Origin of the sequence: Thiorhodovibrio litoralis (assembly GCF_033954455.1) — a bacterium.
In the GTDB taxonomy this organism is placed as follows: domain Bacteria; phylum Pseudomonadota; class Gammaproteobacteria; order Chromatiales; family Chromatiaceae; genus Thiorhodovibrio; species Thiorhodovibrio litoralis.
On sequence record NZ_CP121473.1, the window covers coordinates 3,360,324 to 3,415,030 of the forward strand.

General features: G+C 61.7%; 58 protein-coding genes, 4 tRNA genes and 3 pseudogenes (2 of these 65 cut by a window edge). 38 read left to right on the plus strand and 27 right to left on the minus strand.

All coding sequences use genetic code 11. The features are described 5' to 3' along the window. The 3 genes from sdhA to Thiosp_RS14925 form a co-directional block, all read left to right on the plus strand. A protein-coding gene (gene sdhA / locus Thiosp_RS14915; RefSeq protein WP_201065192.1) for a succinate dehydrogenase flavoprotein subunit crosses the window boundary here: on the plus strand, window positions 1-1,000 show its 3' portion. 764 nt of this gene lie to the left of the window's left edge; the window shows 1,000 of its 1,764 coding nt (coding positions 765-1,764); its start codon lies beyond the left edge, outside the window; it ends in the stop codon at window positions 998-1,000. 77 nt (window positions 1,001-1,077) lie between these two features. Next, entirely contained in the window at window positions 1,078-1,770 is a 693-nt protein-coding gene (locus Thiosp_RS14920) for a succinate dehydrogenase iron-sulfur subunit (protein ID WP_201065190.1), read from the plus strand. 76 nt (window positions 1,771-1,846) lie between these two features. Continuing rightward, window positions 1,847-2,176 carry an FAD assembly factor SdhE gene (locus Thiosp_RS14925; protein WP_242518400.1) on the plus strand — a complete coding sequence of 110 codons (330 nt, stop codon included), beginning with the start codon at window positions 1,847-1,849 and terminating at the stop codon, window positions 2,174-2,176. Here Thiosp_RS14925 and Thiosp_RS14930 read toward each other — a convergent pair. Next, window positions 2,107-3,030, minus strand: a complete 924-nt coding sequence (locus Thiosp_RS14930; RefSeq protein WP_201065188.1) for a CHAD domain-containing protein — start codon at window positions 3,028-3,030, stop codon at window positions 2,107-2,109. The genes Thiosp_RS14925 and Thiosp_RS14930 overlap by 70 nt on opposite strands. Before the next feature lie 141 nt (window positions 3,031-3,171). On the opposite strand from Thiosp_RS14930, the gene Thiosp_RS14935 reads away from it, so the two are divergent. Next, entirely contained in the window at window positions 3,172-3,450 is a 279-nt protein-coding gene (locus Thiosp_RS14935; protein WP_201065186.1) for a BPTI/Kunitz domain-containing protein, read from the plus strand. Window positions 3,451-3,598: 148 nt separating this feature from the next. Here the strand turns inward: Thiosp_RS14935 and Thiosp_RS14940 are convergent, their stop codons facing one another. The 4 genes from Thiosp_RS14940 to Thiosp_RS14955 form a co-directional block, all read right to left on the minus strand. Continuing rightward, on the minus strand, window positions 3,599-4,132 hold the full coding sequence (locus Thiosp_RS14940) for an ankyrin repeat domain-containing protein (protein ID WP_323696506.1): 534 nt from the start codon (window positions 4,130-4,132) through the stop codon (window positions 3,599-3,601). A 136-nt stretch (window positions 4,133-4,268) separates the two neighbouring features. Beyond that, a complete protein-coding gene (locus Thiosp_RS14945; protein ID WP_323696507.1) occupies window positions 4,269-5,111 on the minus strand; it encodes a hypothetical protein in 843 nt (280 codons plus the stop codon). Window positions 5,112-5,126: 15 nt separating this feature from the next. Further along, window positions 5,127-6,272, minus strand: a complete 1,146-nt coding sequence (locus Thiosp_RS14950) for a hypothetical protein (RefSeq protein WP_201063249.1) — start codon at window positions 6,270-6,272, stop codon at window positions 5,127-5,129. A 149-nt stretch (window positions 6,273-6,421) separates the two neighbouring features. Next, a complete protein-coding gene (locus tag Thiosp_RS14955; protein ID WP_201063248.1) occupies window positions 6,422-7,096 on the minus strand; it encodes a cysteine hydrolase family protein in 675 nt (224 codons plus the stop codon). A gap of 164 nt (window positions 7,097-7,260) precedes the next feature. On the opposite strand from Thiosp_RS14955, the gene Thiosp_RS14960 reads away from it, so the two are divergent. The 8 genes and pseudogenes from Thiosp_RS14960 to Thiosp_RS14995 form a co-directional block, all read left to right on the plus strand. Then, window positions 7,261-8,268: an SLAC1 anion channel family protein gene (locus Thiosp_RS14960; protein WP_201063247.1), complete on the plus strand. Its 1,008-nt coding sequence runs from the start codon at window positions 7,261-7,263 to the stop codon at window positions 8,266-8,268. Between the two features lie 113 nt (window positions 8,269-8,381). Further along, window positions 8,382-8,795, plus strand: a complete 414-nt coding sequence (locus Thiosp_RS14965) for a DUF6858 family protein (RefSeq protein ID WP_201063246.1) — start codon at window positions 8,382-8,384, stop codon at window positions 8,793-8,795. 184 nt (window positions 8,796-8,979) lie between these two features. After that, window positions 8,980-9,056 (plus strand) — tRNA-Pro (locus Thiosp_RS14970). A 39-nt stretch (window positions 9,057-9,095) separates the two neighbouring features. Then, a tRNA-Arg gene (locus Thiosp_RS14975) sits at window positions 9,096-9,172 on the plus strand. A 51-nt stretch (window positions 9,173-9,223) separates the two neighbouring features. After that, window positions 9,224-9,299, plus strand: a tRNA-His gene (locus tag Thiosp_RS14980). A gap of 21 nt (window positions 9,300-9,320) precedes the next feature. Next, window positions 9,321-9,396 (plus strand) — tRNA-Lys (locus Thiosp_RS14985). A 677-nt stretch (window positions 9,397-10,073) separates the two neighbouring features. Then, window positions 10,074-10,508 (plus strand): annotated as a pseudogene (locus Thiosp_RS14990) (tyrosine-type recombinase/integrase); the annotation flags it as partial. Window positions 10,509-10,539: 31 nt separating this feature from the next. Beyond that, window positions 10,540-11,505: pseudogene (locus Thiosp_RS14995) on the plus strand (IS91 family transposase); the annotation flags it as partial. Window positions 11,506-11,998: 493 nt separating this feature from the next. On the opposite strand, the gene Thiosp_RS15000 reads toward Thiosp_RS14995, so the two are convergent. The 3 genes from Thiosp_RS15000 to Thiosp_RS15010 form a co-directional block, all read right to left on the minus strand. Next, window positions 11,999-12,253: a tyrosine-type recombinase/integrase gene (locus tag Thiosp_RS15000; protein ID WP_323696509.1), complete on the minus strand. Its 255-nt coding sequence runs from the start codon at window positions 12,251-12,253 to the stop codon at window positions 11,999-12,001. Window positions 12,254-12,279: 26 nt separating this feature from the next. Next, entirely contained in the window at window positions 12,280-12,870 is a 591-nt protein-coding gene (locus Thiosp_RS15005; protein WP_323697122.1) for an ISAs1 family transposase, read from the minus strand. A gap of 122 nt (window positions 12,871-12,992) precedes the next feature. Further along, entirely contained in the window at window positions 12,993-14,078 is a 1,086-nt protein-coding gene (locus Thiosp_RS15010) for a Druantia anti-phage system protein DruA (protein ID WP_323696510.1), read from the minus strand. A gap of 199 nt (window positions 14,079-14,277) precedes the next feature. On the opposite strand from Thiosp_RS15010, the gene Thiosp_RS15015 reads away from it, so the two are divergent. Beyond that, entirely contained in the window at window positions 14,278-14,736 is a 459-nt protein-coding gene (locus Thiosp_RS15015; protein ID WP_201067222.1) for an NUDIX domain-containing protein, read from the plus strand. A gap of 20 nt (window positions 14,737-14,756) precedes the next feature. Continuing rightward, window positions 14,757-15,134: a hypothetical protein gene (locus Thiosp_RS15020; protein WP_201067221.1), complete on the plus strand. Its 378-nt coding sequence runs from the start codon at window positions 14,757-14,759 to the stop codon at window positions 15,132-15,134. A gap of 106 nt (window positions 15,135-15,240) precedes the next feature. Here Thiosp_RS15020 and Thiosp_RS15025 read toward each other — a convergent pair whose 3' ends face one another. Both Thiosp_RS15025 and Thiosp_RS15030 read right to left on the minus strand, forming a co-directional pair. Beyond that, window positions 15,241-16,209: an endonuclease/exonuclease/phosphatase family protein gene (locus Thiosp_RS15025; protein WP_201067220.1), complete on the minus strand. Its 969-nt coding sequence runs from the start codon at window positions 16,207-16,209 to the stop codon at window positions 15,241-15,243. Continuing rightward, window positions 16,191-16,721, minus strand: a complete 531-nt coding sequence (locus tag Thiosp_RS15030; protein ID WP_201067219.1) for a rod shape-determining protein — start codon at window positions 16,719-16,721, stop codon at window positions 16,191-16,193. Before Thiosp_RS15030 ends, Thiosp_RS15025 begins: the two co-directional genes overlap by 19 nt. Before the next feature lie 166 nt (window positions 16,722-16,887). Here Thiosp_RS15030 and Thiosp_RS15035 point away from each other — a divergent pair, with 166 nt between their 5' ends. From Thiosp_RS15035 to Thiosp_RS15075, 9 genes are all read left to right on the plus strand, one after another. After that, window positions 16,888-17,250, plus strand: a complete 363-nt coding sequence (locus tag Thiosp_RS15035) for a DsrE family protein (protein WP_323696511.1) — start codon at window positions 16,888-16,890, stop codon at window positions 17,248-17,250. A gap of 58 nt (window positions 17,251-17,308) precedes the next feature. After that, complete coding sequence (locus tag Thiosp_RS15040) at window positions 17,309-17,704, plus strand: ankyrin repeat domain-containing protein (protein ID WP_201067215.1); 396 nt, start codon at window positions 17,309-17,311, stop codon at window positions 17,702-17,704. A gap of 309 nt (window positions 17,705-18,013) precedes the next feature. After that, window positions 18,014-18,577: an HD domain-containing protein gene (locus tag Thiosp_RS15045; RefSeq protein WP_201067213.1), complete on the plus strand. Its 564-nt coding sequence runs from the start codon at window positions 18,014-18,016 to the stop codon at window positions 18,575-18,577. Further along, window positions 18,574-19,047, plus strand: coding sequence for a hypothetical protein (locus Thiosp_RS15050; protein ID WP_323696513.1), 474 nt, complete (start codon window positions 18,574-18,576; stop codon window positions 19,045-19,047). The genes Thiosp_RS15045 and Thiosp_RS15050 overlap by 4 nt, the downstream gene beginning before the upstream one ends. Before the next feature lie 76 nt (window positions 19,048-19,123). Continuing rightward, complete coding sequence (locus Thiosp_RS15055) at window positions 19,124-19,735, plus strand: hypothetical protein (RefSeq protein ID WP_242519044.1); 612 nt, start codon at window positions 19,124-19,126, stop codon at window positions 19,733-19,735. Beyond that, window positions 19,732-20,445: a DUF3592 domain-containing protein gene (locus Thiosp_RS15060; RefSeq protein WP_201069262.1), complete on the plus strand. Its 714-nt coding sequence runs from the start codon at window positions 19,732-19,734 to the stop codon at window positions 20,443-20,445. The genes Thiosp_RS15055 and Thiosp_RS15060 overlap by 4 nt, the downstream gene beginning before the upstream one ends. 59 nt (window positions 20,446-20,504) lie before the next feature. Next, window positions 20,505-20,747: a DUF6868 family protein gene (locus Thiosp_RS15065; protein WP_201069261.1), complete on the plus strand. Its 243-nt coding sequence runs from the start codon at window positions 20,505-20,507 to the stop codon at window positions 20,745-20,747. 88 nt (window positions 20,748-20,835) lie between these two features. Next, window positions 20,836-21,450, plus strand: a complete 615-nt coding sequence (locus Thiosp_RS15070; protein WP_201069260.1) for an SAM-dependent methyltransferase — start codon at window positions 20,836-20,838, stop codon at window positions 21,448-21,450. Between the two features lie 105 nt (window positions 21,451-21,555). Beyond that, window positions 21,556-21,936 (plus strand): thiol-disulfide oxidoreductase DCC family protein, encoded by a 381-nt coding sequence (locus Thiosp_RS15075; RefSeq protein WP_407702722.1) that lies wholly within the window; start codon window positions 21,556-21,558, stop codon window positions 21,934-21,936. 488 nt (window positions 21,937-22,424) lie between these two features. Here Thiosp_RS15075 and Thiosp_RS15080 read toward each other — a convergent pair whose 3' ends face one another. The 4 genes and pseudogenes from Thiosp_RS15080 to Thiosp_RS15095 form a co-directional block, all read right to left on the minus strand. Beyond that, window positions 22,425-22,598 (minus strand): hypothetical protein, encoded by a 174-nt coding sequence (locus Thiosp_RS15080; RefSeq protein ID WP_323697123.1) that lies wholly within the window; start codon window positions 22,596-22,598, stop codon window positions 22,425-22,427. 135 nt (window positions 22,599-22,733) lie between these two features. Continuing rightward, window positions 22,734-23,345, minus strand: a complete 612-nt coding sequence (locus Thiosp_RS15085) for a type IV toxin-antitoxin system AbiEi family antitoxin domain-containing protein (protein WP_201063228.1) — start codon at window positions 23,343-23,345, stop codon at window positions 22,734-22,736. A 143-nt stretch (window positions 23,346-23,488) separates the two neighbouring features. Then, window positions 23,489-23,944: pseudogene (locus Thiosp_RS15090) on the minus strand (lysozyme inhibitor LprI family protein). After that, the gene (locus Thiosp_RS15095; protein ID WP_201063229.1) at window positions 23,895-26,030 is read right to left on the minus strand and encodes a methyl-accepting chemotaxis protein; all 2,136 of its coding nucleotides are present in this window, start codon (window positions 26,028-26,030) and stop codon (window positions 23,895-23,897) included. The pseudogene Thiosp_RS15090 and the gene Thiosp_RS15095 overlap by 50 nt, the downstream one beginning before the upstream one ends. A gap of 432 nt (window positions 26,031-26,462) precedes the next feature. Here Thiosp_RS15095 and amt point away from each other — a divergent pair, with 432 nt between their 5' ends. Beyond that, the gene (gene amt, locus Thiosp_RS15100; RefSeq protein WP_201063230.1) at window positions 26,463-28,718 is read left to right on the plus strand and encodes an ammonium transporter; all 2,256 of its coding nucleotides are present in this window, start codon (window positions 26,463-26,465) and stop codon (window positions 28,716-28,718) included. Window positions 28,719-29,028: 310 nt separating this feature from the next. On the opposite strand, the gene Thiosp_RS15105 is transcribed toward amt, so the two are convergent. From Thiosp_RS15105 to Thiosp_RS15115, 3 genes are all read right to left on the minus strand, one after another. Next, window positions 29,029-29,331 carry a hypothetical protein gene (locus Thiosp_RS15105; RefSeq protein ID WP_201063231.1) on the minus strand — a complete coding sequence of 101 codons (303 nt, stop codon included), beginning with the start codon at window positions 29,329-29,331 and terminating at the stop codon, window positions 29,029-29,031. Between the two features lie 146 nt (window positions 29,332-29,477). Then, on the minus strand, window positions 29,478-30,470 hold the full coding sequence (locus Thiosp_RS15110) for an aldo/keto reductase family protein (protein WP_201063232.1): 993 nt from the start codon (window positions 30,468-30,470) through the stop codon (window positions 29,478-29,480). A 281-nt stretch (window positions 30,471-30,751) separates the two neighbouring features. Then, window positions 30,752-31,108 carry a lysozyme inhibitor LprI family protein gene (locus tag Thiosp_RS15115; RefSeq protein WP_201063236.1) on the minus strand — a complete coding sequence of 119 codons (357 nt, stop codon included), beginning with the start codon at window positions 31,106-31,108 and terminating at the stop codon, window positions 30,752-30,754. Window positions 31,109-31,263: 155 nt separating this feature from the next. On the opposite strand from Thiosp_RS15115, the gene Thiosp_RS15120 reads away from it, so the two are divergent. The 8 genes from Thiosp_RS15120 (at window position 31,264) to Thiosp_RS15155 (ending at window position 39,657) form a co-directional block, all read left to right on the plus strand. Further along, window positions 31,264-31,539 (plus strand): hypothetical protein, encoded by a 276-nt coding sequence (locus Thiosp_RS15120; RefSeq protein WP_201063233.1) that lies wholly within the window; start codon window positions 31,264-31,266, stop codon window positions 31,537-31,539. A gap of 213 nt (window positions 31,540-31,752) precedes the next feature. Further along, a complete protein-coding gene (locus Thiosp_RS15125) occupies window positions 31,753-33,603 on the plus strand; it encodes a metallophosphoesterase (protein WP_201063234.1) in 1,851 nt (616 codons plus the stop codon). After that, window positions 33,603-35,843, plus strand: coding sequence for an alpha-amylase family glycosyl hydrolase (locus tag Thiosp_RS15130; RefSeq protein ID WP_201063235.1), 2,241 nt, complete (start codon window positions 33,603-33,605; stop codon window positions 35,841-35,843). The genes Thiosp_RS15125 and Thiosp_RS15130 overlap by 1 nt, the downstream gene beginning before the upstream one ends. 165 nt (window positions 35,844-36,008) lie before the next feature. Then, window positions 36,009-37,313, plus strand: a complete 1,305-nt coding sequence (locus Thiosp_RS15135; protein WP_323696447.1) for a hypothetical protein — start codon at window positions 36,009-36,011, stop codon at window positions 37,311-37,313. 305 nt (window positions 37,314-37,618) lie between these two features. Then, window positions 37,619-38,014 (plus strand): hypothetical protein, encoded by a 396-nt coding sequence (locus tag Thiosp_RS15140; protein WP_201063030.1) that lies wholly within the window; start codon window positions 37,619-37,621, stop codon window positions 38,012-38,014. 157 nt (window positions 38,015-38,171) lie between these two features. Beyond that, window positions 38,172-38,357: a ferredoxin gene (locus Thiosp_RS15145; protein WP_201063031.1), complete on the plus strand. Its 186-nt coding sequence runs from the start codon at window positions 38,172-38,174 to the stop codon at window positions 38,355-38,357. A 12-nt stretch (window positions 38,358-38,369) separates the two neighbouring features. Further along, complete coding sequence (locus tag Thiosp_RS15150; RefSeq protein ID WP_201063032.1) at window positions 38,370-39,233, plus strand: damage-control phosphatase ARMT1 family protein; 864 nt, start codon at window positions 38,370-38,372, stop codon at window positions 39,231-39,233. 106 nt (window positions 39,234-39,339) lie between these two features. Next, window positions 39,340-39,657: an antibiotic biosynthesis monooxygenase family protein gene (locus Thiosp_RS15155; protein WP_201063033.1), complete on the plus strand. Its 318-nt coding sequence runs from the start codon at window positions 39,340-39,342 to the stop codon at window positions 39,655-39,657. 13 nt (window positions 39,658-39,670) lie between these two features. Here the strand turns inward: Thiosp_RS15155 and Thiosp_RS15160 are convergent, their stop codons facing one another. Then, entirely contained in the window at window positions 39,671-40,576 is a 906-nt protein-coding gene (locus tag Thiosp_RS15160; protein WP_201063034.1) for a sulfotransferase domain-containing protein, read from the minus strand. 63 nt (window positions 40,577-40,639) lie between these two features. Between Thiosp_RS15160 and Thiosp_RS15165 the strand changes: the two genes are divergently transcribed. Then, window positions 40,640-40,807, plus strand: a complete 168-nt coding sequence (locus Thiosp_RS15165; protein WP_242518164.1) for a hypothetical protein — start codon at window positions 40,640-40,642, stop codon at window positions 40,805-40,807. A gap of 27 nt (window positions 40,808-40,834) precedes the next feature. On the opposite strand, the gene Thiosp_RS15170 is transcribed toward Thiosp_RS15165, so the two are convergent. Continuing rightward, entirely contained in the window at window positions 40,835-42,121 is a 1,287-nt protein-coding gene (locus tag Thiosp_RS15170) for an ISKra4 family transposase (RefSeq protein WP_201063035.1), read from the minus strand. Window positions 42,122-42,229: 108 nt separating this feature from the next. On the opposite strand from Thiosp_RS15170, the gene Thiosp_RS15175 reads away from it, so the two are divergent. The 4 genes from Thiosp_RS15175 (at window position 42,230) to Thiosp_RS15190 (ending at window position 45,513) form a co-directional block, all read left to right on the plus strand. Continuing rightward, window positions 42,230-42,433, plus strand: a complete 204-nt coding sequence (locus Thiosp_RS15175) for a hypothetical protein (RefSeq protein WP_201063036.1) — start codon at window positions 42,230-42,232, stop codon at window positions 42,431-42,433. 385 nt (window positions 42,434-42,818) lie between these two features. Continuing rightward, window positions 42,819-43,409: a Uma2 family endonuclease gene (locus Thiosp_RS15180; RefSeq protein WP_201063037.1), complete on the plus strand. Its 591-nt coding sequence runs from the start codon at window positions 42,819-42,821 to the stop codon at window positions 43,407-43,409. 164 nt (window positions 43,410-43,573) lie between these two features. Further along, a complete protein-coding gene (gene ampD / locus Thiosp_RS15185) occupies window positions 43,574-44,200 on the plus strand; it encodes a 1,6-anhydro-N-acetylmuramyl-L-alanine amidase AmpD (protein ID WP_201063038.1) in 627 nt (208 codons plus the stop codon). Between the two features lie 89 nt (window positions 44,201-44,289). Then, the gene (locus tag Thiosp_RS15190; protein WP_201063039.1) at window positions 44,290-45,513 is read left to right on the plus strand and encodes an argininosuccinate synthase; all 1,224 of its coding nucleotides are present in this window, start codon (window positions 44,290-44,292) and stop codon (window positions 45,511-45,513) included. Window positions 45,514-45,566: 53 nt separating this feature from the next. Here Thiosp_RS15190 and Thiosp_RS15195 read toward each other — a convergent pair whose 3' ends face one another. From Thiosp_RS15195 to thrC, 7 genes are all read right to left on the minus strand, one after another. After that, on the minus strand, window positions 45,567-45,992 hold the full coding sequence (locus tag Thiosp_RS15195; protein ID WP_201063040.1) for a gamma-butyrobetaine hydroxylase-like domain-containing protein: 426 nt from the start codon (window positions 45,990-45,992) through the stop codon (window positions 45,567-45,569). Between the two features lie 165 nt (window positions 45,993-46,157). Further along, the gene (gene hemH / locus Thiosp_RS15200; RefSeq protein WP_201063041.1) at window positions 46,158-47,237 is read right to left on the minus strand and encodes a ferrochelatase; all 1,080 of its coding nucleotides are present in this window, start codon (window positions 47,235-47,237) and stop codon (window positions 46,158-46,160) included. Further along, on the minus strand, window positions 47,234-47,890 hold the full coding sequence (locus Thiosp_RS15205; protein ID WP_201063042.1) for a hemerythrin domain-containing protein: 657 nt from the start codon (window positions 47,888-47,890) through the stop codon (window positions 47,234-47,236). The genes hemH and Thiosp_RS15205 overlap by 4 nt, the downstream gene beginning before the upstream one ends. Before the next feature lie 25 nt (window positions 47,891-47,915). Continuing rightward, window positions 47,916-49,622 (minus strand): potassium channel family protein, encoded by a 1,707-nt coding sequence (locus tag Thiosp_RS15210; protein ID WP_201063043.1) that lies wholly within the window; start codon window positions 49,620-49,622, stop codon window positions 47,916-47,918. Between the two features lie 73 nt (window positions 49,623-49,695). After that, window positions 49,696-50,079 carry a DUF6394 family protein gene (locus tag Thiosp_RS15215; protein ID WP_201063044.1) on the minus strand — a complete coding sequence of 128 codons (384 nt, stop codon included), beginning with the start codon at window positions 50,077-50,079 and terminating at the stop codon, window positions 49,696-49,698. Window positions 50,080-50,106: 27 nt separating this feature from the next. Next, a complete protein-coding gene (locus Thiosp_RS15220; protein ID WP_201063045.1) occupies window positions 50,107-51,717 on the minus strand; it encodes an alpha-isopropylmalate synthase regulatory domain-containing protein in 1,611 nt (536 codons plus the stop codon). Then, the gene (gene thrC, locus Thiosp_RS15225; RefSeq protein WP_201063046.1) at window positions 51,717-53,105 is read right to left on the minus strand and encodes a threonine synthase; all 1,389 of its coding nucleotides are present in this window, start codon (window positions 53,103-53,105) and stop codon (window positions 51,717-51,719) included. Before thrC ends, Thiosp_RS15220 begins: the two co-directional genes overlap by 1 nt. Window positions 53,106-53,441: 336 nt before the next feature. Here thrC and lpxD point away from each other — a divergent pair, with 336 nt between their 5' ends. After that, window positions 53,442-54,404 carry a UDP-3-O-(3-hydroxymyristoyl)glucosamine N-acyltransferase gene (gene lpxD / locus Thiosp_RS15230; RefSeq protein ID WP_201063047.1) on the plus strand — a complete coding sequence of 321 codons (963 nt, stop codon included), beginning with the start codon at window positions 53,442-53,444 and terminating at the stop codon, window positions 54,402-54,404. Between the two features lie 151 nt (window positions 54,405-54,555). On the opposite strand, the gene Thiosp_RS15235 is transcribed toward lpxD, so the two are convergent. Then, on the minus strand, window positions 54,556-54,707 hold the final stretch of the coding sequence (locus tag Thiosp_RS15235) for a molybdenum cofactor biosynthesis protein MoaE (protein ID WP_201063048.1). 340 nt of this gene lie beyond the right edge of the window; only the last 152 of its 492 coding nucleotides appear in the window; its start codon lies off the right edge, out of view — the gene reads right to left on this strand; its stop codon occupies window positions 54,556-54,558.

The window sequence follows — 54,707 nt, forward strand, 5'->3', positions numbered from 1 at the left end:
GGGCGCGCGTGGCGAAGGCGGTTATCTGATCAACGCCTCCGGCGAGCGCTTCATGGAGCGCTATGCGCCGAAGGCGCTCGATCTGGCCAGCCGCGATGTGGTCGCCCGGTCCATCGTGACCGAGATCCGTGAAGGGCGCGGCTGCGGACCGCATCAGGATCATGTGCTGCTGAAGCTCGACCACCTCGGCGCCGATGTGGTCCATCACCGCTTACCCGGCATTGTCGATATTTGCCGGGTCTTTTTGGGCATCGACCCGGCTGAAAAGCCGATTCCGGTCTTCCCAACCGCGCACTATGCGATGGGCGGCATCCCCACCGACCGCGCTGCGCGGGTGGTCAGCCCGGCACGTCACGGGCCGGAAGAAGTCGTCCCCGGGCTCTATGCCGCCGGTGAATGCGCCTGCGTGTCGGTGCATGGCGCCAATCGGCTTGGCGGCAATTCGCTGCTGGATATCCTGGTGTTCGGCCGCGCCGCCGGACAGGACATTGAGCGCTATCTCAGCGAGAACCCCAATCATCGCCCGCTCAAGCCGGACCATCTCGCGCCCGCGCTGACGCGGCTCGAGCGCTGGGAGCGGCAGGGCGACGGCGAGCCGGTGCATGTGGTCAAGGCCGATCTGCGCCGGCTGATGGAAGACCACTGCGGGGTGTTTCGCGACCGGGCCACCATGGCAGCGGGCCTCGAGAAGCTCCGCGCCCTGCGCCCGCGGATCGAGAACGCGCGCTTGCAAGATCATAGCCGGACCTTCAACACCGCCCGCATCGAGGCACTCGAGCTCGACAATCTGGTCGATGTCGGCATGGCCACCCTTGCCACGGCGCTGGCGCGCGAGGAAAGCCGCGGGGCGCATTCGCGCGTCGACTTCCCCGAACGCGACGATGTGCACTGGATGCAGCACAGCCTGTTTTGGCTTGAGGGCGACCGCGTCGACGCCAAGCCGGTGCGCACCAAGCCGCTGACGGTGGACAGCTTTCCTCCAAAGGCCCGGGTGTATTAGCTGCCCGCGAACGGACACTTACCTGAAACAGCATTTCCATCCGGCGCGATTGCCGGGACGATGAGCACGCAAGCGGCATGAAAATCAAGGTCTATCGATTCAACCCAGAGCGCGATACCAAGCCGCGCATGCAAAGCTTTGAGGTCGCAGCGCGGCCGGGAATGATGCTGCGCGATGCGCTGCTAGAGATCCGCGCGCTCGATGAGAGCTTCGGCTTCCGCCACTCCTGCGGTGAGGGCGTGTGCGGCTCAGACGGCATGAACGTCAACGGCGTCAATTGCCTGGCCTGTATCACGCCACTGGCGGAGCTGAAGGAGCCGGTGGAAGTGCGCCCCCTGCCCGGCCGGCCGGTGATCCGCGACCTGATCGTCGATATGAGCCAGTTCTACGACCAGTATCGCGATGTCAAACCCTATCTGGTGCGCACCGAGCCGCTACCGGAGCAGGAAATCCCGCAAGTGCCGGCCGAGCGTGATCGACTCGACGGGCTCTATGAGTGCATCCTGTGCGGGTGCTGCTCCACGGCCTGCCCGTCCTTCTGGTGGAATCCGGGCAAATTCCATGGCCCAGCCGCCCTGCTCCAGGCCTGGCGCTTCCTCGCCGACAGCCGCGATCAGGCCACCGACGAGCGCCTGGACGCACTCGAGGGACCCTACAAGCTATTCCGCTGCCACAGCATCATGAACTGTGTCGAGGTCTGCCCCAAGGGTCTGAACCCCACCAAGGCCATCGGCAAAATCAAGGAGCTGATGCTCGAGAAAGCGGTTTAGTTGGCGCTAATCCAACACTGCCGGCGCAGTTTGTTTTCGGCACCAAAAACGACCCCGACCAAACTGGACAGCCAGCATGAGCGCCACTCCAGGCAGCGTTATCGATGAAGAGCCGGCGACCCGAATGCACCGCCTGCGCTGGCAGTGCCGGCGCGGCATGCTTGAGCTCGACCTGCTGCTCAGCGGCTTTCTCGAGCAGGGCTATGCGCAGCTGTCGCAGGCGCAGCAAGCGGATTTCGTGCGGCTACTCGAATTCCAGGACCAAGTCCTGCAACATTGGCTGATCGGTCGCGGTCTGCCCGATGACCCCGCCATGCGCACGCTGGTGGAGCGCATTCAATCCCACCAAGGGCGGCGGGCAGAGACCAGCGCCTCCCAGCGGCTGTCAAAGTCCTCCAACAACTGATGAAAGTGATAACTGCGCCAGCCGATCAGGGCACCGGCATAGGTTCGCAGCTCGCGGTTGTCGGGGTCGCGGGCGAGCAAGTCATCGAGCAGGCTCTGGGTCAGTGCTAAATCGTTCATCACGCCCAGCACGTCCTGGATGCCCTTCATGCAGGCGATGAACTGACCCATGTCTGAAAACAGCGGCCGAAAGAACTCGGCCGCGTAGCGCAGCTTCTTGCACTCGATACGGAGTTGATGCATGGCTGGGGCATCATGGCGGTCGGCCGCGCTGCCGGCGTCCAACACCCGGCGCGCCTGTTTATCAAGCAGTTTTCGCGCGCTACCGATGATCGGCCGCGCCAGCTTGCGGGCGCGCCTGTCGGGCTGATCCATACCGGGCTCGCCCCCCTGCTCCAGCCACAGCGGAAACTCCTCGCGAAAACGCCGGTAGCTGTCGCTGTCGAGCAGCGCTTGAACCTCCTCGGCATAGACATCGGCACGCCGGCGCGCAGCCAACTCGCGCAGCGCAGCTTCACCCGGTAAGGGCAGCTTGCCCGCGGTATCAGCCAGCCCCTCGTCGATAAAGACGTCCAGGTCGCGCGCGCGCCCGAGTTGCCCGGCCAGCTCGCGCATCTGCTCTCGCCAGGCGCGCGCCTGCTCGGGGTCGAGCAACTTGCGAAACAGCGACAGCGCCGAGCGCATGCGCCGCAGCGACACGCGCATCTGGTGCACGCCTTCGATGTCCGTTCCAGCCCGCGCGAGTGCTTCATGCGCGAGCATGGCCTCGAAATTGTGCCGCAGAATAACGCGGATGGCCGCGGCGACGGGCATCTCGGCGGTGAGCGGCGGGGATTGTTTGGTCTTTGCTGCCAATGCTTGGACCTTCCGTCATCGCATAGGGGGTGGTAGCCTGTTGCACCCTAGCGCCGAGCCGCGTTCAAATGCAAGCGCGCGCTCAGCGTCGAGAGGTTTTCTCAACGATTGAACTCTTTTCAGGCATCGAGGCAGTTGGCGATGATCCGCACCTTCCACCTCCGTTTTCTGGTTCCGGCCGCCGCTGCGGCGCTCATCCTCGCAGGCTGCATCGACGGCATGCGCAAGGATGATCTGATGCATGTGGATTGCATGACAGCGCCAGACCCCGGCCCCTGCAGAGGCGCCTTTCCCGGATTTTATTACGACTATCCGAGCGATCGCTGTGAGCGATTTACCTACGGCGGTTGCGGCGGGTCGCGCCCATTCGAGTCCATGGACGCCTGTGTGAAGGCCTGCGGCGCCAAAAAAGGTCGCTAGTCTCAGTCAATGGCTCTGAGCACGCCCCCCCGAGTGACCAGCAGCTGATCAAATCCGCAAAGCGACTGGCACCCTGGGGCTGGTGCTAAGCCCATGCCACTGCTTGAGGAGATCGACGTGAGGAGACCGGCAGCGCCCAGCGTGCCGCCTATAGCAGCGCTATCACCTGATCGTGACCCTCGGCCATCGCCCAGTCGGCGGCAGTGCGCCCCTGATGGTCAGGCAGGGTTTTATCGGCACCGGCACGCACCAGGGCCGCGACGGTCTCGGCATGGCCGCGCTTGGCGGCCCAGATCAAGGCGGTGAAGCCCTGGGTGCTTTCCTGATGGTCGATCATGGCCCCGTTCGCCAGCAGTGCCTCGACCACTTGGGCATGATTGTTCGAAGCGGCCAGCAACAGGGCGGTGTAATCGCCGGTATCGGCGGCATCGACCTCGGCCCCCGCCTCGAGCAAGGCGCGCACGGCCTCCAGATGCCCATTGACGGCCGCTTTCATCAGCGGTGTCCATTGGCAAGCGTCGCGATAATTCGGCTCGGCGCGCCGCCCGAGCAGCGCATTCAGCGCCTGGGTGTCACCGCTTTCGGCAAGCTCCAGCAGTTGCGGACCCGTTTCGGGCGATGAGCCACCACAGCCACCCAGGGCTCCGACGAGAAGCACCGCCAGCGCAGACTCTTTTAGCAATCGAGAAGTATTTCGTTTCATGCGCCCTAGAGTGCCGTGTTGGACCAGGCCCAACAATGACGGAACGCAAGGGCGCCTTCAGCACCCGATGCCGCATGGCAACCCGATACGGGTCGGGCACAGCAAGGGATGCACTTCAGCGCGCGACGCTGCATCCCTCGCTATCGCAGCGCACCAGCAGCGCCGAGCGATTGTCGCAGCTGACCCGATGGACTTCGTGCCCGGTTTCCTGGCTATCCGCCCGGCCACCAAGGAGGATCGCACCACTACTGGCCACCTTGCAGCCGTGGCGGGCGGCGAGCTTTTCCGCCTCATAAGACCACTGGCCTGCTGGCGGCGGCGGTGGGGGTGGATCGGGGATAACCGGACGCGCGGCTGGGCGCGTGGATTGACCTGCGGTTGAGCCTGCAGATTGACCCGCCGGAGCTGTGCGCGAGTCGGCATCGCTGCGGTTGCGATCTGGCGGCTGCCTGCTGGGGCGCCCTGCCAGGGCAAAATCGTCCCATTGCTGACGCAGCGAGGCCAAGGCGTTGTACAAATTGACGCGGTAGTCATCGGTCACATCGCGCTGGCTCTCGCGGCTGGTGCCTGGCGCGCTAATCTCCGTCGCCACCAAGGACACGCGCACGCCGCCGGCGTCGCGCGAGAAATCCGCGCGAATCCGCAGCAGCACTGACTTGGGCCCGCCGCCCGATTCGCGCGCCCCAGATTCGTGCACCATGGTCTCAAAGATGGAATAGTCGCTCCCGCTCGCCGCGACTTGCCAGCCCTTGATCAGCGCGGCGTCCAGCGCCAGCGCCTTGGCCCGCGGCACATTGGCCTGCTCGAGATAGACGCCGGGCGCGCCATCGCCCCTATCGCCTCCACCGCCCCCACCGCCCCCACCACTTGGCCCTGCGGCTTGGGCCAGATCAGCCGCGAAGGCGCAGACAAGGGCAAGCAGCAGACAAGCCGGACGCGCCAACGCAGGTGCCATCAAGATGCCAAAACCCGGTTATTGCATCGAGCGGCAGATGCCGCCTTCGCACTTCACCAAGCGGTTTGCGCCGTCACGGCAGCTAACCTCGTGCAGCTCGAAGTTGGGCGTCTTCTGCAACAGCACGGCGCCATTTCCGCTCACCTCGCAGCCCATCTGCCGCGCCAACTGCTCCGCGTAGTACGCCCAGGTGCCGGTGCGGGCACCAGGATCGAGCACCAGCATGCGATTCGGCGCACTGTTGCTGTCGGCTGCGCTGGTCGGCGCGCGGACGAGCGTGTCGCCGGAAACAAAGTCGTCCGGCGAGCTTGTCACCTGAGCTGCCTGGTCCCCATATGCGCTGGCGGCGCCTCGCGCCTCGCCCTGGGCGGGCTCAAACGCAGGCTCGGCGGATCGGATCTCATCGATGCCCGCGGGAGTTGATTCTACCCAAGGTGCCTGCGTCCAATTGGAGTTCGCCAAATTGGAGCCCGACCGGTCTGATTCAGGCATGTCCGATTCCGCCCCGGTCGAAGCCTCAGGATTGGAATCGAACATGTTATCCGGCGCTGGTGCCGGCGCTTCGGGCACGGGTGCCGTCACGGCCAGCCGATGCCCGGTCGCCAGCCAGGCACTCTGGAGTGCGCTCAGGGAGATGGCCAGATCATCCGAATAATCATCGGTGTATTCGAGCTGCTTTTCGCTCTCTGTGCCGGGGTTCACGATCACAAAGGCGCGCAACCCCACCTCAGTTCCCTGCTCTTGTGGAACCAGGGTGACCCAAACCCGTACCTTGGGAGCAGGTCCACCCGGCAAGGCGCCAAGCGCGACGGCCTGCGCGGAAGAGGCCGAGAGGTTGCGCTCCAGGATCAGTTCCGGCGGTACGTCGGTCACGGAACTCGATTGAGCCTGGAGCTTATCGCCCGAAACGATCGCCCAGCCCTTGCTGCGCGCCGAAGCCATGGCGACCGAGCGCGCCTCTTCGACCGCGGCCCCTTGCAAGAGCGTATTGGGCTCACCGGTGATCGAAATAAAACTGCCAGTGCTAGTGGGAGTTGATCCGCAGCCGCTGACTAGGAACGCCAGGCAGACAAGCACTGCAGCGGAAATCGCACGCCAGCCACGCCCTGTCACCCATAGGCGAAAGCCTGCCACGCCAACCCGGCGCTCATGCCAGCCCCGCATGAGCTCGCACCCGATCCGATTTCCAAACGCGCCAGCAAAGATATCGCCCGTCATTCCCCGCCCACTCCAAATACACTCCCGCCACTTCGGCCTCGCCATGCTAGCACAATGGAGCAACCGGACCGCTCAGGCACTTCGAGCCTGCTGAATTAGCCAAGACCCATCATCCCCAGCAGCTCGTCACTCTGCATCACATGGCAGTAAATGCGGTTGATGATCGCAAGCTCGGCGCGATGCAGCTCATCGGTGCCGGCGGCGCAGCAGTCATCGAGCACGATGACATTGAAGCTTTCATCGGCGAGGCTGCGCACGGTCGAGGAAACGCACTGATCGGTGTAGATCCCGCCCACCACCAGATGGCGAATTCCCATATTGGCCAGCACCAGGCGCAGGTTGGTGCCCGTCATCGCGCTATCGCCGGTTTTGGTGATGACAATTTCATCCTCGACCGGCGCAAGCTCGGGAATGATCTGCGACTCCGGACTGCTCTTTGGCATGAGCAGATTGTTCCAGCCCGGCATCTTCTGGCTGAGCGAGCGATCACGCCCGTCGTTTAGCAGGCAGGCGATGCGCGCGTGAATCACATCGATGCCGTGCTCGCGAAATGAGCGTTGCAGGGCCTGCAAGCGCGGGATCACGGTCCCACGCATGCGCTGATGAAACGGCTCCCAGCGCGCACGCTCGGCCGGGTCCTGGTGCTCGGCCAGGCCGTAGTTTTGCACGTCGATGCACAGCAACGCAGTCTCGCGCCAGGGCAGCGTCATGTCCTCGGGCTCGGGTGCGTTCTGGTAATAAAAAGAGCGGTGCGCGGTTTTCCAGCTCATGGTCGAACCTCTGGTAAATATAGGGGTTTATCGAACGGCTAGCGGCCCAGTTTGGCACATTCGCGGCCAGAGGGAGATGCCGGTTGCGAATCTTCATTGCGCTGTGACCGCCAATCCCTAGAATTGCGCTCAGTTATTCACACCTTTGCCTATGGAGGTTCGCCATGACCGCCATTGCGGTTTCAGCATCCACTTCGCACCAGACAACGGGGCATTCTGGCTCCCCGCGTCTGCCTTTCATGCCGATTTCATTCTTCGCCATCGTCATGGGTATGACCGGACTCACCATCGCTTGGGAGAAGGCACAACATGTCTTTGAGCGCGACCTGGGCATCAATGCCTGGATGGTCGGGCTCAGCGCAACGGTATTCGTGATCATCGGGCTGTTTTACGCCACCAAGCTCGCGCTGCATCGCAAAGCGGTGCTGGCCGAGCTGCGCCATCCGGTCAAGCTGAATTTCTTTCCGACCATTTCAATCAGCCTCCTCCTGCTCGCCATTGCCTTTCTCGCCATCAATCCCGCCGTCAGTCGGCCACTGTGGATAGCAGGCACCTCACTGCACTTGCTATTCACGCTCTATGTGGTCAGCGTCTGGATGCATCATGAGCATTTTGAAGTGCATCACATGAATCCGGCCTGGTTCATTCCGGCTGTCGGCAATGTGCTGGTGCCGGTTGCAGGCGTGCCGCTTGGGTATAGCGATATCAGCTGGTTCTTCTTCAGCACCGGCATGGTGTTCTGGGGCATGCTGATGACCATCGTGTTTTATCGCATCCTGTTTCATAACCCGATCGACGACCGGCTGATGCCTACACTCTTCATTCTCATCGCGCCACCCGCGGTCGGCTTCATTGCCTACACAAGATTGCTTGGGGATATTGACACCATCGCGCGACTGCTCTATTTCAGCGGGCTGTTCTTGACCCTGCTGCTGTTCACCCAAGTCGCCCGCTTCGCCAAACTGGAGTTTTTTCTCTCCTGGTGGGCCTACTCATTCCCATTGGCCGCTATCTGCATCGCTAGCCTGGTGTTCTTTGAGATGACCGGCAAGGCTGCTTTCGGATACCTGGGCGCGGGTCTGTTAGTGATCGTTACCGCCGTGGTCAGCTTTCTCGTCATTCGCACCATCATCGCCATCGGCAAGCACAATATTTGTCTTCCCGGACATTGACCACCCGCTTGGATACATTGCGCGATGACAGCGCGCAATGTATCGCCGCCCAAGGTCGCACCTAGGATTGCCCCCAGAATTACCAACAACTCACCCTATTTGGAGACATCGCAATGAAGCAAACCCTGCTGCAGGAAAAATACCCGGTCTACACCCTGGAGACCCCAAAGAACGAAACGCGCTATACCAGCGTCGATGAGATCATTGACTACCTCAAAGGCTGCGTCGATGAGCATCCGAAAGCGCGCTTTATCTCGATTTTCGACCACTACCAACACACGAGCGACATGCCAGGCGGCGAAATCGCCCAAGACATCACGGCCGCCAAGCACATCGTCTTCTGCTTCGGCACCCACCTGCCCAATCCGCAAGTCATGGCCGTCAGACCCCGCTCGATCGGCGTCGTCGATCAGGGCGACGAATTCGTCGTCAGCTTTCTTGAGGCACCCATGCCGCTCGCCAACAACGCCATGGAGTCCTGGGTCCGTGCCCTGGTCAATACCCCTCAAACACAGAATGCCGGATAACACGCTCCAGGATTTGCATCGACCGAACAAGCTCGGCTCGAAACAGCGCTCGCGCCGCCCCGGCAACCGGCTCGAGTAGCGGGAGCCGAGGCAACGCGAGCGCGGGTATTGACGACATTCGCCCGCGCACGTATCATTCTCGCTCTTAGCTTTTGAGCTTGCGGACGGGCGATGCATCATCCGCCGGGGTATAGCGCAGTCTGGTAGCGCGCCTGCTTTGGGAGCAGGATGTCGGGGGTTCGAATCCCTCTACCCCGACCAAACGTCGCTGAGTCACACCCGGGCCGCTTGATTCCCATTGCGCCCGTAGCTCAGCTGGATAGAGCAACGGCCTTCTAAGCCGTAGGTCGCAGGTTCGAATCCTGCCGGGCGTGCCATAAGGCAGAAACCAAATTCTCGCTTTTACACATATTCTCGCTTTTTCAATGGCGGACGTAGCTCAGTTGGTAGAGCACCGGGTTGTGGCCTCGGTGGTCGTGGGTTCGATCCCCATCGTTCGCCCCATCAATACCGGCAAAAACCCAAGGGCCGTTAGCTCAGCTGGTAGAGCAGGGGACTCTTAATCCCTTGGTCGAAGGTTCGAATCCTTCACGGCCCACCAAGAAAAACAGCGGCTTAGCCTCCACCGAGGCTCGGCCGTTTTGCTTTTTCAGGCTTCGGGGTAACGCTGGGGTAACATTTTTGAAGCATTAGGCGGTGATCGACTCGCCCTGCCAGTCTTCTCTCTCGGTAGCCACGAATCCACCGGGGCACTAGCCTGACCATGCTGCCAGCCGGTTCGGGTTTCGCCCTTGGAAAGATGCGCGTTAGAACCCTACCCCTTGACCGGTCATGCTTCGCCCTGGAACAGTCTGCCCTCTGCACCAGCTCAAGGGGGTCGCCAACGACTACCCTCTTTGCGCCGTTCAGGACTCTGCCGAACCCTTGGGCCTTTCTTTTTTAAGCAGACAGCTCTGATCAGTGCATAAACCGCCCGACCTTCACCTCCGCCAGCCGTTGCGCTCGCTGGTCGGTCAGGTAGGCGCATCATGCCGTACCGCGACGAGATGAATTGGACCTGCTCGAGTGACTGGTTCCGGCGATTATGTAGCGCTCAACATAATGGCCGTTGAACTAATCCGCTCCGCGGAGCTTCCGAGCCCGCCGGCCGCGACCCAGACCTGCCGCTGACAGCGCGTTTGCGCATTGTCGCCCACACTGAAGACGACCCAATCAGGGTCGTTGACAGAGGGTCTGACGATGACCGCATTACGCCAACGTATGATTGCCGCCATGCAGATGCATGGTTTCTCCCCGCGCACCCACCAGAGCTACCTCGCCGCGGTGCGCGATCTCGCCAAATTTACTCGCCGCGCGCCTGACACCTTGATGCCGGATGATGTGCAGTGCTACTTCGAGCACTTGGTGCGCGAGCGTGGGCTCGCCCCGGCAAGCGTGCGCCTGTTCTACCATGGCATCCGCTTTTTCTACCTCCAGGTGCTCAACTGGCCGGCGGTGGACCTGGCCGTCACCCTGCCCAAGCGCCCGCAACGCATACACAAGTTGCTCACGCGCGAAGAGGTGGCGGCCATCCTGGGCGCCTGCGCGGATGTGCGCCATCACATAATGCTCAGCCTGTGCTATGGCTGCGGGCTGCGCCTGAACGAAGTGCTGGCGGTTCGCGTTGGCGATATCGACGGCGAACGCCGGCTGTTGCGCATTGAACAGGGCAAGGGCGCCAAGGACCGCATGGTCCCGCTCTCGCCGACCTTGTTGGCGCAACTGCGCGCGTATTGGCGCGCCTATCGCCCGGGCGCGCCAGCGCGCGGCCTTGCTGCCGGTGACCTATCACCATCTGGTCTTCACGCTGCCGTCCGCCCTCAATGGCTGGATCGAGGTCCATCCCAAACAGCTCTATGATCTGCTGTTCGAGACGGTCTGGGCCACATTGTCGGCCTTCGGTGCCAACCCCAAGCGCCTGGGCGGACAACTGGGGATGACCGCAGTGCTCCATACCTGGGGACAGACGTTGACCCGGCATGTGCATCTGCATTGTCTGGTGCCGGGCGGGGCATTCTCCGCTACCGGTCAGTGGCATCCCGCGAAAAGCAACTACCTATTCCCGGTGCGGGCGCTCTCGCGTCACGTGCGCGGCGGCTTTGTGAGTCGTCTGCGCCAGGCTGTCGCGGCCGGAGACCTGTGCCGGTTAACCGATCCGCGCGAGACCGACCGCTTGCTCGATACCCTGATGGGCACCGAGTGGGTGGTCTTTTCCAAGCCCTGCCTGGCGCGCAGCGAAACCGTCGTCGACTACCTCGGACGCTACAGCCACCGCACCGCGCTGAGCGACAGCCGCCTACTCAGCTTTGATGGCGAGTCCGTTGAACTCAGCTACAAGGACTACCGCGATGGCGACCAGCGCAAAGTCATGACCCTCTCCGGTGAGGAACTGTTGCGCCGCTTCCTGCTCCATGTGCTACCAAAGGGTTTCATGCGCGTGCGCCATTTCGGCTTCCTGGCCAATCGTTGTCGTGCTCAGCGCTTGCCGGCTATCCGCGCGGCGATCGGCGCGGTGCAAGCGCGTCCCGTTGCAGTCATGACAACTGAGCCGGGCACCACCGGGCATCCCCAACCTTCCAAGACCTTTGATGGTTTTCCCTGCCAGAGCTGTCGCGGCGGACGACTGCGGGTGCGCACCGCCCTGGCTCCCAAACGCCGTGATGGAGGATAGTGCGCGCCGATCACTCGTCCCCTCCCTTCACCTGCCATGAGAAATGTTTCGGCCCGATCTCGGGTCAGTGCACGCGCTCGCCTCGCGCTCGGAAATCGACTAAACTCAGCGCTAATACACAGCGCATCTTCCCCCAGGGAGGCCACCAAATGACGTATTTCCCCTCCCGCTGTCGCCCGTGCCGCTGCTTCAGCGCCAACACCACCCCCGCACTCCCGGGGTCTGACCAATACAATCCCCTAAGAAGCCAGCTCTCGAGCCTCTGCGCCGGAGAGCCCGTGCCAGGATCGGATTAGTCCAACAGACATTTATCCATCGGGCGCTGAGAGTTCAGCGCATGATCGGACTCACGGCTTAGCGCCCGATGGATAAATGCTTAATAGTTATGTAGAGGTTGCATTTATGTTGAGTTGTCGCGCCGATGCCTTTGCTGCTGAGCATCGGCGCGATCGGGGCTCTACATAGTTACAGGTCTTGGAGAAAGTGCATCAGCTCATCGGTCGGTTGGTTGGTAGCGTGTCGGCTCCATCGCGGGCTCCTGAAGGCGGGCCAGAGCGTTTTGCTTCATTGTCAGATCGGCCTCGACGTATCGATGGGTGGTCGTCATGCTCTCATGCCCCAGCCAGAGTGCGATGACGCTGAAGGCGACGCCGGACTGCAGCATATGCATGGCGGTGGAGTGGCGCACCGAGTGAGGTGAGATGTGACGCATATTGAGGCTGGGGTAGCGCTCGGCGGCATGTGCCACTGCGATTTCCACACGGCAAATCCGTTCTAGCCGACAGGCGCTGCTCGAGCAGCACGTGGCACTGAGTTCGCCGTCATCCCCAGATAGTCGAAGACACGGCGAACCTTGCGCGCGAGTTTATCAATGGTTGCCGAGACGGAGTCGGTGGATTTCGCCTTGATCAGGCCAGTGGCGAACCGGCGCAGGCGGGTCATGTTTTCCGGTCCATGGCCGGTGCGGATCGTGCAGCGATCCTCATCCCAGTTCCAGTCGAGGATCCAGTGATGGGCTTCAACGCCCCAGTGGCTACGGTTAAAGGCCAGCAAGCGCTTGGGACTGGCGCTCTCGGGGGTGTGATCAGTGAGGCCGTAGACCGTTTCGATGGTCGTCTTGCCGGTCTTCTTGTTCGTGATGGTCCGCTCAATGACGAAGACCTGACCGACAGCGGGGAAGTCGAGATACGCGTTGAGCTTCGTGGAGGTCCAAATCGCGCGGCTTTCGATGCGCCCGTGCTTGAGTTCCGGGCGCTCGCGGAAGTCCGGTTCGCCACGATCCTGGAAGTTCAACCGAATATCGGCCGCGAGGGTCGGTTGGTTATCCTTGGCGATAAAAACGTAGTGCGCGCCGCGTTGGACCAGGTAGGCAGCGAGCTTGCGTTAGGTGAGGAGCGCGTCGGCGGTGAGGGTTTTGCCGGTAAGGTCGAGGGAATCGAGCACCGGGATCGCCATCCCGATCTCCCACTGTTTTTTTGGGGTGCGTTTCAGCTCATCGCTGCCATTGACGGGCAGAGAGCCGACTTTTTTTGGGTGTGACAGCGCTTGGACTCATGTCCAACGACACCGAGGATGTGGGTCTGGTTTCCCTCGGCGTCGATGGCGTTGCACATCGTCTTGCCATCAAGGGCCAAGCCCTCGTCCTCGGTGGCCATCTGCGCGTTCCAACCCTGCAGTGCTCGATCGACGGCGTTGGGGTCCGCCCGCGTGAGGACATCGCGGATGCGGGTGCGGCTGGGCACCTCATAGCGGCCATTGCGATAGCGGCAGCCAAAACGCGCACGGGCGGTCTGACTGAGGTCCTGCGCCCATTCAGCGATGGCCTTGTAGCCGCGCGCCCCGCACAAGACCGCCGCGGCCGAGATGGCAAGCACCACCGGCAACGGATGCCGTCGGCCTTGGCTGCGGCGCGGATCCGGGACATCGGCGAAGAACTCGGGCAACGAACGCATCTGCTGTGCACTTAACATCAGTCTTGGGACTCCATGGTGATAGACAGGATCAAGTGTTGGATGAGACAAGCGTGCTTGAGCCTGCGCGATCAAGGGGCGGACAAACACCCGCTTGGCGCCATCGGCGCGGTTGCTGTAGCCGGCGCGGGTGCGCCGATACCCGCGTGTCTGCCCGACCTCGAGCCAATTGGCGGCGCGATAGCAGGTACCGGCGAACCGGCGCGGATCGACGAAGGTCTCCAGCAACCACAGCGGATAGCCGAAGCGCGCCGGCCAATCGGCGCTGACCCGGCGCTCGCATAGCCCCAGCACACGCGAGGCGAGATTCGGCACATGCCACGCGGGCAGGATCAAAAAACGGGCGTTGTTGGCGATCAGATGCAGCCGGTCGAATTGATAGCGCCGATCCCAGCCGATCCAGCGATCGCGCGCGCCGCACTTCCATGCGGCCGCGCTGAACACCAGCAACGCCAGCCACTGCTCCTGCCAGGTGGCGACATACCAGAGGGTGTGACCGATCTTTGCCGAAGCCCCCAGGTAGTGATGCTCCTCAAGCAGGGCGTTGAAGCGCGGCTCTTCATCCGCGGCGACCAGACGCAGGGTGATCTCGTGCAGGTTCATCGCGCCGCCTCGCCAGTTAGCAATGGCCAGCAGTTTGAACCAGACGGAAGGAAATGTCCAGAATCGAGGGTAAGTTTTTCTACGACCGTTTAATTCCGTCTAGAACGGTTCCGCCCTGTGCCGGGCGGCCTCGGCTTTGACAGATTGGCTTCTGTGTGCAGACATAGGGCGTTTTCGGCAATGAGCAAGAAGGTGCGCGATGACGAAACCCGAAACACCGCTGCTGGCCGCGGACATCATCATCGAGCTCAATGACCAGCCAGGCCGGCCCATCGTGCTGATTGAACGGCGCTATCCGCCGCTGGGTTGGGCGATTCCCGGCGGCTTTGTCGACATCGGGGAGCGCGCCGAAGCCGCCGCCATGCGCGAGGCGCGGGAGGAAACGGCCTTGCGGGTGAAGTTGCGCGCACTCCTTGGTCTTTACTCCGATCCAGCACGCGACCCGCGAGGCCATACGGTCAGCGCGGTCTATGTGGCGGAGGCCACCGGAGAGCCCCGAGCGCAGGATGATGCCCGCCACTTGGCGGTCTTCGCACCAGAGGCACTGCCCGTACCCCTCGCGTTCGATCATGCGCGGATTCTCGATCATTACCGGCGCTACCGCGAGACGGGCCTGATCACCCCGTTGTGGTCGCCGGATTCCCTCGACAACCTCTGAGCCTCGCTCACGCCGTCATCATGCCCTCCCTGTTTTCCATCATCGAATCCCCCGGCCATCCGCGACTCGACGGTCTCTACCAGCGCCTTGGCATCGAGCAGGTGAAACTCAGCTCCCAGCGCAAGGCGCTGCAGGCGCTGAAGAAGGTCACCCCGGACTGGGTGGTGGCGGAGTTCTTCTATGGCTTCGGCAACAACTACGCCGGGGCAAATGTCTCCAACCTGGATGTCTTGCTCGCCACATTGCGCAAGCAGGCGCCTGCGGCGCGGGTGATTGTGCTGGTCACCAAGGATCAGGCCGGGTATGTTCCCTTGCTCGCGGAGCGCTTTCCGCTGCATGCGGTTCTGACCTTGCCGGTAGGCGAGGCGGACATGGAGGCGGCGCTGACGGACCAATGAGGCTATCGTCGTCTTTAACCGCCTGAGCTCTCTCTACTCAGATTTCGGACGACAACACAAGGCCCCCAGAGAGCGTCTAGCGGTGACAGCAACAGGATGGGAACCGTCACCACAACAAGACACTGACTGCCCGGTGATCAGAGCCAAGCGACCGGGTTGGCCCAGCCCTGAAACCCCGCCAGGCGGTGGTTACCAAGGCCTGGTCGATGGGGATGCCAAACCAACCTTGGCCAACCGTCGGCCAGGTGGGTTGCAGCCCGCTTGCCCGGCGCACGCCGGTCTGGCGCAGTCCAGCAAAGGCGGATGACCAGGGGCTGGCATTCAGATCGCCGGCGAGAATGCCGAGCTTTGCCGGATCGAGATCGGTGATCAGTTCGCGCAACTGCTGGTTGCGTAGCTGGTGAAAATGCGCGGAGACCGGTGGCATCGGGTGCACGGCAATCACCTCCACGCCGTGCCCGTTCCAGTCAAGCTCGGCATGCAGCCGCGCAATGCCGGCCGCATCCCGTTGGGTGCGCGCGTCGTTGAGCGGCCAGGCCGCGCGCAGGCAGATACCGAAGGGAGATTCATCGGGTTGCTCGACATGCGTCGGCAGCGCATCGCGGTCATTCAACCAGCGGGCCATTGCCGGTGTGCATTCCAGCAGGATCAGCAGATCCGGTGGCTCGGACTCCAGCCAATCGGTCAGCGCGGGCAGCGGTGGCTGGGCCATGTTCAGATTGGCCACCGCAACCCGAAAACCCGGCTCGCCAAACTCGGGCTGGTTGCTCAGGGACGGGGAGGCGCTCAACCAGGGCAGCGGAAACAAGAAAAGCGCCAACCAGGCAATTGGGCGGCGCCGGATCAGCAGCACCACGCCCAGCACCAGCAAGATCAAATAAAGCCATTGCCCGTGGGTGATTAAATCCAGCAGCCAGGCGAACTGCCCTGCACTGGCGTGCAAGGGTGCCGACAACCAGGGTGAGAGTAACCCAAAGGCCGCGCCGCCAATCAGCCACCAGCCATCGCTTGCACGATCACCAGCCAGCGGTCGGCGCAGAATCGCCAGCCAAGCCATCAGCGGCGACGCGCCCATTTTGGCGGTTCGGGAAGCCAGGCGTCACCCGGATAACGACAATCCAGGATGTCGGCATCCGATAATTCCCCGCCGACCCAGACAGCCGCTGATCGTGCCCCGGCACCGGCAGCCAATTCCTGCCAGGCGCGCACCTCGACCTGGGTCAAGCCGCCTTCTGTCTTCTCCAACGGATGCAGGATCATCAGCGGCGAAGGTCGCAGCAAGGCGTTGGTGGCCAACTGATGCACGGCATGCTGCAAGAGTTTCTCCGCGACGGTGAAGTCGGCCAGCAGGGTGCGCGGATGCGCGAAGGGATTGACGATCTCACATCCCTCGGCACGATTGGCCTGTTGCGCCGCTTCACCGACCGCGAGAATCCGTTCGGGTTTTTGCCGCCGGTCGATGCAGACCAGGGGTTGGAGCTCAACCGTCTTACCTTGCACAATGTCGCGCACCGCCAGTCTGTTGGCGGAGATTGTCACATAGAAGGGCCCGGTCTGGAGCCATGTCGACAGGAATCCTGGCATCATGAACCTCGTTGCGTCCGGCGGTTGCGCCGGTGCTTGCCCGGCTTGAATCTCAAATCCTGATAAAGAGACTATCTGAATGTCAAAAAACCGCTTGATTTCGCTTCTTTTGATCTTGTTCGTCATCGGCACAGCGCCTGTTGCAAGCGCGGAGGAGGTCGAAGGCGGCTTGTTCGTCAACCTGACCACCGATGATACCTGGGCCGCGGCCAAAGCGATCCTGTTTGCCCATGAGAAAGTCCTCAAGCGCGGCTATAAGCCGGTGGCCATCTGGCTGAATGTGCGCGCCATTTATCTGGCCGACAAGAAACGCGCCTCCCACGTCCATGGCCTGATGAAGGAGCAAGGCCGCTCGATCCAGGACATGCTGCAAGCCTTCATCGCCGATGGCGGGATGGTGATTGCTTGCATGGCCTGCTCTAAGGCCGCCGGACTGACCGAAGCCGACTTCATCGAGGGGGTGCAGATGGGCAACCCGGACCTGGTGACGGGGCTGCTGTTCGACCCGAAGGTGAAAACCTTGTCGTGGTGATTGAGGCTGAAGCCCTCTGGTGGCGCGCATCGCTCGCGATCCTTGACGGAGACGCGTGATGGCAAAGGCGCGATCGCGAACCCTGGACGAGGTGCTGCAATCGACCTCGGACGTGCTGTTTCCCGCCGAACTGGGCAACCGACGCGTGCGCGTGACCAGCGCCAACGCAGACGGCGATACGCCCTTGCATGTCATGGCATGGCGCAAGGACCCAGAGGCGATGGCGTTGTTGATCAGCGCCGGCGCGGACGTCAATGCCGTCGGCGACATGGGCGAAACCCCGCTGCATGTCGCGATTGCGCAAAAGGATGAAGCCAGCATTCGGATGCTGCTGGACGCCGGCGCGCGCATTGACATCCGTTCCGAGTTCGATGAAACGCCATTGGAAAAAGCGGCGGCGACGAGCGACGCCATTCAAAGACTCCTGCGATTGCAGGGTCCATCGCCACCTTGACAGCCTTACCCTGGTGTCTCGCCCCGTGATAACGATGACAGGTTGATCCAAGGCTGACCTCCTCCGCGCTCAGCGATCAATCTTTGCCCGATCTCGGTGATACCACGCATCTTCCTGCTTCAACAGAGACTTTCAGCCAGTGTTGCGGTCGCATAGACTGGGAGGCATGAACCTTGCCCTCGTCACCGGTAGCCAAAAGTGGCACCGCGTCTCGCCGAAGGCCTATCGCGGCCGGGCGAACGGCCCGCCACCATGCATGATCCCGCTCATCTTCGAGCGTATGGCGCAGCTTAACCCCGGGGGACCAGGATGACCATCAGCGGCAGCGAGTCGGCGCTTCTCCTGCAAGCCGCCACCTTCGCGGCGGACAAGCACCGCCACCAGCGGCGCAAGGACGCGGCGGCCTCGCCCTATATCAACCACCCACTGGCGGTTGCCTGGACGCTGTCATCGGTTGGTGGGGTGACGCATCCTGAACTGCTCGCCGCGGCCCTGCTGCACGACACGGTCGAAGACACGGATACCAGCCTGGCCGAGCTGGAACAGATCTTCGGGCCGACGGTCAGCGCACTGGTGGCGGAGGTCACGGACGACAAGTCGCTGCCGAAACAACGGCGCAAGGCGCTGCAAATCGAGCATGCCGCACTGGCCTCTGACGCCGCCAAGCAACTGAAGATCGCCGACAAGATTGCCAATCTCCGCGATATTCTCGCCGATCCGCCGGCTGACTGGCCGCTGACCCGCAAGCTCGAATACCTGGACTGGGCCGAACAGGTGGTGCGGAATTGCCGGGGCGTCAACGCCGCGCTTGATGCCTGCTGGGATGCGACCTTCTCGGAGGCTCGCGGCACACTGGAAGCCGAAGCGCGATGACCTCGGTTACCCCCTGTGCCCGCGCTGCGCTGCGCTTCGGGCTGCTGTGCGCGCTCGCTGGTCTGGGAGTCGGCGGTTACGCGGTGCATTCCGCCATTGGCGAGGGCTGGCAGCGGCTGCCAATTTGTGCGGCCTTGGCGGCCTTTCTGACCGGGTTTGGCTTGTGGTACTGGCTGATCGAGCGTCGGAAAGCCTTGCGCCGCCGCGCCGGCATTCTAACCGGCGCACTGGCTGGCACTCTGGCGCATTACCTGTGCTGGTACCTGATGATCGTGAGCGCAAATCTGGATTATCTGTGGTTCGGCACCACCAGTTCCCTGGGCGAGCCGCCGATGAACCCTTTCCAGGCACTCGCGGGCGCGGCGGTCTTCAGCGGTTGGAGCTTGTTCCTGTTTGGCTGGGTGACCATTCCAGCCGGCGCCCTGCTCGGCGGGCTGATGATCCGCCGGTCGCATCGACCACTGTTCTGAAGGTCCCGGCGCTTCAGTCATGATCGCGATGCGAACTGGCCGAGGCACAGCTCGCGGTCGTCTCGCGGCAGCGTTATTGACCTGTTTGGTCCTTGCCTCCAACGGGCCGACCGGGGTGCTGGCCGATTCGGATCTGGATGCCGCCCAGTCCAAGCTGGAACAAGCCTGGGAATTGGCCCAACACGAGCGTCTCAGACGGCACGAGACGTTTCGCCAGGATCACCTGCAGCCTTTTGTCAGTGACGGCTGCAGTGGTGGCCTCTCCGCGCTTTGGACACAGCTCTCGCGGTGGTTGCCGGCCTTTCGCGCCATCCATGATGATCACCCGCCATGGGAGTCTTGCTGCATCGCGCATGATCGGGCCTATCATGCCGGTGGGCTGGAGGAGCCCAGCGCGCAGGCGAGTTTTGATGCGCGGTTGCGCGCGGATCAGGTGCTGCGCGAGTGTGTGATCGAGACGGTCTCGCAGCGAGCAGCCGCACTGGAGGCGCATTATGGGTTGCGGCATGAGCAGGTTGAGCAGCTGTATGCGCTGATCGCTGATCTGATGTACCGCTCGGTGCGCTTGGGCGGGGGTCCCTGCACCGGTCTGCCGTGGCGCTGGGGTTTTGGGCTGCCAGACTGCGGGATCTTGCCGCCGCCAAGCTCGCTTCTAGACCATCAGCACCAGAGGACGATGCCACCATGAAAATGTTCGGATCGATCAGCATCCTATTTGCGCTCATCGGCTTGGTACTGCTGGCTATCGCGGCATTCGCCTATGACCGCACGACGGGATTCATCGACACAGCACTGTCCACGACCGGCACCGTGGTTGAGCTGACCCGTTCCAGCCAGTCCGGTTCAAGTTCCGGCGGGGGCAGCACCTACCGCCCGGTGGTTCGTTTTCAGGATCGCCAAGGGACGACCATTGAGTTCGTCGCATCGGTGGGAAGCAACCCGCCGAGTCATCGCCCGGGCGAAACAGTCGAGGTGCTGTATCCGCCCGATGATCCGCACAAAGCCACGCTTCGCAGTGTGCTACAGCTGTGGTTTACGGAGATCCTGCTCGGTGGCCTCGGTAGCCTTTTCTTGCTGATCGGACTCGGCTTCAGCTTACCCTTGGTGCTCAGTCGGCGCCGGCGAGCGCGGCTGCACCATACCGGCAAGCCGGTGCAGACAACCGTCACGGACGTCCATCAGGATAGCCGGTTCAGCGCCCGTGGTCGGCATGCCTATCGCATCACAACCCAATGGCAGAACCCGCGCACTGGCAAGGTTCATGTCTTTACCAGCGAGCCCGTTTGGTTCGACCCAACCGATTACCTCAATCGCAGCCATGTGACGGTGTTGATCGATCCCGAGCGTCCCAATCGGTATGCCATGGACCTGTCCTTCCTGCCGGAACCGGCCAATTGACAGATGGGCCACCTTCTGACAGGAATGACACATGGCATTCGGATTGGAGAACAGAGACCATGACCACTGAACAACTCACGGCGCTTTTCGGTTGGGCGGCGATCATCAATATCGTCTTTCTGCTGGTGTCCACGATCGCATTGCTGAGTCTGCGCGAGCCCATCGCGCGCCTTCACAACTGGTTGTTCGGCCTCGATGCACAGGACCTGGGCCGCGCTTACTTCCAGTATCTGGCGCAGTTCAAGATCGCGACCATTGTATTCACCATCGCACCCTATCTGGCGCTGAGAATCGTGTTCTAATCGCGGCCGGTCGCACCATGGATGCGCCTTTCGCGACTCAAGAATCCACCGTCTCGCCTGAACTGAAATCCTCCACCGGAAACCATCTATGTGGGACCAACGCTTCGACCGTGAAGACTATCTCTACGGCACCGAGCCGAGCCAGTTTCTCGCGGCCCAGACGGAGCGCCTGCGCCCCGGACAGCGAGCTTTGGTCGTTGCCGATGGCGAGGGGCGCCATGCGGTGCATCTCGCTACGCTCGGGCTCGAGGTCACCGCCATGGACAGCTCCGGGGTGGCCCTAACCAAGGCACGCAAGCTCGCGGCGGCGAGTGGAGTGGCGGTGGATTTCCATCAGGCCGACCTGCGCGATTGGACATGGGCGCCCGCGCGCTATGATGTTGTGGTGGCAATTTTCATTCAATTCGCCGAGCCCGCGCTCAGAGCCGCGATCTTCGCCGGGATTCAACGCACCCTGGCACCGGGTGGCCTGCTCCTGCTGCATGGCTTCACTCCGGCGCAGCTGGCCTTTCACAGTGGCGGCCCGCCCTGTGCCGAGCTGCTCTACACGCCAGAACTCCTGCGCGCCGCCTTCGCCGAGCTTGAGATTCTGCGGCTCGGGGAATACCAGAGTGAGTTACGTGAAGGCACCGGCCATGTCGGCCAGGCGGCATTGATCGACTTGGTGGCCCGCAAGCCACTCGCCGATGCGACGTCAGCGTAAGACAGACCCAAACGATTCCACTTGGGCGCGCGCCCGGTTGGCCCAACCTGAAGTGAAGCTGAAACCAGATGCGGCGTTCCGCCAATGCCCAACCAAGACACATCCATGCAGAATTCCAACTCGCCATTGCGCGTCCTCTACGATGGCGGCTGTCCGCTCTGCCGACGCGAGATCGCCCACTATCAACGCCTCAGGCCCTGCAGGCCAGTGGACTGGATCGACATTGATGGCGGCCCACGCACGTGCGAATCGCTCGGCATCACCCGCGAAGACGCCATGGCGCGGTTTCATGTGCTTGAGGGAACGCGTATTCACACCGGTGCTGAAGCCTTTGTCGTGCTCTGGTCGGCGCTTCCCGGCTGGCATTTTCTGGCTACTCTGGCGCGCACGCTGCGCTTGCTCCCCGTGATGGAACTCGGCTATGCCTGGTTTGCCCAGCGCCGCTGGAAGAAGCGTTGCCAGGACGATCGTTGCGCGGTGATTTGATGACATCGCCCCGGCATTTGCGTCGGCTACCGCCTCTGGGTGACCCGATTCCTCCGCCCTGGATGCCTACTAATTGTCTCATCAAAGCTGTCGGCTTTCGGCACAACCAGCGCCTTTCTGCCGCTGATCGGGCTGCTCGCGGTGTTTCTACCGGATCTGCGTCAAGCCCCGGGCAAGGGGGTCACGATGGACCGGGTTGCCGTGCGAGTATGAGGCGTCAAACAACGACCGTCGCGCGATGATTTCTGACGACAACGCCTGAGCCTCGCGTAGGTCGTCATGATGCTCGTCCTTTTCCTTCTACCCTTTGCATCAAATAGGACCGTATAAACCAGGCTTCACCGCCAGCCAACATCCGGATGCCAATGGGCGGCCCAAGGCTGTTCCAACCGCGCAGCCTGCATCGGAGGCTCGAGAAACAGCCGCAGCCGGGACAGCACCGCCTTCAACTCGACAGGTCTCAGTGCATTCTTGGCCAGGAACGCCCGCTATTGGGTTTGTTTTTGGTTGTCCAAAGCAAAGGCCGTGCGCAATCCGAAAGGCACATCGGCGGGAATTGGCGTCGCGCGCCGCGCGAAGGTCGCATCAATGGCCCCAGTCAGGGTCGCGCCGTCAAACGTGCTGTGCCAAGACAGAACCCACAAGTCGAAAGAGTCCTTCATGCGGCTGTTAGCGATACCCAGCACAACCAGAGCCTGCAATTTCTCGGAGACTCAACACAAAATTGAAGTCCTGCTCGTCCGCCTTGGCAATATTCAGCAGCCGGGCTGGCACGGATGCACCGACATCCGGACCATTCATGCGAGACTGTCCAGATAGGGCCGGATGACCTTGCCCACCCGATTCATCTCGGCGAAGCGCCACAATGCATCGATGCTAACCCGACGGGGTCCACCATCCTGGCCGAGCGCCTCCTTCAGTGCTTCCAGGGCGACATCGAGGCCGATCTTGTTGCGGTATTTGAAACAGTCCGCCACGGTGCGCGCAAGATTGGTCACTCGCACCCTGACCCTGTCGATCTCGTGCTGATCGACGCCCTCGGTCATTCCTGCCTCGGAAAACCGCACGACGCGCAGCGGTGGATACGACAGGGCGGGTGCATGGGCCTTGCCGGGAATGGCTAGCCACACGTCGAATGGGTTCTGAGTCGTCAGTTCATGGAAGCGCAGCGCCGAGAGCAGGCATATCACGGCATGGGGGGAACGGCGCGCCACTTCGGCCAAGGCCGCATGTTCCGATACCGGCCGCTCAGGTAAGGCATAAAGCCCCCGTCCAACACGCGCGAGTCGACCCTGGCGCACAAGTCGCGTCAGAGACACCCGCGGCAGACCCTGGGCATCCAGATCGATCGGGCGGAGAAGACCCTGCTGTCGGGTGAGCGCGAGAATGGCGTCTTGGGTTGCGGACATGCGGCGGTTGTTTCATTATTTCTGTAATCGCTATTATTATCCGCGATTTTGGAACGCCCTGCCAACTTTTCCGCGTGCCTGTGAGCACTTTGGTTGCAGAATCAGGTTTCACAGTTTTGCGCGTCATTGCAGCAGCGCGCCCATCAAGGCCGTCGGCTACCAGCACAGCCATCGCCTTCTTCAACCTCCAACCAGCGTCTTAGCTGCTCGATGCGGTCCTGGGTCAGTCGCGCCTTCTCGCCGCAGACACACATCGGGTAGATGCTGCCGTAGCTCGTTTGTTTGTTCTCAACGGGGTATAGCGCCTCCAACTCGGCATCGCGAAAGGCAATCCAGGCGCGCTGGGAGCGCTTGAGCTTGTCCAGAAAATCGTTGTCGCCTTAGTAGCGCCGGCGGATTTGCTGGTAGACGCGATTGAGTGTCTGGTCGGCTTGTTCAAACTCACCACAGGCGGTCTGGTTCAGGTCGGCCTGAGTCTGTGCTCCGCTCGCGGCGGGAACCAGAAAAAAGACCATGAGAACGGTGAACAGGCGCATGCGGTCAATCCCCTTATCCATGGATGACGAAAAAGCCGATGACGCGCTGCATGTCCTCGGCATTGTGAAGTAACTGCTCGGCCATTTCCGAGGTTTGCTGGAAGGTGGCGCTGTTGGAGTGGATGACTGCGTCGAGCCGCTTGACGGCTGCGGCGATGCGCTCGGCTCCCTGGTTTTGCTGCTGGCCGGCCTGGGCGATCTCCTGGATCATGCCTGCGGTTTCCTCGATGGCGGGGACCACTTTCTCGATCATGGCGCCAGCACTCTCAGCCACTTCGCGGCTTTGCGCGGCCAGCTCGGTGATTTCGCGCGCCGCGTCCTGACTGCTGGCGGCAAGCTTGCGCACCTCGCTGGCGACCACGGCGAAGCCACGACCGGCCTCGCCGGCACGCGCGGCCTCGATAGCGGCGTTTAGCGCGAGCAGGTTGGTCTTGCGCGCGATCTCCTCGATGACCGTGAGCTTGCCGGTGATCTGCTGCATGGCGGCCACGGTCTGCTTCACGGCGCCGCCGCCTTCGCGCGCGTCATTGGCGGCGCTTTGCGCGGAAACCTGGGTACGCGCGGCGCGGTCGCTGTTATTTTGAATGATTGCGGTCATGTCCTCCATGGAGGTGGAGATGTCCTCGGCCGAGCGCGCCTGCTGCTCGGAACCCTGCGACAGCCGGCTGGAGGAATCGGCCAATTGCTGGCTGCTTTGGCTGACCTCGCGCGCGGAGCTTTGCACCTCGGCCACCACTTGGCGCAGCTTGTCCATCATGGCGCGCAGGGCGTCGGCGAGCAGGCCGATTTCGTCGCGCTGCCGCACCGAAAGCCGCGCGCTCAGGTCACCCTCGGCGATGCGCTCGGCAAAGGCGACGCCGGCGCGCAGCGGTCTGGCAATGGCGTTGGACACCACCAGCGCGAGCAGCACGATGATGGCGGCGAAGATCAGCCCGGCGACAACCAGGGAGAAGATCAGCCGGTCAACCGGCGCCATGACCTCGGCCTCGTCGATTTCGGCCATCAGCGCCCAGGTGAAGGCGCCCAGCTTGACCGGCGCATAGGCCGAAAGCACCGGGTTGCCGTTGTAATCGATGACGATCTCGGAACCCGTCTCGCCGGCCAGCGCCTGGTGCACGGCGCGGGTATCCACCCGCCCTGTCTCGGGATGACGGAAGGAGGCGGTGACCGAGTGGCTGTCGGGGGCCAGGTAGGAGTCGGAGCGCATCAGCAGGTCGGGGCCGACCAAATAGGATTCGCCCGAGCGGCCGAGGCCGGCGCGCTCGGCCATGATGGAATTGAGTGCGTCGATCGGCATCTGGAAGATGGCCACGCCGATTTTCTCGCCCCGGTCGAAGATGGGTGAGGCGATGAAGCTGGCCGGAGCCTCGTAGGATGGGACGTATTGGGCATAGTCGACCAGGAAGAAGACCTCGGGCGTGGTCGCGGCATTGGCCAGCCGGAAGACCTCGCCGAAATTGGTGTCGGCATAGGGGCCGTCAATCAGGGAGGTGGAGTAGTCCAGCTCTTTGAACACCGAATACAGAATATCGCCAGTATCCGGGTCCACCAGAAAGATGTCGTAGTAGCCGAACTTTTGCAGATAGCTGCGGATGATCGGATGAATCCGGCCATGCAGCGCGGAGTAGCTGGACTGGTCCGGCGCGCGGTCGAGTCCCTCCTTGGAGCCAAGCGGATTGGGATTGGCCTGGATATAGGCATGCTGTAGAGCCAGGGAATCATCATCGAGCTGCTTGAAATAGCGCAGCGCCTCGGGGTCGCGGCCGTCGTTCTGGTCGCGGAATTCCGCCGAGAATTGATCGCTGTAATAGCTGGCCAGTTCCTCGCCCAGGCGCTGGATGTCGTCGGCCGCGTAGCCGTTTTCCGCGCGAAAGCGCGGAAACACCGCGCGCAGCTCGCGCATGGCGTCCACCACCATGGCGTTTTCCGAAAAGGTGAGGATTTGGTTCTGGATGTGGATGAAGTAGCGCTCCACCGCCTGGCGCTTGATTTCGCGCACCGACTCAAGCTGTGCATAGGACTTGTGCAGCAGCGCCTTCTCGGCCTGATAGCCGGCCCACAAGCCGACAAACGCCAGCGCCGAGACGCCGATCAGCAGAAACAGGCCAACCAGCTTCGGCCGCATACGGATATCGTTAATGGACGGCATGACCAACCCTTGATGCGAATGAAGAACCGCGCCAATACGGCACTGCGATCATGTGCATAAAGTATATAAGGTTATTCCAAGGTTGCTCTCCGATCGGCTCACCCAAGCAATAAAATCCAAGCCTACCGCCCCTTGCGCAGACAATGCGCACCATAACTGATCACATGCATCAAAAGCGTGCGGCCTTGCACTACAAATGAACAATGATTGCCAATCATCGATCATTCCCACTAATGAATAGGCGCAATCATGATAACCGTCGCGGCACAGAGGCTATACTCAACAGCAGGCCGTGATTGAACGCTATTCGCATAAAAACGCGGACAGCGCTTTCCAGGCAAAAAGCCTCCCAAGAAACAGGGCTTTCACCAGCCCGTTTTGCTCCGGCTCGGGTCATTCCCAGGCTGCCATTCGGTTTGCGGTGCAATCCCCATGGAAACCGCCACGCTCGCGACCAATCTGAATTTCGTCTGGGTCATGGTCTGCGCGGCGCTGGTATTTCTGATGCAGGCCGGGTTCATGTGCCTGGAAGCGGGGCTGGCGGCGGCCAAGCACTCGATCAATGTCGCCATCAAAAACCTGGCGGACTTCGTCATCGCCGCCATCCTGTTCTGGATGGTCGGCTTCGGGATTATGTTTGGCGACACCCAGGGCGGCTGGTTCGGCTGGGGGGATTTCTTCATCAATGTCGATGATCCCTGGCGGCTGGCGTTTTTCGTTTTCCAGGCAGTCTTCGTCGGCACCGCGGCCACCATTGACTCGGGCGCCATCGCCGGGCGGGCCAAATTTCGCACTTACCTGATTATCTCCGGGCTCATCTCGGCGGTGATCTACCCGGTGTTTGGCCACTGGGCCTGGGGTGGGCTGCTGCACGATCAGGCCGGCTGGCTGGAGGCGCGCGGTTTCAAGGACTTTGCCGGTTCCACCGTGGTGCACTCGGTTGGCGGCTGGACCGCGCTGGTGGGCGTGATGGTGGTCGGCCCGCGCATCGGCAAGTTCAAGGAGGACGGCACCCCGCAGCGGCTGCCGCCGCATAGCATGACCATGGCGGTGCTGGGCGCCTTCATCCTGTTCTTTGGCTGGTTCGGGTTCAACTGCGGCAGCACCCTGGAGGCCACGCCCGACATCGCCATTATTGCGATGAATACGCTGATCGCGGCCTGCTTCGCCTGTCTGGCGGCATCGGCCATTAGCTGGGTGCTCAGCCCACTGAAACGCCCCGAGGTGGAGATGGTCACCAACGGGCTCCTCGGCGGGCTCGTGGGCATCACCGCCGGCTGTGCCTTCGTCGACACCATGGGCGCCATGTGGATCGGGCTAGGCGCTGGCGTGGTGGTCTACATCGGCATCGAGCTGATGGAGAAGGTGTTCAAGCTCGACGACGTGGTCGGCGCCGTGTCGGTGCATGGCTTCTGCGGCGCCTGGGGCACCCTCGCGCTCGGCCTGCTCATTCTGCCCGAGCATCTCGGCGAGCTCAGCCGTTTCGATCAGATCAGCGTCCAGTTCCTCGGCGTGCTGGTGTGCTTCCTGTGGACTTTCGGCGTCGCCTTTTTGGTCATCAAGGGCATCGACATCACCACCGGCGGCATGCGGGTGTCGCGCGAGGATGAGATTCGCGGCCTGAATGTGGCCGAGCATGGTTTCCGCATGTCGCACCTGGACGCCATCGAGGCCATGCATTACATCGGCAAGACGGGCGATCTCAGCAAGCGGGTGGAGATCGAGATCGGCACCGAGATGGGCGAAGTTGCCATGACCTTCAACGACATGCTCGACAAGATCGAGGACGTCGTGCGGGTCACCAACAATGTCGCCCACGGCGATCTGTCGCGCAGTGTCGAGCCGAAAAGCGCGCATGACGTGCTTGGCCATTCAGTCAACGATATGGTCAACAGCCTGCGCGATTTTGTCCAACGGATCGAATCCGTCTCCGGCGGTCTGTCCGGCTCGGTGGCGAACCTAGACGCGTCCAGCCAAGATCTGCACGATGCCAACCAGGACTTGACCGCCAGTATCGAGGAGGTGGTCAGCAACGTCGCCCAGGCGATCGAGCTGGCCAAGACCATGAGCGGGCATGCCGGGGAAGGCTCCGACAGCGTGCGGCAAACCCGCGCCGATCTCGACGCCATCCGCGAGGTACTGCTCAAGCTCAATGGCCAAATCCAGACGCTGGACGGGGAATCCGAGCAGATCAGCCAGTTCACCAGTCGCATCCACAAGATCGCCAACCAGACCAACCTGCTGGCGCTGAACGCGGCGGTCGAGGCGGCGCGCGCCGGCGAGCACGGCCGCGGCTTTGCCGTGGTGGCGGACGAGGTCAAGACCCTGTCCGGCTCATCGGCCAAGGCGGCTCAGGAGATCGAGTCCCTGCTGCACCGCATCCGCGGCAGCATGGGCGAGGCCATCGCCGCATCGCAGGAGACCGATGCCTCCAGCAAGAACATGGCCGAGAACACCGCCCGCGCGCTGTCCGAGTCCTTTGCCAATATCTCCCGCTCGGTCAACGCGATGGCTGAGATGATGAGCACCATTGAAAGCGCCACCCAACGCCAGGATCACTCCAGCCTGCGCAGCCGCGACGCGGTCGAGCAGATCGGCAACATCGGCCGGCAAATGCGCGACGATGCCCAGCAGCTGCTTGATGTTCTGACTTTCTTCCGCGCCGCGGCGGCGGCTCCTTCCGGATGATTGCCGCGATCATCTGGCAACTGGTGGATAATGTCCCGTCTCGGAAGATCAACAGACCGGGCAATCCTCGATGAATCGATGGCAAAGAGCGGGGCTAAACGTTGTTCCATGTGCCATTGCAGGTCATCGGCCAGCATGCAGAGATCGACGTGGCTGCGAATGCGATCATCCGTCTTGTGATAAACCGGGCGAATATCCAGCTGCACTGTCTTGAGATTGCGCAAGGCCTGCTCGAAAAAGTCAGGCTTTTATAGGCGCGCACCACGTCCAAGGTCTTCGTCTGCGTTCTATCGACATCGCTGCTGATCGCCTAGCAGCCAACGAAGCGCTTCTCGCGTTCCACTTTCTCGGTGCTGATCGACCAAGTCAGGCGATGCGGGCAGCATTTTTTCTGTTGCGGATCGGCCTCGATGGCCCATTGAATGAATTTGCCCATCTTGTACTTGGCCAAGACCTTGCCGACACGGGCACCGAACTTCTCGACGGTCGTGGCGCACTTGTAGACAGCGATCTCGGCCAGAGGCTTGATGGAGAGGTCCAGCAGCCGTTGGCGCGTCCGCGACTCGCGCACGGCTTTTCGCGGACCGAACAAGATAAGGTGCCGCTGTTCCAAGGAAGGCTTCTTAAAGTGCGCGGACAGTTCAGACAGTCGATTCTTGATACCCGAAACAAAGCAACGAATAGCGTGGGAAGCGTCTCCACGGCCGTCCTTAGCGAAACAACAGGCTTCATTCTTCGGGGCGGCCGTGACCATGCGCGTTAAACGACCAATGCGGGATCTGGGCAGGTTCGGCGCGCCTCGCCAGTGCCGAGCGCATCAATGGCTTGAATTTCCTCGTCACTGAGCGCGAAGTCGAAGATCGCGCGATTCTCGGCCATGCGCGCGGCCTTGGATGTCTTGGGCAGCGCGGTGCGGCCACTCTGCACATGCCAACGCAGCACCACCTGTCCGGTCGTCTTGCCGTGACGCTCGGCGATGGCGGTGAGGATCGGGTCGCTTAACAGATCAAAGGCACCGCTGGCAAATGGCGCATAAGCGGTGACGACGATGCCCTGCTCGCGGCAGAAGGTCTCGAGCTGCGGTTCGCGACAGTATGGATGGATCTCTACCTGGTTGATGGTGGGCCGGCGCTCAGGCTCGGGCACGTCTTCCATCAGCTGGCGCAGATGCCCGATGGTGAAGTTGGACACGCCTATGGCCCGCGCCGCACCCTTGTCGGCCAGTTCGCAGAAGGTGCGCCAGATGGTCGCGCGCACCTTGCGCGGGAAGTCCGGATCACCGGTGGTGTTCTCACCAAAACTGCCCGGCCAGTGCATCAGCAGCAGATCAACATAGCCAAGGCCAAGATCGTCCAGGGTATCGACCATGTCGTCACGGACCTGCTGGGCGATGTCTTCGACTTTGTCGGCATCCCAGGTGCGACGGTGGGAGATGTTGATATGCGGCGGCGCGGCGGGATGGGCCAGCTTGGTGGTGATGAACAGTTCCTCGCGGCTCAGTTCGCCGCTGGCAAAGCGTTGGCCAAGCAAGGTGCCGAGAATCCGTTCGGTCCCATAGACGCGGGCACCATCAAAGGCGCGATAGCCGTTGTCCAGCGCCAAGCTGATGGCCCGCCATGCCTGCTCCGGCAGAAATCCCTGGAAGGCTGTCCGCCCGACCCAGTCGCCGAAGGCGCAACCAAAGGCCAAGCTCGGCATGGCCACGCCGTTATGCAGGGTGATGGTGCGCAGATCACTTTCGTTATCATTCATGTCGTCGTCCTCAATGGATGGATCAACCTGACCCGAGACGCTAACAGAACCCATGACCATCGACCAAATCACGGCCTTCTTTGGCTGGGCGGCGATCATCAACCGGGCTTGAGATTCCGCGGCTCGAGGAATACCAGAACGAACCGCGCGAAGGCACCGGCCATGTCGGCCAGGCGGCCTTGATTGACCTAGTCGCGCTGCGGCCGCTTGCCAAGCCCGTTCCAGCGATGCCAGGTTGATCAAGCGCTGACGAGCGCTCAGGCTCGCCGCTCAAATCTTCGTCATGGCCGTCGGCTGCCAGCACAGCCATCGCCTTCTTCAACCTCCAGCCAGCGTCTAAGCTGTTCGATGCGGTCCTGGGTCAGGCGCGCCTGCTCGCCGCAGACACACATCGGGTAGATACTTCCGTAGTGCATTTGCTTGTTGTCATCGGGATAGAGTGCTTCAAGCTCGGCATCGCGAAAGGTGATCCAGGCGCGCTGGGACCGCTTGAGCTTGTCCAAGAATTGACTGTCGCCTTGATAGCGCCGGCGGATTTGTTGGTAAACGCGATTGAGTGTCTGGTCAACCTGTTCAAACTCGCCACAAGCCGTCTGATTGAGATCGGCTTGCGTCTGCGCAACGCCTGAGCCGGGCAGTCGTGCAAGAGCAAGTGATGCTTTGGGTCTCCCGTGGTGACTTGGATGCCGTTTTCAGCCCGTCCGGGTTGTTCGATACAGACAACGGTACTCGGCGCCACTCGGCTTGAGTTCACTGGCAAAGAGCGCGATCTGATCGATCCGCATGGTCCGTGATGTCCAGTCGGCGAGTGGCTCAGCCCAATGCCGTGGCGGTTTCAGAAGGTCAGCGACTCAAGGATGGCGATTTCAGCGCGGTGATTGAGGTCGCGCGGCCTGCCCGCCGTGCGAGCAGCGCCTGGGTATCGAGCAGACCAGACAGGGATCCATCAGCCCGCCGTGGCGACAACCAAAGAACCACCCTCGCCAAACAGCAGCGCGACGCCAAGCCACAGCAAGCTCAAACCACCGAGCTGCTTGATCTGGCCCCGCCGTCATTGCAGTGCCATTGACCGATACGATGCGCAATAATGGCGCTACGGACTTGCTGCTGTTCATGCTGTTTCTTTCGGCCAAAAACCCTACGGAGGAAGCGAGAGGGGCTGCCTAACCGCGCTTTGCGCAGTGCGCTACCCCTTCCCGGCCTGATGCCGAGGTCTCTCGCGCTAGATTTTATGATTGTCAGACGATCAAGGCTTTGGATTCTTTGGGCGACCCTCCTACTCTTGGCGTCGGATGCTACCGCTGAGCCAAGCAGTCCGGTCTATCGGTTTTGGCATCCTCACGCGCACAGCTTTTTCTGCACCATCAATGATGCCGAGGCGGATGCGCTGATACTGACGGATGGAAACGGCTGGCGTTTTCAGGGCGCGGCCTGGCAGGCTTACACCAAGGCCGCTCCCGCAACCATCGCCGTGCAGCAATTCTGGAATCCCAAGCTTCAGCAGTTTTTCTATACCGCCGATGCACAGGAGATTGCCGCGATGCAGGCGGCCGGGACAGGCTGGCAGCATCAGGGCGTTGCCTGGTATTCGCCGCCGGTGCAGGCTTTCGCAGGGGAGACCGAAACTAGTCAGACTTTCGAGCCGGTTTTCCGCTTCCTGAACAAGCGCCTGCAGTCCCATCTCTACACGGCCAGCCCGGAGGAAGTGGCACGCATTTTTGCCGAACTGCCCCAGTGGCAGTATGAGCTTGCCGTCTGGTCAACGCCATCGTCACTCTCAAGCCGCATTCTGTCTCTGACCGATATTCACTTCGACCCATTCACTGAACCGGACCTGATTGAAAACCTGGCGATGATGCCGGCTGAGGCTTGGGATGCCTATCTCTCCCGCCGCGCATCGACTGCGCTGCCCGCAACGGGTGAGCCGACCAATTACGCTTTGCTCAATGCCGTGCTGGCCAATGCACGAGTCCGGGTGCCGACCCCGGATTTCATCATCTATTCCGGCGACTTCCTCGGCCATGGTATTTGGGACAAGTTTGATGCCGCCTTCGCGAATGCAACGCCCGCGGAAAGAGACGACTTTATCCTGAAGACAGTCACCTTCGTGACCAAAAAGATCGCCGACACCTTCCCAGGCGTGCCCGTGGTGTTCACACTCGGCAATGTCGATGCCTTCGCGGGCGACTATGCATTGGTTGACGAAGGCGATTTTCTTGCGCGCACCGCCGAGTTATTTCTCCAGGAATGGGTTGGCGATATCGCGGATGCAGGAGAGTTTCTGGCAAGTTACTCGGCCCATGGCCATTACAGTCTGCTGCTACCCAGTCTTGACCGCACCCGCCTGATTTCTTTGAGCTCGGTGTTTTTCTCGCCGCAGCATCCCGATTCCGGCGTCGAAGTGTCAGCCGACGCGCAACTCGACTGGCTAGAAGGTGAGCTGGTGCGCGCCCAGGCGGCTGATGAACGCGTGTGGCTGCTAAGCCATATCCCGCCCAGTGTCGATGTGTATGCCACCTTGAACAGCAACCCGCCCGCAGTGGTGTCCCAATGGCGGGAAGCACCCCTTGCGCGTTTTTTGGATCTCATCCGGGCCTACGCGCCGCTCGTGCTCTTCGGTCAAAGTGGACACACCCATATGGACGACTTCCGGCTGATCAGTCACGCCGAAACCGGTTATTTTCCGGAAGAAAGCCCAGAGCTGATCAAAATCACACCGGCCGTCAGTCCATTATTCGGCAATAACCCCGCCTATCAGGTCTACGGCTATGATCCTGCAAGCGCGCACGTGATCGACCTCGACACCTACTATCTCGACCTTGAACGCAGGACTGCACCGGCTTGGTATACGCACGAATACGACTTCGCAACGGCCTTCGATCTCCTGCCATCGGCTACAGGTTTTGATGAACTCTATCGCAGCTTGCCCACAAACGAGGCACAGCGCGATAACTACCTGCTGTTTTATGGCTCCTCGACGGACGATTCAGCGATGGCCGCTGACTGGCAAGCCTATTGGTGCGGGATAGGTGCTCTCACAGCGACCGAGTACCAACATCAATGCGCCGAGGTGTTGAGGTTAGGACCTGAACCCCGTCCAGGCTCGCCCCAGCGCCCTGCAAGGAGCCCCTGATGCCAGACCTCACAGTTCGTTTCAGCCCGCCCGCCGATTGGTCTCGGCCGCCACGCGTCCACTACTGGGACCGTTGGCCGGATCATGACGCCACAGACTGCGCCACAGAATGGCCCGGTGTAGAGATGACGCCGGACCCCAGACACCACGGCTGGTATCTCTGCCGCTTTGCCGACACCACCCGCGTGCGCCTCGTCTTCAACGACGGCCAGGGCCGGCAGAGCGGCGACCTCGTTTGCGAGCGTAGCGGTTGGTTCGACTTCAACCATCACTGGCAGGACGCCGTACCGCCCGAAGCTAAGATATCATCCCCAAGAGGCGGAGCAACCGCACCGAAATCCAACTCAAAATCGAAGCCGGGACCAGAATCGCGTCCAGCATCGCAACCGACACGCACAACAGCGGATGCCGGCCCGCGCCCGATCGCGGAACGCACCGACTTCCGCGAAGAGACCATCTACTTCCTGCTGACGGCCCGCTTCCACGACAGCGACCCGTCCAACAACTTTTTCTGTCGCGACCGCATCGAGTTCGACGCCGCCGGTAATCCGACCGATCCTCACTGGCGCGGTGACTTCAAGGGGCTGATCCAGCGGCTCGACTACATCGCCGACTTGGGGTTCACGGCCATCTGGATCACGCCGCCGATCGAGAACCGCTCGGGACTCGACTACCACGGCTACCACGGCTACGACTGGACCCGCATCGACCCGCGCCTGGAATCCCCGGATGCGACCTACCAGGATCTGATCGACGCGGCCCACGCCCGGGGTATCAAGATCATCCAGGACGTCGTGGTCAACCACTGCTGCCAGTTCGGCATCCGCGACCAGGTCCATATCGACCATCTGCCCACCAAGTACTATGTCCCGCAGGGCAGCGAGCAGGGCCAGGTCGACCATGGCCCCTACCAAGGCCACCTCGGCAACTACGCCTGGCCCAACCGCGACGATATCGACAACCCCAAGGCCCCGGACTGGTGGCGCGAACGCCACGACCGTGATCCGGCAGGCACCGAGCCGCTGGTTGATCCGAAGACCGGCGAGACGGTGCCGAAGCCTGGGTACGACCCGGGCCGCTTCTTCGGCGTCGACGCCCAAACCCTTGACCCGGACTGGTTCCATCAAGACGGCTTCATCTGCGGCGGCGACTGGGAGAGCGCGCATCCGCTCCAGAACAAGCACCTGGCCGGCGACTGCATCGACCTTGCCACCGAGCGCGAGAACGTCAAGCGCTACCTGATCGACGCGGTCAAGGTCTACCTGGACATGGGCGTCGACGCCCTGCGTATCGACACCGTCAAGCATGTCGAGCGCAATAATCTGCTCGAATACGTCAACGCCTGGAAAGCGCACAAACCCGGGCTCTTCGTCTTCGGCGAGAATCTGGTCAAGGGCTACGGCTGGGGCGACCTGGGCGGCGGCGACAATGGCCCGAGCGAAATCCGCCCCTGGTGGTACACCCGCCTCGGCGACGATCCCCGCGACCCGAACGCCGGCGGCGACTCAGGCTTTCCGCAGCTTGACTTCGGCCTGTTCTCCACCTTCCGCGACACCGTCAGCAAGGGCACCTACGCCGGCACCGGCCAGATCCTGTCCATGGACTGGATCTATGGCGACGTCACCTCACTGGTGACCTTCCTGCAGAACCACGACGTCGGCCCCGACAACGACTTCAAGTACCGCTTCAAGGGCGATCAATGGATGGCCGCCGCGGCCTACAACCTGCTCTGGACGGCCCGCGGCATCCCCTGCCTCTACTTCGGCGAAGAGATCGAATTCATGAAGGGGGCGCCCCAGGATGTCGAGTGCGAGAAGGACTGCCTCTCGTCCACCGGCCGCGCCTACTTCGGCGACCACCTGAGCGATGCCCGCATCGCCGAGACCCAGGCGCATCCCATCTACCGGCACATCCAACGCCTGAACCGCATTCGTCAGGCCATTCCGGCATTGCAGAAGGCGCCCATGACCCAGGTGAACGAATGGGGCGGCGGCATGGCCTTCGTCCGCGATCTGAGCGACCAGGGCAGCTATGCGGTGGTCGGCCTCGCCATCGGCGGTGAGCAGAGCATCGGCATCGACGGCGTCCGCCCCGGCCTGTATCGCGATGCTGTCACCGGCGCCGAGCAGCACAGCGACGGCACCCTGCATTTCGAGGTCAAGGCCAACTCCGCCGGCATCTACGTCCTCGACGGCCCGGGCAAGATCGGCGAGGACGGGGTCTACCTGCGGCCTGATTAGCAAACACTGTTTATCGGTATGGGGTCACACTGCCAGCAATTCCCGTTGAAGAATTATTTGCTTTAAAAACAATGCACTGCATGATTGTGGGAAAAATGTTTTCGTAAACTTTCTCACAGAATCAGGGTATTATCTCGCAAAGCTCAGGTTGCGAGGTAAGAACTGATGAGTGCGCCTTTTGGTCGTCAATCGCTGAGTGCCGCCGGACTGCTGCGCACCGCGCGATCGGTCTTCGGGAAAATCCCGGATGAAGCGGCGAGCGACATCCCGCTGGTCGATCACCTGATGTCCGGTCTGGCGCTGTTCGGACTGAAATACCCCTCCTTGCTGCAATTCGACCAAGACCGCAAGGATGCAACCAAGCGAGCGAATCTGCGCACGCTCTACGGCATTGAGCGCGCCCCGAGCGATACCTGGTTTCGCCAACGTCTCGATGTGATGGACCCCAAGCATCTGCGCCCCTTGTACAAGGCGTTGTTGGCCGCCTTGCAGCGGGGCAAGGGCTTGGAAGGGTTTGCCTATCTGCACGGGCACTACCTGCTCTCGCTCGACGGCACCGGGTACTTCTCCTCACAGAGCATCCATTGCCAGCACTGCGCCGAGAAACACCACCGCGACGGCACCATCACCTACTACCATCAGGCGCTGGCGGCGGTGTTGGTCCACCCCGATCAGCGCGAGGTCTTTCCCTTGGCACCAGAGCCCATTATGCGCGCCGATGGGGCGAAGAAAAACGACTGCGAGCGCAACGCCAGCAAGCGGTTGTTAAGCGATGTGCGTCGCGAGCATCCGCACCTGAAACTCATCGTCATTGAGGATGCCTTGGCGTCCAACGCCCCGCACATCCGCCATCTTCAGGCGTTGAACATGCGCTTCATCCTCGGTGCCAAGGAAAGCGACCATGGCTTTCTGTTCGACTGGGTGGCCAACACCCCAACGACGATCGTGCGCGAGTACAAGGACGAAGACGGCACGCGCCACCGCTTTCGCTCTCTCAACGGTGCCCCATTGAATGAGTCCAATTTTGACCTGGAGGTCAATTTCCTCGAGTACTGGGAGCACGCCCCGGATGGCAAGGTGACCCATTTCTCCTGGGTCACCGACATTCCCATCGACGACACCAACCTGATGACTTTGATGCGAGGAGCCCGCGCCCGCTGGAAAATCGAGAACGAAACCTTTAACACCCTGAAAAATCAAGGCTATCACTTCGAGCACAACTTCGGTCACGGCGATCAACACTTAAGCACCGTGCTGATGCATCTGATGATGCTGGCGTTTCTCATCGACCAGATCCAACAACGCTGTTGTCGGCTGTTTCAAACCGCAATGACAGCGGCGCAGAGCAAGATCCGGTTGTGGGATCAGCTACGCCATCGCTTCAATCTCTGCCTGATCCCAAATTGGGAGGCCCTGTATCGCTCCATCTTCGATCCGCCCAAACTCGTCCTGACCTGGGATACTTCCTAGACGACCGCCGTGACCGAGCGCTCGTGTGATGATGTTCAGGGGATAACCAACAGCCAGCTTGCACCATCACGGCTTACCCGTGAGGTTTTCCTCTGCCCAGGGGTTTCGCAACGCTCGCTCAATCGACGGGCGCGCGACCGAATGGGGAGCAGCGGGAATTGCTGTCACACTGCCCCAGTGCTTGCGTTCACTCATCGGCGAGAATGGCGAGCTGAGTCTTCTCATTGCGAAGGGCCGCGTCGCCCAATGTTGGCGCACAGAGCACCGCGTTTGCCGCCGAATCACCATCATTAGAGGTGCTGGAGATGCTTCACCCCAATCAGTTCCGCGTCATGGAAGCCTGGGTGGCTTTCAATTTGAACGAAGCGCCGATTCACACCGAGCACGACGGTGATTTCAATGTCGTCGCGCTCATGGACGCGGCCAGTTGCTTTCTGCTCAGCTCCGGTTTTATCTCGACTGGACAGTCCGAGATGACGAAAGCCGAGGCGCTGCGCGCACTTGAAGATGCCTGGTCACACAAACAAGACTTCCCACAGCAGCTCATGGTATCTAGCGGGCAGAGACTGAACCAACTTTGGGCGGAAGCACAAAACCTAGGCATCGAGGTAATTGAAGTGTCGGAGGACGAACTGCAGCCGTTGATCTCAGAGGCCAGAGAGAGTTTCAGGGAGCACTTTGCTGCTGGCCGCTTGCATTGATTGTGGTCCAAATGCCTTTTCCCGTTGGTCGAAATCCCGCTTGGCCAAGGTCCGTCAGCCAACCCGCACCGAAACGCGACTTATCAATGCGGCCACTTCCACCTCCCCGGATAATCCTGAGCAAATTGATCGGAAACAGTGACGCGGAGGTTCCAACATGCCCAAGCAACAACGACACAATATGGGAGCGGGCGGCGCTTGCATCTGCCCGAAGTGCGACTATCGCAGTGCGCATCGTGCGGGCATCCCCTGCCAAGACGAGCGCTGCCCCGATTGCGGCACCAAGCTGCTGCGCGAGGGCTCTTACCACGACCAACTGCTGCAACAGAAGCGCCAACACTAGGGTCTGGCCACCATGCAAGTTTATCTGGACTGCTGGCCCTGCTTCCTGCGTCAGGCGCTGAGCGCGGCCCGCCGCGCTGGGGCCTCGGCTGAATTGCAGCGCGCGATCTTGGAAGAGACCATGACCGCCTTGCGCGAACTTGGCAGCGATGCGACCCCACCGGAGATGGGCGAGCGCATTCATCGGCTGGTGCGCGAACGCGCGCGGGCACCCGACCCTTACCTGGAGGTGAAACGCGAGGCCACTGGACAGGCTCTGGCCCTGCTGCCGACGCTGCGGCAGAGGGTTGAAGAGTCCGATGATCCTCTCCACACAGCGGTGCGCATCGCCATCGCCGGCAACATCATCGACCATGGTGTCGCCGAGACCTTCGACTTGGAGGCGACACTGGAACGGGTGCTTCAGGCCACGCCGCCGATCGACGATCTGCAGGTGCTGCGCGAGGCGCTGGAACGGGTGGATGACGTGCTGTATCTGGCCGACAACGCCGGCGAGACGGTCTTCGATCGTGTGCTGATCGAAACGCTGTCTCTGCCCGTGCGCTATGCCGTCAAGGCCGGCCCGGTGCTAAACGATGCCACCCGCGAGGAAGCCGTCGCCGCCGGCCTGGACCAGGTCGCGGAGATCATTGACACTGGTTGCGACGCCATGGGCGCGCCCTTGGGTCTGTGCTCGCCAGACTTCCGCGATCGCTTCAACCGCGCTCGGCTGATCATCGCCAAGGGCCAAGCCAATTACGAGACGCTGCGCGGGGTAGATGCGCCCATTTGCTTCCTGCTGCAGGCCAAGTGCTCGGTGATTGCCGGGGATATCGGTGTCCCGACGGGCAGCGTCATCATTCAGGCGAGCGCCGCGCTGTATGATGCCGCTTCCTAACGCTCATGGTCACGGCCACCCCGGAGGATGAAGCCTGTTGATTCACGGTAATCGCTCTGACAGACACAACAAACCATCCGCATCAAGGCCAACAGGAGATTCGCTGATGTTCATCGTGATCAATCGCGTCGCTGTCGTCGAGGACTTCGCCGAGATGTTCGAGGACCGGTTTCGCCACCGCGCGGGTCAGATCGACAAACAACCGGGTTTTATCCGCATGCAGGTGCTCAAACCCCAGACGCCCGACACGCCCTATCTAGTGCAAACCACCTGGCATGATCGCCAGGCGTTCGAGGCGTGGGTCGGCTCGGAGGATTTTAAAGTCGCCCACGGCAACCCGATGCCAAAAGAGGCCTTTAGCGGTGAGGGCAGGATCGAGATGTTCGAGGGGATCATCGATTCCGAGGTGGCTGACTCGCCATGACGACGTCGAAGGATCAATCGAGCCCCAGATAGGCCAGACAGTCGGCGGACAACTCCTGTCGACAACGACTGAGAATCCGCGCCTCCTGATCGCCGGTCAGCTGGGTTGTGTGATCGCCGGTCTGGCCTTTGCGGATGAAGCCGCCGGGGCGAAACATCGGACTGCCATCGGCGTTGCGCCCGGCGAAGCGCTGGCTGTTTGCCTTCATCCAGGCGAAGGAAGACAGCTGCACGGTTTGCTCAAGCGTCTGTGGCGTCACGGGCCAGCCGAGAAACGTGGCGATCCGTTCAATTGCGCCCGGCAGGTCGGCCTTGAGATCGCTGTAGCGCAGCATCAGCAGGTTGTCGCGCTCGCGCCGAGGCCACCAGCTGCCCAGATTACGAAACCAGGCGCCGAAGGCGAGCCAGTCCTCCACATGGACCTCCAGACTCGCGGGTCGCTCCAATCCGTGAGCGGCGAGCGCGCTGTCGGTCATGTCCATCAGGTGATGGTAGAAGCTGACGCAGCAGTCGCGCGGATCGCGCACCGTCAGAATCAGGCGTGCGATCTCGCGGCCCGGGGTCTGCTCCCAGGTACAATGGGTCTTGAACAGCCGCGGATCGGGGCGCGCTGCAAAGCCCGCCAACACCTGTTGCCAGGTTTGGGGCGGACGCTGGCGTTCCAGCCAGGGCACCACCGTATCGATGTCCTCGAAGGTGTCATCGCTGCCGGTGCGCAGTTGATGCAGAATCTGCTGCATCCAGGTGGTTCCGGCCTTGGGTGCCGTGGTGATCAGCACATCGCTCGGGCGTGCCTGAAAATGGGCGAGTATCCAGGGATCATGCAGCGGATGGGGCTCGCCCCAATGTGCATCCGGTGGCGCGTCGGATGGCTCGGGCCGCGCCAAATCGATTGTGCCAACGGATGGCTGCGTGGTCATGTCATGCGTTTCCTGAAAATCTGAACAAGCGTATCACGCAGAATCATCTCACGGAGAGACCCTATGTGGGACCAACGCTTCGACCGTGAAGACTATCTCTACGGCACCGAGCCGAGCCAGTTTCTCGCGGCCCAGACGGAGCGCCTGCGCCCCGGACAGCGAGCTTTGGTCGTCGCCGATGGCGAGGGGCGTCATGCCGTCCATCTCGCCGCGCTCGGGCTACGCCTATGAGCAGGGTGCGGCCTTTTAATAATGTGATTATCCGAAACAGGCGGCACCGAATTGATCAATTCGCTGCCAAAATTGCTGCCAGCGCCCGGTCGTTTGGCTCAGCGCCCGCGGGCTGAGTACAATCCCGGCGCCTTTGGTTTTCCAGCGCATGCCCGATGCGCAAAGTCGCTGCTTGACCAGCGTCTTGCAGGCGGCTTCAGTCACCCCTGAACCGATGGGAAGATGCTCGGCGAGGAAACCGGGGTAGTCCATCTGGTGGCGATGGTTGGTGAAATAGGTCCAAGCGCGGCGCACGCCTTCGCGAACCGCTTGGGATAAGCCGCGTTTCTCCCCCAATCGTTCGGCCTCATTGATGAGGGCATCAACGGCGTGCGGATCATGCTTGAGCCGATGGGCCTGGTCGTGGCGGTATCGCTCCCGCGCGCCCTGATCTTTGCGTGCCGGGTAACGGGCTTGAGCGAGCAGGGCCAGATACTCGCTGGCATGATAGAAGTCGATGAGTTGTTGCTCGGTGTGTTGGGTCAAAAATGACCAATTGGCAGCGGCCCCGTCAGCGATGCCGATGAAGCGCGCGTCAGGGTAATGCTGTTTGGCGGCAGTGATTTCGCGGGTCAGCCGTTCCGTGAAGGTCTGTTTGCCGTATTCGGGCGCGGCGGCCAGGTAAATGGTGTGCTGACGCTCCCCCGCCGTGTCGTAGAACGACAGCGCACCGACCATGGCTTCGCGATACCCGCTGCTGTCGGCCATGGGAATCATGGCGCCATCCAAGCTCACGGCCACCGTCGTGATCGCCTGCGCCAACGCGGGCAGTTCATACGTCCAGGTTTCTTCCTTCGCCATGGCGATGGTGCCGACCCATTCGCCGACATGCTGGATATAAGAGCGCGCGACGCAGCGTCCGTGATTGTCCGCGAGATCGCGTTGCACCGAGCCCGCATTGAGTTGGGCGTACTTGTGACTGATCTGGCGGGCGAACAACGGCGTTGCCCCGCGCACGATGCGCGCGGCGGTCTCCAGCGGACAATAAATCCGCCCGCCACGCGAGGTCTGATAGACATAGCGCTCGACGCTGACAGGCCCATAAGGCGTTTGGTATTCCTTCGGATCGCGGGCGCGCGCAGTCAGCTTGATGTCGCCCACGCGAATCGGGCTCCCGTCGGTATCAAAACGCCCCAGTGCCTCGACTGTCGCACAGCAGCCAACTGCGTTGGTCGCCTGCTGAATCTGCTGTTCCATCTCCTGCAAGCTGCCATGCAACGGCAGGCTCACTTCGATGGTGATCTCTTCCCCCGAACGCCGGACAACCGTGGCCATGATCGCTCCTCGCCTCATCATTTACAGAGACTTAAAGCATACTCCTCGAAATAACATCTTGTCGAGGCCGCACCCTATGAGCATGCCTTCGCCAAGCAGTGGAACGCGATGAAGGGCTACCATTTCCTGATGCGTCTGGCGCACCTCATCAACACCCTGGCGCGCTTCTCCAAGCAGCTGGCGGCGCTATTCGTGCAGCTTGGGGTGCAGGCCACCATCGGCTTCATCCGCAATACCCTCACCGGCCCTTGGCTCGACCCCGCCGTGGTGGAGCAGCGCCTGCAGCGACCGTTTCGATTAAGTCTGCTCTGAGCTCACTGCCTGCAGTGAGACGACCGCTTGCCCATCGCGCAGGCGGCGGCTTCCTATGGCCAACCAGTCCTCAAGCGGCTATTTCCGCTTCGGAAGATTCCGTCACAAGGGCACCAATGTTGGGTTTTCACCTGAGTCGGCGCAAAAACACTCGCCATCCCTCGCTAAGCACCTCGGTCTGGAAAGTCGTGCGTCAGGGCTGCCGTCGCGGCGCTACGCTTGCCCCCCAAAGAATTCTTCTCTTAAATGCGCAATCTGGTGCATGCGCTGATGCAAAATGGTTACGATACCTGTCAAGTCCCCGCAGATGGGTAGCCCTTGGGCCGGTTCGTTTGGCCCCTGACCGCATGCGCTTTTTGAATCTTTGTTGGTGGAGATCCCTTCCATGTCCGCAATTGCTGAACAGTTACCTTTCGACGCTGAGGCGTATCTTGCCTGGGAGGAGGAGCAGCCGGAGAAGCATGAGTATTTTCAAGGTGAGGCATTTGCCATGGTAGGGGCGCGGCAGGAGCATGTTTTGGTTTCGTTGAATTTTGCCGCTGCGCTCAAGCAGCGCTTGCGTGGCGGCCCTTGCCGGACCTATGTCGCGGACATGAAGCTGCGGGTGGCGGCGGCGGATGCGTTTTTTTATCCGGATGTGATGGTTTCTTGCGATGCCCGTGATCATGCCGCAGCGCTTAGTCTGGAGCATCCGCGTTTGATTATTGAGGTGCTCTCGGCGCGGACCGAGGCCTTTGACCGTGGTGCGAAGGCTTCGGCGTATCGCCTGTTGCCGTCGCTGCGCGAATACGTGGTGGTGGACATTGGCGCACGCCGGCTGGAAGTCTACCATCGCACCGATCAGGGCGATTGGCACTTGCGCGACTGCCGCCCGGGAGATGGCGCCTGCCGGTTGGAGTCGCTGGAGCTGGAGTTGCCGTTCACGGAGATTTTCGAGGACCTTCCGCCGCTTGGTTCTGAGCCGGAAGCCGAATGAGGCATTGATTGCAGGCAGCGTGCGGTAACCAGAAACCCGATGCTCAAGCAACTCCGTGCTAGTCAACCTGCCTGGTTATTCCATCTGGAAGGTCGAGGGGGGAGCCTACTGAACATTTGAGCGGGTTCTTTATAGCGATAGGATGTGAAGCTCAATACCACGCGATGACCAGCAGAGCGCAAAATCCTGCACGAGTATCGGGTTGGCTCCCACAGGCGCGGCGTTGTCCATCGCCTAATTGCAACCGCCGGCCGCCGGGGATGGCGGTCGAGTTGCTGGTAATCCACAACATCAGTCTGCCGCCTGGGGACTTTGGTGGTCCTTGGGTCGAGCAGCTGTTCTTGAATCAGCTCGATCCGGCGGGACATCCCTACTTTCAGACCATCGCTGGGCTGCGCGTTTCAGCGCATTTGCTGATCCGTCGGAGTGGCGAGGCGCTGCAGTTTGTCGATCTGGGTGATCGCGCCTGGCATGCAGGGGCCTCACGCTTTCAGGGCCGCGAGAATTGCAATGATTTTTCTATTGGAATCGAGTTGGAGGGGACGGACAGCTGCCCTTTCACCGATGCGCAGTACGGGCGCCTTGTTGCTCTGACGCGGACGATTCTGCGCGCCTACCCGGCCATTGGACCTGGGCGGGTGGTCGGGCATGAGCATATCGCGCCCGGTCGCAAGACTGATCCTGGGCCTTGCTTCGACTGGGAGCGCTATCTTGGGACGGTTTTCGGACCGGAGGCGCTAACGGCTGATCTGCCGGTATTTTGTGGTGCGCACGACAGTGAGAGATGCTGACGTCGCCATGGTCATCGCGCCATTGTGCCCGGCAGGCGTGCGATAATGCTGGCTGAATCCTTGTTTGAAATGCTAGGGAGCGTCTCAGAATGCCTGCACAACAGGTTAAAAAGGTCGTGCTCGCTTATTCCGGCGGGCTTGACACTTCGGTAATTCTCAAATGGCTGCAGCAGGAATATGGCTGCGAGGTGGTCACCTTCACCGCTGACATCGGCCAGGGCGAGGAGCTTGAGCCGGCGCGCGCCAAGGCTCAGGCGGCGGGGGTGAAGGAAATCTACATTGACGATCTGCGCGAGGAGTTCGTGCGCGATTTCGTCTACCCCATGTTCCGCGCCAATGCGCTTTATGAGGGCGAATATCTGCTCGGCACCTCCATCGCACGTCCGCTGATCGCCAAGCGTTTGGTCGAGATCGCGCGGGAGACGGGCGCCGATGCCATCTCTCACGGCGCCACCGGCAAAGGCAACGACCAGGTGCGTTTCGAGCTGGGCGCCTATGGGCTAAATCCGGAGATTCAGATCATCGCGCCCTGGCGCGAATGGGATCTGCTCTCGCGCGAGAAGCTGCTGGCCTACGCCGAGCAGCACGGCATTCCGGTGGAAATGAAGCGCGAGGGTAACAAGTCGCCCTACTCCATGGACGCCAACCTGCTGCACATCTCCTACGAGGGCTATGATCTGGAAGACCCCTGGGTCGAGCCGGGTGCTGATATGTGGCGCTGGACGCGCGATCCGCAGCAGGCACCGGATGCCCCGCAGGAGATCGAACTGCGCTTTGAGCGCGGCGACATCGTCGCCATCGACGGCAACCCCATGAGCCCGGCGCAGGTGCTCGCGGAACTCAATCGCATCGGCGGCGAGCATGGCATCGGCCGCGCCGACATTGTTGAGAATCGCTATGTCGGCATGAAATCGCGCGGCTGTTACGAGACCCCCGGCGGCACCATCATGCTGAAGGCGCATCGGGCGATGGAATCGCTCACGCTCGACCGCGAGGCGGCGCACCTGAAAGACGAGCTGATGCCCCGCTATGCCAGCCTGATCTACAACGGCTATTGGTTCAGCCCGGAGCGGAACATGCTCCAGGCCGCGATTGACCAGACCCAGCAGGTAGTCAATGGCGAAGTACGGCTAAAGCTCTACAAGGGCAATGTATTGGTCACCGGCCGGCGCTCAGCGAGCGACAGTCTGTTCGATGCCAGCATCGCCACCTTTGAGGAAGACGCCGGCGCTTATGATCAGGGCGACGCAACCGGCTTTATCCGGCTGAATGCGCTGCGCCTGCGGGTGGCTGGGCGCAAGGGGCGGCTTTAGAGCTGATCTCGCGGCTGGGTTTGCTTGATCGCCGCCGTCGGCCCGGCCAAGCGCTAATGCACGCGCGGCAGGTCCGACGGCGGCTGGCCGCGGGCCTGGAGCTGGTCGAATGGGTCCTCTGCCATGCGCTTGCGTCCGACATCGCGCAGGCGTTGCAGATAATCCTGCCACAGCGGTTGCCAGCCGCGGCCGAGTTTGTACAGGTAGGCCCAGTCGAACAGCCCGGACTTGTGCCCGTCATCGAAGAAGATTTTCACGGCATAGTTGCCGATTGGCTCAAGATTGGTGATCTTCACCTCCTCTTTGCCAATCTGAAGTTTGGCCTGATCCGGCGTGTGGCCGCGCACCTCGGCCGAGGGTGAGTAGACGCGCAGATATTCGCACGGCAGGCGGTAATGGGCGCCGTCGTCGTAGATGATCTCGAGCACGCGGGATTGGCTGTGCAGCTGAATATCGGTCGGGCGTGGGTTTTGCTCCATCGGTTTGGTCTCTGGCAATCGGTCAATGCGGCCAAGATGCGGACGATCAGGGGATTTGCCAAATATCCAATCGAAAAGCCGAGATTCCCTGCCGTCAGGGAATCGTTTGGCTGGAGCAAGCAGCTGTTAGGGATTTGGTCGGCTTTGCCTTCTCAATCCGCTGCCTCAACCCGCTGCCGCCAACTTAACCTGATGCGGACAGGCGGCGCCCGTTGTGCTCATTTCGGGCCAGCCGCAGGTGTGGCGGGCGACCAGGCCTGCAAGCATGTCGAGGTGAGCGAGGGCGTCGTTGAGGCAGGGGATATAGTAGTAATCTCCGCCGCCGGCCTCGAGGAAATAGCGGCGGTTTTCGACGTCGATTTCTTCAAGCGTCTCCAGGCAGTCGGCAGAGAAACCGGGGGCGATAACATGGACGCTCTTGACGCCATCGCTGCCCCAGAGCTTGAGGGTCTCATCGGTGTATGGCTGCAACCATTCGTCGCGGCCGACGCGCGACTGGAAGGAGACCAGCCAGCGGTCTTCATCAAGCCCGAGGCTGTCGGCGACCATGCGCGCGGTTTTCTGGCAGTGGCAGTGGTAAGGGTCACCGGCGGTGAAGTAGCGCTTTGGAATACCGTGAAAGGTGAATAACAGCCGCTCGGGCTCGCCCTTCTCGGCCCATGCTGTGCGGATGCTCGCGACGAGGGCGTCGATGTAGGCGGGATCATCGTGGTATTGGTTGACGAAGCGTAGCTCGGGCAGCCAACGCCAGGTGCTGAGCTCTTCGGTCACGGCATCGAATGTAGACGCCGTGGTAGTGCCTGAGTACTGGGGATAGAGCGGCAGCACCAGCAGGCGGCGCACGTGGTCGGCCTTGAGCCGCTCGAGTGCCCCCGAGACCGATGGGTTACCGTAGCGCATGGCGAGCTCAACGCGCACACTTGATCCGACGCGCTGGGTGAGACGTTGTTGCAGCCCCGCAGCCTGGCGCTGGGCGATGTCGAGCAACGGCGAGCCGCGATCAGTCCAGACCGCCTGATAGGCGCGGGCGGAGCGCGCTGGGCGCACGCGCAGGATGACGCCGTGCAGAATAAACCACCACAGCGGGCGCGGAACCTCGACCACGCGCGGGTCATTCAGAAACTCGGCAAGATAGCGGCGCACGGCATTCGGGGTGGGTGCGTCCGGGGTGCCGAGATTGAGCATTAGCACGCCGAGCTTCTCCGGCATGTCATGCTGAAAATCGACAACGTTCTTGTATTTCATTCGGCGTCCTCTGCGTCGAGCTCGTCTTTGAGGTAATCATACAGGGTACGGAAGCGCAGCGGGTCGAGTTGGCCGAAGACCGGATCGGCCGCGCTGGGCGCCTGCGCCTCGAGGCGCACCCAGTCGTCGGTGGACAGCAACTCGCGCGCGGCGGGAAACACCCGCGCTTCTTCATCGGCAATGTGCGTGCGCATCAGTGAGATCATTGCTTGGCCCTGCTCCGCCACGGTATCGCGCGACAGCACTTCCTCATGGACGATACCCTCGATCGCGTCGCGAAAGGCGCGGTTCATGTCCTCGAGTTGCTGGTGCTGCGCGCTCAGCGAGTCGAGGGCCTGCTGCAACGCAACGGCATCGATTCCCGTCGGCTGCGCGGTTGCTGAAAGCTCCCCGCTCTGCGGTGGACTGTCGGTGCCGGACCCGGCGCCGGGCGCCGTCTTGCTGATCGCCTCCCCCATCGCAGCGAAAATGAGTTCTTCGCTGCGATGGTGGACCTGGTCGGCATAGTCGACGACATATTCCAGCAGCTCGCACATCAACTCATAGTCGGGCTCCTCGCCGCCATGAAAACGCGCAACCAGACCCTCAAGCAGCGTCATGATGCGCCCGAAGCGGCGATGATCACGGGTCAGCCGATTGATTAGCGCACTCATCACCACCCTCCCCTTTCTTGACCACTCATCGCAACCCCGGCAGACGGGATTGCAGTTGGCGCCAGAGCCAGCCGGCGCGTTCGGGCTGGCCCAGGGCGTTGCTTAGAATATCCGGATCAACCAGCTTCCAGCGAATGCGCGAACGTGCCCAGGTGCGACCGCAAAACAGCAGACGATCGCCGGGCTGCACAAGGGTATCAGGCTCAGGCAGCAAGTCGAGCCGCCCTTCGCGCTGATGCAGCAGCGCGATGGCGGGCAGCGTGGCGCCGGGATCGCGCAGATCCGCCAACAGATCGGCGAGCCGTGGTTTGAGCCCATCGCGGGCGGCGTCTAGCAGCGCGGGGGCATCCTCTGCGTCGATACGATGTTCCCAGACTTCGGGCACGCTGTCTTGCAGGAGGGCCGCGACCCTGCTGACCAGCGCGCAGGCCCAGGCTTCGTCCTGATTGCGGGCGAGGTCAAAAAATTGGCTCAACAGCGGCAGTCTGAGCAGAGTGCGAATGCGGTTGGCCACGATCAGGCTCGGGTGCATGCGAATGTCCGCATCGACGGCGCGAAAGAGGTCCTCATTGACCATGTTATTTTCCCGCACTACCAGATAGAGTTCCGGATTCATTGCGCGCGCGGTCATGATAATCGATAGATTATTGGCGTCGCTGTCGGTGCCGGCAATCAGCCCGACCGCATCGCGGATGCCGGCTTGCTCCAGGGTTTCAGCCTCGGTGCCGCGGCCGTGAATCCAGGCGGTCGGCGGCATGCCGGTGCGATCGGGGCGGGATTCGATCACCATCAGCTCGCAGTCGAGCCCTTCAAGCTCGCGATAGACCGCCTTGCCGAAACGCCCGAAGCCGCACAGCACCCAGCGCCCGCCGGCCGGCGGCTTGCGCGGCTCACTAAGCTGGGCATCGCGCAGGGCGCCGAGCCAGTCGTTGAGAATGGTCAGGCAATGTGCTGTGAGGGCGGCGCGCAGATAGACCGCGAAGATCTCAAACGGGTTAAGCACATAGTTGGTGTCGAACGACAACATGTTGGCGGAGATGTCATTCGAGTCCGAGCGGCAGATGACGGTGACCTCGGGATGCAGCAATTTCGCCGCCAACGCCACCTTGAGATTCACCTCGTTGGATGACGTCAGGGCCAGCACTGCCTGGCACTTGTGATGGCGCATGCCGCCGCTGAGCAAGACATCCGGGGACTGAGCATCCGCTTGCAGGGATGGCACGAATTCGCGCAGCTTCTCAAGCTGCAGGCCATTGATGCGCTCGCGGTCGGCATCAATCACCACCGCCCGCCGGCGCTCGCTAGTGAGTGCGCGCACCAGATCGCGACCGGTCTGACCGTAGCCAACAATGAGGAAAAAGGGCGTGGAGATGCGCCTGACACTGGCGGCAAACCGTCCCTCGGCCAGCGCCCGCTGCAGGCTTTCGTCCTGCAGCAGGGCAATCAGCGAGCCGACGGAGTAGAGCCACACGGTTACGCTGGCATAGATGCAAAACACCGTCCATAGCCGCTGTGCGTCGCTGAACTCTTGCGGCAGCTCGCCAAAGCCAATGGTGGTGGCCATGTAGCTGACGAAGTAAAAGGCGTGGAAAAATCCCAGATACCAGACATTGCCGTCGGCATCTCGCCCGGGAATCAGGACCAGACCGAAGACCGCGATGCTGTAAACCACCACCAGTGCCAGCAGCGGTTTGCGCATGCGGCGCAAGATCAGGAAGTAGATGTTATCCATCGGCCCCCTTAAGCAAAGGCAGCGTGGAAAGGCAGCGCGGATTGCTGGCGCGGTGAGGAGACTGGCGAGGCGACTAGCGCCGCAAGGTCACGGTTTCCACAACCAGCAGCACCACGGAGATGACATTGGCCACCATGGCGCCCCCTGCGAGCGAGACGATGCTGGACATCACGCCCGGAGTCATGCCGGACTCCCATACATGGGCTGCCAGAATCCAGATGATGGCAGCGCCGATGAGCTGCAGCATGGCCACCAGCCCGGTGGCCAGCAGCATGGCATCCACCTGGCTGCGGTCGCCGAGCTTCATGATCAGGGCGACGGCGTTAACAATGAACAGCAGGACGAATTCCCGCACGTGATGATGCGCTGGATTGTCGATCTCCCCGACAAAAAAGCCGAAGTTCAGCGTCAACGCCAGGAAAATAAAAAACCCGAAGACGACCTTTTCAAGATTCATCGCAAGCTCTTTTTAAGATTCAAGACATCAGGCCGCGCTTGGGGACTCCGCGCGCGTTTGGGCGGTCCAGTGCAGCACGAGGTTCAGCATACGCACGGTGGCGCCAATGGCGGCGAACACCTGGTTGGCATGCACGCCACGGGTTTTGAACTCACGCCCGCTGCCGCTTTCATCCAGCCAGCTGATGGTGCATTCGGTCAGCGCATCGCTGCGCCCGCCTTTGGGGATGCGCACTTCATAGTCGGCCAGGGTCGGCAGCGTCACACCCAGACGCTTGACGATGCGGGAAAGAGCATTATTGAAGGCATCGAAGCCGCCATTGCCGCTGCCGGTTGCGGTCATCAGCTCACCGTCGATGCACAGCTTGATGCTGGCGGTGGATTCAAGCCCCAAGCTACCGGACACATGGCAGGCGAGCAGCTCGGCGTGGTCGTAGTCGCGGCTTTCGAGCACCTCGGCGATGATGAAGGGCAAGTCCTCAGCCGTGATGGTCTTTTTCGAATCCCCCAGCTCAACGATGCGCTTGAGCACCTTGCGCTGATTCTCTTCCGACAGAGTGATGTCGAGCCGCTCGAGATTCTTGCTCAACGACGCCTTGCCGCTTAGCTTGCCCAGTGCATAGGTGCGCCGACGGCTGAAGCGCTCGGGCGAGAGCTTGGTGTGATAGAGGCGTCCCTTGTTGTCGCCGTCAGCATGGATGCCAGCCGTTTGGGTAAACACATCGCTGCCGATGATGGGCGCGTTATCCGACACCCGTTTGCCGGCGAAATACTGCACCAGCTCACTTGCCCGCACCAGATGGGATTCGTCGATGCCGAGCGTCAGGCCGAGCTGATCGCGCAAGTTGACGACGACTTCCGCCAGAGACGCATTGCCAGCACGCTCGCCCAGGCAGTTGACCGTGCAGTGCACCGCAGCGGCGCCGGCGCGCGCGGCGGCGAGCACATTGGCGGTCGCCAGCCCGTAGTCGTTGTGCGGGTGAAAGTCAAACAAACAGCCGGGAAAACGCGCCATCATGTCGCGCATGGCCGCGAAGACGCCCTCTGGTGTCATCACGCCCAAGGTATCAGGCAGCATGAAGTGGGAGATGCCGGCATCCTGCAATCTTTCCATGAGCTCAAAGACATAGGCCGGATTATCGGCATAGCCGTTGGACCAGTCCTCAAGATACAGATTGACCTGCAGCCCTTGCTCCCGAGCAATACCGACGGTTTCGCGCACATCGGCGGCGTGCTCTTGCAGTGTCTTACCCAGTTGGGTGCGGCAGTGTTTCTCGCTACCCTTGGCCAGTAGGTTGATCACCGAGCCGCCAGCGGCGCGAATCCATTCCACGCTCTTGCCATGATCGACAAAGCCTAGCACCTCGATGCGCCGGTCGAGGTCTTTCGCGCGCGCCCAGTCGACCATGGCCGCCACGGCGCCCTGTTCGCCCTGGGATACGCGCGCCGAGGCGACCTCGATGCGATCAACGCGCACCTGCTCAAGCAGCACCTTGGCGATATTGGTTTTCTCGTCGCGCGAAAAAGACACACCCTGAGTCTGCTCGCCGTCGCGCAAGGTGGTGTCGAGAATCTGGATGGATTGGCTAGCCGGGGTCTGCGGCAGTGTGCCCTCGGGCTTCAGCATGGCGTCGGACATCAGCGCGTCTGCGACAAGGTTGACTTGAGCCGCTCGCGCACGGCGTCGGTTTCGGCCGCGATCTCCTCGCAGCGCGCTTCGCGCTCCAGCAGTCCTTGCAGGCAGGGCGGCGGCGGTGCGTCCATGCCGATAGCCTCGTGCACCGCCTCGTTGAACTTGGCCGGATGCGCGGTTGCCAAACAGACCGCATCGGGCCAGGCTGCGGCTGCCCGCACGCCAACGGCTGTGTGGGGACAGAGCAGGTAGTCCGCCTCCTGATAGGTGGCGCGCATCTGCTCTAAGGTGTCAGCGTCGCTGACCGCCGTCGCGGCAAAGTCCGCGCCCGCGCGCGCATGCTCGGCGGTACTGAACTCAATCCGCCCATCGCGCTGCATGGCGGTCACGCGGGCACTGACCGCGTCGGCGTCCTCATCGAGCAAATAGTAGAGATAGCGCTCGAAGTTCGAGGCAAATTGGATATCCATCGCCGGGCTTAGGGTGTGATGCACCTGGGTAACCGAGTAGATGCCATGATTTACAAAACGCGTGAGGATATCGTTGCGGTTGGTCGCCAGAATGAGTCGTTCCACCGGCAAACCCATGCGCTTGGCCAGATATCCGGCGAACACATCGCCGAAATTACCCGTCGGCACCGCGAAACTGACGCGGTGGTTGACATCGCCACCGCTGAGCCGCCCCCACGCGTAAAAATAGTAAACCGTCTGCGCCAGAATGCGCGCCCAGTTGATGGAGTTGACCGCTCCGAGGCGGTAGCGGGTTTTGAAGTCGAGATCGCTAAACAACGCCTTGACGATGCGCTGAGCGTCATCGAAGGTGCCGCGCACCGCCAGGTTATGGACGTTCTCATCCAACACTGTCGTCATCTGGCGTTCCTGCACCGGTGACACTCGGCCCTTGGGATGCAGGATGAAAATCTGGATGCGCTCCTTGCCGCGCACCCCAGCGATGGCGGCGGAGCCGGTATCGCCCGAGGTGGCGCCGATGATATTGAGCTGCTCGCCGCTGCGCGCCAGAAAATGCTCGAACAGATTGCCGAGAAACTGCAGCGCCACATCCTTGAAGGCGGCCGTGGGCCCATGGAAGAGTTCGAGAATGTGCCTGTCGCCCGCCTGCGCCAGCGGTGTAATCTCGGGATGGTCGAAGCGCGCGTAAGAGCGCTCCACCAGCGCCCCAAGCTCCGCCGCAGACAGGTCATCCCCGACAAAGGGCCGCATCACCTCGCAGGCCAGGTCTTGAAAACCCAGCTGCGACCATGCGCGCGACTGCTCCGCTCCGATCCGCGGCAGCAATTCTGGAACCAGCAGACCACCGTCGGTCGCCAGCCCCATCATCACTGCTTCGGCGAAGCCAACGGGCTCGACGCCGCCTCTGGTACTGAGATACTTCATAAAGACTCGTAATGAACGATTTGCCAATCCGTGCGATCCCCGGCGCCCGGAACATAACCTCGCGGGAGCCTTCGGGCAGTCAAATTAAGGCAAAGCGCGGATCAGGGCAACCTGAGCCACTGCGAAACGCAAGTTAGCTGGCAGTTCCCGGCGAAGACCAGCCGGGTATGATGCACAGTTTCCGCTCTCACCGCGAACTTGCAAGCGAGACCTCGCGAGATGAAATCTGCCAACCAACCCAAACAGCCAGCAGTTCTCTGCGCTGCCGTCAGCGAGCGCCATCACACATCTCCCATGCCGGCATCCGCAGGCGCATCCCCACCGTAAAGTCACCCCATGAAACTCAGCCAAATCCTCAACGCACTGTCGCTGGACATGACCCTGACCGACGATATCAACATCGACGGCATTACGACACTCACGGATGCCACGCCGGCTCACCTTTCCTACGCCATGAGTGACAAATACGCCAATCACCTGCAGACGACGCAGGCCGGCGCCGTTTTCGTCACCGAGAAGATAAAGGATCTGCTCAACAACGCGAGCATTCCCATCGTCGTCGAAGACCCCGAGCTCACCATGGCTTATGCCAGCGTTCTTTTTAGAAAAGAACTCGGCCACCCGGAAAGCAGCGACAATGCCATCCACCCAGACGCCATCATCCATCAAGGAGCCAACCTCGGCTGCCCAGTAACCGTCGGGAAGAACAGTCGCATCATGCCAGGCGCCTACCTCGGCGATGGCGTCACTATCGGCGAGAATACGATCATCCACCCCAATGTCGTCGTCTACCACAGCTGCCACATCGGGAACAACTGCATCATCCACGCCAACACCGTGATCGGCAGTGACGGCTTCGGCTACGCCCACACCAGCAGGGGGCAGCACGTCAAGATCGAACAACTGGGAAATGTCATCATCGAGGACGATGTCGAGATCGGCTCCAACACCTCCATTGACCGGGCGACCTTTAACTCCACCATCATAAAAACCGGAACCAAGATCGACAATCTGGTCCATATCTCCCACAACGTCGTCGTCGGAGAGCGGACCATCATCGCCGGCCAGACCGGCATCGCCGGCTCCACGACAATCGGGAAAAACGTCGTAATGGCAGCCCAATGCGGCGCCGTCGGCCACATCACTATCGCCGACTTCACCACCGTCGCCGCCCGCGGCGGGCTGACCAAAAACACCGAGCCCGGCAAAACCTACGCCGGCTTCCCCCAGATGGAGCACAAACTCTGGCTCAAGCTCCAGGCCAAGCTGGCGCGCTTTGTGAAATCATCGGCAGCATGAGAAGCCACCAGGTCCAGGTCGAAAAGCGACGACTAAAGATCGGGTCCGCTCGCCCGGATTCGGACGGGACGTGCATAGCAGCGAATATCTTTCGGTGTCGCTTTGCGCAAACTGATTGTGCGATAGCCCTCGGCACAATGAGCGGGGAAACTCATTCGGCCTGATCCCGGTTTTCAGCATCCCGGTGTTCAGTATCCCAGCGATCAGCGGCTTGGGTGTCGTGCTCGCGGGCGGCGACCCATCGGGGGCCCTGTTGGGTGGTTTCGCGCTTCCACAGGGGGGCTTGGGTTTTGAGGGCGTCGA

Excerpts from the sequence above, each read along its gene's own strand:
- Thiosp_RS14920 (WP_201065190.1), top strand. The coding sequence starts at position 1,078 with ATGAAAATCAAGGTCTATCGATTCAACCCAGAGCGCGATACCAAGCCG.
- Thiosp_RS14925 (WP_242518400.1), top strand. The coding sequence starts at position 1,847 with ATGAGCGCCACTCCAGGCAGCGTTATCGATGAAGAGCCGGCGACCCGA.
- Thiosp_RS14935 (WP_201065186.1), top strand. The coding sequence starts at position 3,172 with ATGATCCGCACCTTCCACCTCCGTTTTCTGGTTCCGGCCGCCGCTGCG.
- Thiosp_RS14950 (WP_201063249.1), bottom strand. The coding sequence starts at position 6,272 with ATGCGGGGCTGGCATGAGCGCCGGGTTGGCGTGGCAGGCTTTCGCCTA.
- Thiosp_RS14955 (WP_201063248.1), bottom strand. The coding sequence starts at position 7,096 with ATGAGCTGGAAAACCGCGCACCGCTCTTTTTATTACCAGAACGCACCC.
- Thiosp_RS14960 (WP_201063247.1), top strand. The coding sequence starts at position 7,261 with ATGACCGCCATTGCGGTTTCAGCATCCACTTCGCACCAGACAACGGGG.
- Thiosp_RS14965 (WP_201063246.1), top strand. The coding sequence starts at position 8,382 with ATGAAGCAAACCCTGCTGCAGGAAAAATACCCGGTCTACACCCTGGAG.
- Thiosp_RS15010 (WP_323696510.1), bottom strand. The coding sequence starts at position 14,078 with ATGAACCTGCACGAGATCACCCTGCGTCTGGTCGCCGCGGATGAAGAG.
- Thiosp_RS15015 (WP_201067222.1), top strand. The coding sequence starts at position 14,278 with ATGACGAAACCCGAAACACCGCTGCTGGCCGCGGACATCATCATCGAG.
- Thiosp_RS15020 (WP_201067221.1), top strand. The coding sequence starts at position 14,757 with ATGCCCTCCCTGTTTTCCATCATCGAATCCCCCGGCCATCCGCGACTC.
- Thiosp_RS15025 (WP_201067220.1), bottom strand. The coding sequence starts at position 16,209 with ATGGGCGCGTCGCCGCTGATGGCTTGGCTGGCGATTCTGCGCCGACCG.
- Thiosp_RS15030 (WP_201067219.1), bottom strand. The coding sequence starts at position 16,721 with ATGATGCCAGGATTCCTGTCGACATGGCTCCAGACCGGGCCCTTCTAT.
- Thiosp_RS15040 (WP_201067215.1), top strand. The coding sequence starts at position 17,309 with ATGGCAAAGGCGCGATCGCGAACCCTGGACGAGGTGCTGCAATCGACC.
- Thiosp_RS15045 (WP_201067213.1), top strand. The coding sequence starts at position 18,014 with ATGACCATCAGCGGCAGCGAGTCGGCGCTTCTCCTGCAAGCCGCCACC.
- Thiosp_RS15050 (WP_323696513.1), top strand. The coding sequence starts at position 18,574 with ATGACCTCGGTTACCCCCTGTGCCCGCGCTGCGCTGCGCTTCGGGCTG.
- Thiosp_RS15060 (WP_201069262.1), top strand. The coding sequence starts at position 19,732 with ATGAAAATGTTCGGATCGATCAGCATCCTATTTGCGCTCATCGGCTTG.
- Thiosp_RS15065 (WP_201069261.1), top strand. The coding sequence starts at position 20,505 with ATGACCACTGAACAACTCACGGCGCTTTTCGGTTGGGCGGCGATCATC.
- Thiosp_RS15070 (WP_201069260.1), top strand. The coding sequence starts at position 20,836 with ATGTGGGACCAACGCTTCGACCGTGAAGACTATCTCTACGGCACCGAG.
- Thiosp_RS15075 (WP_407702722.1), top strand. The coding sequence starts at position 21,556 with ATGCAGAATTCCAACTCGCCATTGCGCGTCCTCTACGATGGCGGCTGT.
- Thiosp_RS15080 (WP_323697123.1), bottom strand. The coding sequence starts at position 22,598 with ATGAAGGACTCTTTCGACTTGTGGGTTCTGTCTTGGCACAGCACGTTT.
- Thiosp_RS15085 (WP_201063228.1), bottom strand. The coding sequence starts at position 23,345 with ATGTCCGCAACCCAAGACGCCATTCTCGCGCTCACCCGACAGCAGGGT.
- Thiosp_RS15095 (WP_201063229.1), bottom strand. The coding sequence starts at position 26,030 with ATGCCGTCCATTAACGATATCCGTATGCGGCCGAAGCTGGTTGGCCTG.
- amt (WP_201063230.1), top strand. The coding sequence starts at position 26,463 with ATGGAAACCGCCACGCTCGCGACCAATCTGAATTTCGTCTGGGTCATG.
- Thiosp_RS15110 (WP_201063232.1), bottom strand. The coding sequence starts at position 30,470 with ATGAATGATAACGAAAGTGATCTGCGCACCATCACCCTGCATAACGGC.
- Thiosp_RS15120 (WP_201063233.1), top strand. The coding sequence starts at position 31,264 with ATGTCCAGTCGGCGAGTGGCTCAGCCCAATGCCGTGGCGGTTTCAGAA.
- Thiosp_RS15130 (WP_201063235.1), top strand. The coding sequence starts at position 33,603 with ATGCCAGACCTCACAGTTCGTTTCAGCCCGCCCGCCGATTGGTCTCGG.
- Thiosp_RS15135 (WP_323696447.1), top strand. The coding sequence starts at position 36,009 with ATGAGTGCGCCTTTTGGTCGTCAATCGCTGAGTGCCGCCGGACTGCTG.
- Thiosp_RS15140 (WP_201063030.1), top strand. The coding sequence starts at position 37,619 with ATGCTTCACCCCAATCAGTTCCGCGTCATGGAAGCCTGGGTGGCTTTC.
- Thiosp_RS15145 (WP_201063031.1), top strand. The coding sequence starts at position 38,172 with ATGCCCAAGCAACAACGACACAATATGGGAGCGGGCGGCGCTTGCATC.
- Thiosp_RS15150 (WP_201063032.1), top strand. The coding sequence starts at position 38,370 with ATGCAAGTTTATCTGGACTGCTGGCCCTGCTTCCTGCGTCAGGCGCTG.
- Thiosp_RS15155 (WP_201063033.1), top strand. The coding sequence starts at position 39,340 with ATGTTCATCGTGATCAATCGCGTCGCTGTCGTCGAGGACTTCGCCGAG.
- Thiosp_RS15160 (WP_201063034.1), bottom strand. The coding sequence starts at position 40,576 with ATGACCACGCAGCCATCCGTTGGCACAATCGATTTGGCGCGGCCCGAG.
- Thiosp_RS15165 (WP_242518164.1), top strand. The coding sequence starts at position 40,640 with ATGTGGGACCAACGCTTCGACCGTGAAGACTATCTCTACGGCACCGAG.
- Thiosp_RS15170 (WP_201063035.1), bottom strand. The coding sequence starts at position 42,121 with ATGGCCACGGTTGTCCGGCGTTCGGGGGAAGAGATCACCATCGAAGTG.
- Thiosp_RS15175 (WP_201063036.1), top strand. The coding sequence starts at position 42,230 with ATGAAGGGCTACCATTTCCTGATGCGTCTGGCGCACCTCATCAACACC.
- Thiosp_RS15180 (WP_201063037.1), top strand. The coding sequence starts at position 42,819 with ATGTCCGCAATTGCTGAACAGTTACCTTTCGACGCTGAGGCGTATCTT.
- ampD (WP_201063038.1), top strand. The coding sequence starts at position 43,574 with ATGACCAGCAGAGCGCAAAATCCTGCACGAGTATCGGGTTGGCTCCCA.
- Thiosp_RS15190 (WP_201063039.1), top strand. The coding sequence starts at position 44,290 with ATGCCTGCACAACAGGTTAAAAAGGTCGTGCTCGCTTATTCCGGCGGG.
- Thiosp_RS15195 (WP_201063040.1), bottom strand. The coding sequence starts at position 45,992 with ATGGAGCAAAACCCACGCCCGACCGATATTCAGCTGCACAGCCAATCC.
- hemH (WP_201063041.1), bottom strand. The coding sequence starts at position 47,237 with ATGAAATACAAGAACGTTGTCGATTTTCAGCATGACATGCCGGAGAAG.
- Thiosp_RS15205 (WP_201063042.1), bottom strand. The coding sequence starts at position 47,890 with ATGAGTGCGCTAATCAATCGGCTGACCCGTGATCATCGCCGCTTCGGG.
- Thiosp_RS15210 (WP_201063043.1), bottom strand. The coding sequence starts at position 49,622 with ATGGATAACATCTACTTCCTGATCTTGCGCCGCATGCGCAAACCGCTG.
- Thiosp_RS15215 (WP_201063044.1), bottom strand. The coding sequence starts at position 50,079 with ATGAATCTTGAAAAGGTCGTCTTCGGGTTTTTTATTTTCCTGGCGTTG.
- Thiosp_RS15220 (WP_201063045.1), bottom strand. The coding sequence starts at position 51,717 with ATGTCCGACGCCATGCTGAAGCCCGAGGGCACACTGCCGCAGACCCCG.
- thrC (WP_201063046.1), bottom strand. The coding sequence starts at position 53,105 with ATGAAGTATCTCAGTACCAGAGGCGGCGTCGAGCCCGTTGGCTTCGCC.
- lpxD (WP_201063047.1), top strand. The coding sequence starts at position 53,442 with ATGAAACTCAGCCAAATCCTCAACGCACTGTCGCTGGACATGACCCTG.